The organism is Variovorax restrictus (genome assembly GCF_051216715.1).
Lineage (GTDB): Bacteria > Pseudomonadota > Gammaproteobacteria > Burkholderiales > Burkholderiaceae_C > Variovorax.
Window position 1 is genome coordinate 944,949 of sequence record NZ_JBPJZH010000002.1, and the last position, 54,881, is coordinate 999,829.

General features: G+C 69.0%; 53 protein-coding genes. 31 read left to right on the forward strand and 22 right to left on the reverse strand.

Features of this window, described 5'->3' with window-relative positions; genetic code table 11:
* Nucleotides 1–113: 113 nt before the first annotated feature.
* Nucleotides 114–536 carry an acyl-CoA thioesterase gene (locus tag ACSFA0_RS19070; protein WP_435451830.1) on the forward strand — a complete coding sequence of 141 codons (423 nt, stop codon included), beginning with the start codon at nucleotides 114–116 and terminating at the stop codon, nucleotides 534–536.
* Between the two features lie 16 nt (nucleotides 537–552).
* Here ACSFA0_RS19070 and ACSFA0_RS19075 read toward each other — a convergent pair whose 3' ends face one another.
* Together ACSFA0_RS19075 and ACSFA0_RS19080 are read right to left on the reverse strand one after the other, a co-directional pair.
* Complete coding sequence (locus ACSFA0_RS19075) at nucleotides 553–1,905, reverse strand: sensor histidine kinase (protein ID WP_435451831.1); 1,353 nt, start codon at nucleotides 1,903–1,905, stop codon at nucleotides 553–555.
* Complete coding sequence (locus tag ACSFA0_RS19080) at nucleotides 1,902–2,576, reverse strand: response regulator (RefSeq protein ID WP_435451832.1); 675 nt, start codon at nucleotides 2,574–2,576, stop codon at nucleotides 1,902–1,904. Before ACSFA0_RS19080 ends, ACSFA0_RS19075 begins: the two co-directional genes overlap by 4 nt.
* Nucleotides 2,577–2,668: 92 nt before the next feature.
* On the opposite strand from ACSFA0_RS19080, the gene ACSFA0_RS19085 reads away from it, so the two are divergent.
* Nucleotides 2,669–3,382, forward strand: a complete 714-nt coding sequence (locus tag ACSFA0_RS19085; protein ID WP_435451833.1) for a phosphatase PAP2 family protein — start codon at nucleotides 2,669–2,671, stop codon at nucleotides 3,380–3,382.
* A 46-nt stretch (nucleotides 3,383–3,428) separates the two neighbouring features.
* The gene (locus tag ACSFA0_RS19090; RefSeq protein WP_435451834.1) at nucleotides 3,429–5,183 is read left to right on the forward strand and encodes a phosphoethanolamine transferase; all 1,755 of its coding nucleotides are present in this window, start codon (nucleotides 3,429–3,431) and stop codon (nucleotides 5,181–5,183) included.
* 4 nt (nucleotides 5,184–5,187) lie between these two features.
* Here ACSFA0_RS19090 and ACSFA0_RS19095 read toward each other — a convergent pair whose 3' ends face one another.
* A complete protein-coding gene (locus tag ACSFA0_RS19095) occupies nucleotides 5,188–5,787 on the reverse strand; it encodes a peroxidase-related enzyme (protein WP_435451835.1) in 600 nt (199 codons plus the stop codon).
* A 50-nt stretch (nucleotides 5,788–5,837) separates the two neighbouring features.
* Nucleotides 5,838–6,005: a hypothetical protein gene (locus tag ACSFA0_RS19100; protein ID WP_435451836.1), complete on the reverse strand. Its 168-nt coding sequence runs from the start codon at nucleotides 6,003–6,005 to the stop codon at nucleotides 5,838–5,840.
* 136 nt (nucleotides 6,006–6,141) lie between these two features.
* Here ACSFA0_RS19100 and ACSFA0_RS19105 point away from each other — a divergent pair, with 136 nt between their 5' ends.
* The 4 genes from ACSFA0_RS19105 to ACSFA0_RS19120 all read left to right on the forward strand — a co-directional run bounded on the left by ACSFA0_RS19105 (nucleotide 6,142) and on the right by ACSFA0_RS19120 (nucleotide 8,528).
* Nucleotides 6,142–6,345 carry a DUF2256 domain-containing protein gene (locus tag ACSFA0_RS19105; RefSeq protein ID WP_435451837.1) on the forward strand — a complete coding sequence of 68 codons (204 nt, stop codon included), beginning with the start codon at nucleotides 6,142–6,144 and terminating at the stop codon, nucleotides 6,343–6,345.
* Nucleotides 6,342–7,091, forward strand: coding sequence for an SDR family NAD(P)-dependent oxidoreductase (locus tag ACSFA0_RS19110; protein WP_435451838.1), 750 nt, complete (start codon nucleotides 6,342–6,344; stop codon nucleotides 7,089–7,091). The genes ACSFA0_RS19105 and ACSFA0_RS19110 overlap by 4 nt, the downstream gene beginning before the upstream one ends.
* Nucleotides 7,092–7,122: 31 nt before the next feature.
* Complete coding sequence (locus ACSFA0_RS19115) at nucleotides 7,123–8,034, forward strand: hypothetical protein (RefSeq protein ID WP_435451839.1); 912 nt, start codon at nucleotides 7,123–7,125, stop codon at nucleotides 8,032–8,034.
* A gap of 128 nt (nucleotides 8,035–8,162) precedes the next feature.
* Complete coding sequence (locus tag ACSFA0_RS19120; protein WP_435451932.1) at nucleotides 8,163–8,528, forward strand: FKBP-type peptidyl-prolyl cis-trans isomerase; 366 nt, start codon at nucleotides 8,163–8,165, stop codon at nucleotides 8,526–8,528.
* A 21-nt stretch (nucleotides 8,529–8,549) separates the two neighbouring features.
* Here the strand turns inward: ACSFA0_RS19120 and ACSFA0_RS19125 are convergent, their stop codons facing one another.
* Together ACSFA0_RS19125 and ACSFA0_RS19130 are read right to left on the reverse strand one after the other, a co-directional pair.
* On the reverse strand, nucleotides 8,550–9,485 hold the full coding sequence (locus ACSFA0_RS19125) for a VTT domain-containing protein (protein WP_435451840.1): 936 nt from the start codon (nucleotides 9,483–9,485) through the stop codon (nucleotides 8,550–8,552).
* Nucleotides 9,486–9,559: 74 nt separating this feature from the next.
* Nucleotides 9,560–10,261, reverse strand: a complete 702-nt coding sequence (locus tag ACSFA0_RS19130) for a LuxR C-terminal-related transcriptional regulator (protein WP_435451841.1) — start codon at nucleotides 10,259–10,261, stop codon at nucleotides 9,560–9,562.
* Nucleotides 10,262–10,432: 171 nt separating this feature from the next.
* Between ACSFA0_RS19130 and ACSFA0_RS19135 the strand changes: the two genes are divergently transcribed.
* Together ACSFA0_RS19135 and ACSFA0_RS19140 are read left to right on the forward strand one after the other, a co-directional pair.
* Nucleotides 10,433–10,903, forward strand: coding sequence for a ribonuclease HI family protein (locus ACSFA0_RS19135; RefSeq protein WP_435451842.1), 471 nt, complete (start codon nucleotides 10,433–10,435; stop codon nucleotides 10,901–10,903).
* A gap of 80 nt (nucleotides 10,904–10,983) precedes the next feature.
* Entirely contained in the window at nucleotides 10,984–12,537 is a 1,554-nt protein-coding gene (locus ACSFA0_RS19140) for a GGDEF domain-containing protein (RefSeq protein ID WP_435451843.1), read from the forward strand.
* Nucleotides 12,538–12,561: 24 nt separating this feature from the next.
* Here ACSFA0_RS19140 and ACSFA0_RS19145 read toward each other — a convergent pair whose 3' ends face one another.
* The 3 genes from ACSFA0_RS19145 to ACSFA0_RS19155 all read right to left on the reverse strand — a co-directional run bounded on the left by ACSFA0_RS19145 (nucleotide 12,562) and on the right by ACSFA0_RS19155 (nucleotide 15,152).
* Nucleotides 12,562–14,112: an OpgD/OpgG family glucan biosynthesis protein gene (locus ACSFA0_RS19145; RefSeq protein ID WP_435451844.1), complete on the reverse strand. Its 1,551-nt coding sequence runs from the start codon at nucleotides 14,110–14,112 to the stop codon at nucleotides 12,562–12,564.
* A gap of 38 nt (nucleotides 14,113–14,150) precedes the next feature.
* Nucleotides 14,151–14,381, reverse strand: coding sequence for a hypothetical protein (locus ACSFA0_RS19150; RefSeq protein ID WP_435451845.1), 231 nt, complete (start codon nucleotides 14,379–14,381; stop codon nucleotides 14,151–14,153).
* Nucleotides 14,382–14,531: 150 nt separating this feature from the next.
* Complete coding sequence (locus tag ACSFA0_RS19155) at nucleotides 14,532–15,152, reverse strand: LuxR C-terminal-related transcriptional regulator (protein ID WP_435451846.1); 621 nt, start codon at nucleotides 15,150–15,152, stop codon at nucleotides 14,532–14,534.
* Between the two features lie 88 nt (nucleotides 15,153–15,240).
* Here ACSFA0_RS19155 and ACSFA0_RS19160 point away from each other — a divergent pair, with 88 nt between their 5' ends.
* Together ACSFA0_RS19160 and ACSFA0_RS19165 are read left to right on the forward strand one after the other, a co-directional pair.
* Nucleotides 15,241–16,053, forward strand: coding sequence for a CoA transferase subunit A (locus tag ACSFA0_RS19160; RefSeq protein WP_435451933.1), 813 nt, complete (start codon nucleotides 15,241–15,243; stop codon nucleotides 16,051–16,053).
* 1 nt (nucleotide 16,054) lies between these two features.
* A complete protein-coding gene (locus ACSFA0_RS19165; protein ID WP_435451847.1) occupies nucleotides 16,055–16,693 on the forward strand; it encodes a 3-oxoacid CoA-transferase subunit B in 639 nt (212 codons plus the stop codon).
* A 45-nt stretch (nucleotides 16,694–16,738) separates the two neighbouring features.
* Here the strand turns inward: ACSFA0_RS19165 and ACSFA0_RS19170 are convergent, their stop codons facing one another.
* Both ACSFA0_RS19170 and ACSFA0_RS19175 read right to left on the reverse strand, forming a co-directional pair.
* Nucleotides 16,739–18,250, reverse strand: coding sequence for an MFS transporter (locus ACSFA0_RS19170; protein WP_435451848.1), 1,512 nt, complete (start codon nucleotides 18,248–18,250; stop codon nucleotides 16,739–16,741).
* A gap of 133 nt (nucleotides 18,251–18,383) precedes the next feature.
* Nucleotides 18,384–20,036 carry a glucan biosynthesis protein G gene (locus ACSFA0_RS19175; protein WP_435451849.1) on the reverse strand — a complete coding sequence of 551 codons (1,653 nt, stop codon included), beginning with the start codon at nucleotides 20,034–20,036 and terminating at the stop codon, nucleotides 18,384–18,386.
* A gap of 232 nt (nucleotides 20,037–20,268) precedes the next feature.
* Between ACSFA0_RS19175 and bglX the strand changes: the two genes are divergently transcribed.
* A complete protein-coding gene (gene bglX / locus ACSFA0_RS19180) occupies nucleotides 20,269–22,554 on the forward strand; it encodes a beta-glucosidase BglX (RefSeq protein WP_435451934.1) in 2,286 nt (761 codons plus the stop codon).
* 15 nt (nucleotides 22,555–22,569) lie between these two features.
* Entirely contained in the window at nucleotides 22,570–23,976 is a 1,407-nt protein-coding gene (locus ACSFA0_RS19185; protein WP_435451850.1) for a CoA transferase, read from the forward strand.
* A gap of 242 nt (nucleotides 23,977–24,218) precedes the next feature.
* On the opposite strand, the gene ACSFA0_RS19190 is transcribed toward ACSFA0_RS19185, so the two are convergent.
* The 4 genes from ACSFA0_RS19190 to ACSFA0_RS19205 form a co-directional block, all read right to left on the reverse strand.
* Nucleotides 24,219–24,815, reverse strand: coding sequence for a hypothetical protein (locus tag ACSFA0_RS19190; RefSeq protein WP_435451851.1), 597 nt, complete (start codon nucleotides 24,813–24,815; stop codon nucleotides 24,219–24,221).
* Nucleotides 24,815–25,504 (reverse strand): C39 family peptidase, encoded by a 690-nt coding sequence (locus ACSFA0_RS19195; protein WP_435451852.1) that lies wholly within the window; start codon nucleotides 25,502–25,504, stop codon nucleotides 24,815–24,817. Before ACSFA0_RS19195 ends, ACSFA0_RS19190 begins: the two co-directional genes overlap by 1 nt.
* A 12-nt stretch (nucleotides 25,505–25,516) precedes the next feature.
* A complete protein-coding gene (locus ACSFA0_RS19200; protein WP_435451853.1) occupies nucleotides 25,517–25,891 on the reverse strand; it encodes a hypothetical protein in 375 nt (124 codons plus the stop codon).
* Nucleotides 25,892–25,974: 83 nt separating this feature from the next.
* On the reverse strand, nucleotides 25,975–27,237 hold the full coding sequence (locus ACSFA0_RS19205) for a hypothetical protein (protein WP_435451854.1): 1,263 nt from the start codon (nucleotides 27,235–27,237) through the stop codon (nucleotides 25,975–25,977).
* Nucleotides 27,238–27,701: 464 nt separating this feature from the next.
* Between ACSFA0_RS19205 and ACSFA0_RS19210 the strand changes: the two genes are divergently transcribed.
* Together ACSFA0_RS19210 and ACSFA0_RS19215 are read left to right on the forward strand one after the other, a co-directional pair.
* Nucleotides 27,702–29,018 carry a transporter gene (locus tag ACSFA0_RS19210; protein ID WP_435451855.1) on the forward strand — a complete coding sequence of 439 codons (1,317 nt, stop codon included), beginning with the start codon at nucleotides 27,702–27,704 and terminating at the stop codon, nucleotides 29,016–29,018.
* Nucleotides 29,019–29,026: 8 nt separating this feature from the next.
* Nucleotides 29,027–30,373, forward strand: coding sequence for a sigma-54 dependent transcriptional regulator (locus tag ACSFA0_RS19215; protein ID WP_435451856.1), 1,347 nt, complete (start codon nucleotides 29,027–29,029; stop codon nucleotides 30,371–30,373).
* A 22-nt stretch (nucleotides 30,374–30,395) separates the two neighbouring features.
* Here the strand turns inward: ACSFA0_RS19215 and ACSFA0_RS19220 are convergent, their stop codons facing one another.
* Both ACSFA0_RS19220 and ACSFA0_RS19225 read right to left on the reverse strand, forming a co-directional pair.
* Nucleotides 30,396–31,289, reverse strand: coding sequence for a LysR family transcriptional regulator (locus ACSFA0_RS19220; RefSeq protein ID WP_435451857.1), 894 nt, complete (start codon nucleotides 31,287–31,289; stop codon nucleotides 30,396–30,398).
* Between the two features lie 43 nt (nucleotides 31,290–31,332).
* A complete protein-coding gene (locus tag ACSFA0_RS19225; RefSeq protein WP_435451858.1) occupies nucleotides 31,333–32,334 on the reverse strand; it encodes a virulence RhuM family protein in 1,002 nt (333 codons plus the stop codon).
* Between the two features lie 131 nt (nucleotides 32,335–32,465).
* Between ACSFA0_RS19225 and ACSFA0_RS19230 the strand changes: the two genes are divergently transcribed.
* From ACSFA0_RS19230 to mmsB, 4 genes are read left to right on the forward strand one after another with little or no spacing between them, the layout of a single operon-like run.
* Nucleotides 32,466–33,989 carry a CoA-acylating methylmalonate-semialdehyde dehydrogenase gene (locus tag ACSFA0_RS19230; protein WP_435451859.1) on the forward strand — a complete coding sequence of 508 codons (1,524 nt, stop codon included), beginning with the start codon at nucleotides 32,466–32,468 and terminating at the stop codon, nucleotides 33,987–33,989.
* A 10-nt stretch (nucleotides 33,990–33,999) separates the two neighbouring features.
* Nucleotides 34,000–35,154, forward strand: a complete 1,155-nt coding sequence (locus ACSFA0_RS19235; protein WP_435451860.1) for an acyl-CoA dehydrogenase family protein — start codon at nucleotides 34,000–34,002, stop codon at nucleotides 35,152–35,154.
* A 34-nt stretch (nucleotides 35,155–35,188) separates the two neighbouring features.
* Nucleotides 35,189–36,304, forward strand: a complete 1,116-nt coding sequence (locus tag ACSFA0_RS19240) for an enoyl-CoA hydratase/isomerase family protein (protein ID WP_435451861.1) — start codon at nucleotides 35,189–35,191, stop codon at nucleotides 36,302–36,304.
* A gap of 34 nt (nucleotides 36,305–36,338) precedes the next feature.
* Entirely contained in the window at nucleotides 36,339–37,226 is an 888-nt protein-coding gene (gene mmsB / locus ACSFA0_RS19245; protein WP_435451862.1) for a 3-hydroxyisobutyrate dehydrogenase, read from the forward strand.
* 9 nt (nucleotides 37,227–37,235) lie between these two features.
* Here the strand turns inward: mmsB and ACSFA0_RS19250 are convergent, their stop codons facing one another.
* The gene (locus tag ACSFA0_RS19250; RefSeq protein ID WP_435451863.1) at nucleotides 37,236–37,625 is read right to left on the reverse strand and encodes an FHA domain-containing protein; all 390 of its coding nucleotides are present in this window, start codon (nucleotides 37,623–37,625) and stop codon (nucleotides 37,236–37,238) included.
* Between the two features lie 180 nt (nucleotides 37,626–37,805).
* On the opposite strand from ACSFA0_RS19250, the gene ACSFA0_RS19255 reads away from it, so the two are divergent.
* The 9 genes from ACSFA0_RS19255 (at nucleotide 37,806) to ACSFA0_RS19295 (ending at nucleotide 46,153) form a co-directional block, all read left to right on the forward strand.
* Complete coding sequence (locus ACSFA0_RS19255) at nucleotides 37,806–38,381, forward strand: DUF3455 domain-containing protein (RefSeq protein WP_435451864.1); 576 nt, start codon at nucleotides 37,806–37,808, stop codon at nucleotides 38,379–38,381.
* Nucleotides 38,382–38,480: 99 nt separating this feature from the next.
* Nucleotides 38,481–39,047: a sigma-70 family RNA polymerase sigma factor gene (locus tag ACSFA0_RS19260; protein WP_435451935.1), complete on the forward strand. Its 567-nt coding sequence runs from the start codon at nucleotides 38,481–38,483 to the stop codon at nucleotides 39,045–39,047.
* Nucleotides 39,044–39,793, forward strand: coding sequence for an anti-sigma factor (locus tag ACSFA0_RS19265; RefSeq protein WP_435451865.1), 750 nt, complete (start codon nucleotides 39,044–39,046; stop codon nucleotides 39,791–39,793). The genes ACSFA0_RS19260 and ACSFA0_RS19265 overlap by 4 nt, the downstream gene beginning before the upstream one ends.
* A 20-nt stretch (nucleotides 39,794–39,813) precedes the next feature.
* Entirely contained in the window at nucleotides 39,814–40,638 is an 825-nt protein-coding gene (locus ACSFA0_RS19270) for an aspartate dehydrogenase (protein ID WP_435451866.1), read from the forward strand.
* Between the two features lie 104 nt (nucleotides 40,639–40,742).
* Entirely contained in the window at nucleotides 40,743–41,627 is an 885-nt protein-coding gene (locus ACSFA0_RS19275; protein WP_435451867.1) for a DUF6279 family lipoprotein, read from the forward strand.
* A gap of 64 nt (nucleotides 41,628–41,691) precedes the next feature.
* Entirely contained in the window at nucleotides 41,692–41,946 is a 255-nt protein-coding gene (locus tag ACSFA0_RS19280) for a hypothetical protein (RefSeq protein WP_435451868.1), read from the forward strand.
* An 89-nt stretch (nucleotides 41,947–42,035) separates the two neighbouring features.
* Nucleotides 42,036–42,548 (forward strand): sigma-70 family RNA polymerase sigma factor, encoded by a 513-nt coding sequence (locus ACSFA0_RS19285; protein ID WP_435451869.1) that lies wholly within the window; start codon nucleotides 42,036–42,038, stop codon nucleotides 42,546–42,548.
* Nucleotides 42,545–43,546, forward strand: coding sequence for a FecR domain-containing protein (locus ACSFA0_RS19290; protein WP_435451870.1), 1,002 nt, complete (start codon nucleotides 42,545–42,547; stop codon nucleotides 43,544–43,546). The genes ACSFA0_RS19285 and ACSFA0_RS19290 overlap by 4 nt, the downstream gene beginning before the upstream one ends.
* A 96-nt stretch (nucleotides 43,547–43,642) precedes the next feature.
* On the forward strand, nucleotides 43,643–46,153 hold the full coding sequence (locus tag ACSFA0_RS19295) for a TonB-dependent siderophore receptor (protein ID WP_435451871.1): 2,511 nt from the start codon (nucleotides 43,643–43,645) through the stop codon (nucleotides 46,151–46,153).
* A gap of 7 nt (nucleotides 46,154–46,160) precedes the next feature.
* Here ACSFA0_RS19295 and ACSFA0_RS19300 read toward each other — a convergent pair whose 3' ends face one another.
* Entirely contained in the window at nucleotides 46,161–47,975 is a 1,815-nt protein-coding gene (locus ACSFA0_RS19300; RefSeq protein ID WP_435451872.1) for a bifunctional metallophosphatase/5'-nucleotidase, read from the reverse strand.
* Nucleotides 47,976–48,099: 124 nt separating this feature from the next.
* Here ACSFA0_RS19300 and ACSFA0_RS19305 point away from each other — a divergent pair, with 124 nt between their 5' ends.
* Nucleotides 48,100–49,983 (forward strand): alkaline phosphatase D family protein, encoded by a 1,884-nt coding sequence (locus ACSFA0_RS19305; protein ID WP_435451873.1) that lies wholly within the window; start codon nucleotides 48,100–48,102, stop codon nucleotides 49,981–49,983.
* 18 nt (nucleotides 49,984–50,001) lie between these two features.
* Here the strand turns inward: ACSFA0_RS19305 and ACSFA0_RS19310 are convergent, their stop codons facing one another.
* Both ACSFA0_RS19310 and ACSFA0_RS19315 read right to left on the reverse strand, forming a co-directional pair.
* Entirely contained in the window at nucleotides 50,002–51,342 is a 1,341-nt protein-coding gene (locus tag ACSFA0_RS19310; protein ID WP_435451874.1) for a sulfatase family protein, read from the reverse strand.
* 17 nt (nucleotides 51,343–51,359) lie between these two features.
* Nucleotides 51,360–52,361, reverse strand: coding sequence for a Bug family tripartite tricarboxylate transporter substrate binding protein (locus tag ACSFA0_RS19315; protein WP_435451875.1), 1,002 nt, complete (start codon nucleotides 52,359–52,361; stop codon nucleotides 51,360–51,362).
* A 130-nt stretch (nucleotides 52,362–52,491) separates the two neighbouring features.
* Between ACSFA0_RS19315 and ACSFA0_RS19320 the strand changes: the two genes are divergently transcribed.
* A complete protein-coding gene (locus ACSFA0_RS19320; RefSeq protein ID WP_435451876.1) occupies nucleotides 52,492–52,998 on the forward strand; it encodes a MarR family winged helix-turn-helix transcriptional regulator in 507 nt (168 codons plus the stop codon).
* 71 nt (nucleotides 52,999–53,069) lie between these two features.
* Here ACSFA0_RS19320 and ACSFA0_RS19325 read toward each other — a convergent pair whose 3' ends face one another.
* A complete protein-coding gene (locus tag ACSFA0_RS19325) occupies nucleotides 53,070–53,387 on the reverse strand; it encodes a cell envelope biogenesis protein TolA (protein ID WP_435451877.1) in 318 nt (105 codons plus the stop codon).
* Between the two features lie 398 nt (nucleotides 53,388–53,785).
* Between ACSFA0_RS19325 and ACSFA0_RS19330 the strand changes: the two genes are divergently transcribed.
* Nucleotides 53,786–54,766 carry a ferritin-like domain-containing protein gene (locus ACSFA0_RS19330; protein ID WP_435451878.1) on the forward strand — a complete coding sequence of 327 codons (981 nt, stop codon included), beginning with the start codon at nucleotides 53,786–53,788 and terminating at the stop codon, nucleotides 54,764–54,766.
* The last annotated feature ends 115 nt before the right edge of the window (nucleotides 54,767–54,881 follow it).

The window sequence follows — 54,881 nt, forward strand, 5'->3', positions numbered from 1 at the left end:
CATTTTATGCGGCGTCATTCGGCGGTCTTTGTCGTCCAGGGTCGCCAGTGCGAGGGGTGGGCCGGTCGCCTTCGCGACTCGTCCCTCCTGGACCGCCAAGCCATCCTTGCCCCATGAAGATCGAAATCCCCGAGAAGAAGAAACTGGTCTACGAGATGTCCATCGCCATCCGCTGGGGCGACATGGATGCGATGGGCCACCTCAACAACGGCAGCTACTTCCGTTACATGGAAACGGCGCGGATCGACTGGATGCGCTCCATCGGTTTCGAGCCCGACCCGGGCGGCGAGGGCATGGTCATCGTCAATGCCTTCTGCAACTTCTATCGCCAGCTCGAATACCCGGGCGACGTGCTGCTGAAGATGTACGCCAGCGACCCGGCCCGCACGACCTTCGAGACCTGGGCCACCATGGCACGTGCCGATGCGCCCGAGCTCATCTGCGCTGCCGGCGGTGCGACCACCATCTGGGTCGACTTCCCGAAGCAGAAGGCGATGGCGCTGCCGGAATGGCTGCGCACGATGGTCACCGTCTGACACCTGGCGCTGGCCCTCAGGCCGGCGTCAGCACGATCCGCGCCTCGAAGCCATGCGCCGCACCCGGCGGCGGCGACAGCAGTTCGAGCTGCGCATCGTGCTTCTGCACGATGGTCGCGACGATCGACAGCCCGAGCCCGTAGCCGGCGCGCTCCGCGCTGTGACGCACGTGACGCAGCTGCAGGGTGCGCAGCTCGACATCGTTCACGCCCGGCCCGAAGTCGCGCACGATGAGGCGGCCATCGGCATCGACTTCGATCTCCACCGCAGCGCCTTTGGCGTAGCGCAGCGCGTTCTCCACCAGGTTGCGCAGCGCGATCGCGAGCGCATCGACATCACCGAGCGCGACCGGCGCGTCGCCGCTGTCGGGCACCTTCAGGCCGAGCCGATCGATCACGGCCGGGTCCTGCCAGAACTCCTGCGCCACGGTCGCGGCGAGCTGCGTGAGGTCCACGCGCTCACGCGTGAGCGACGCACCCGACTCGGCGCGCGAAAGCTGCAGCAGCTTCTCGGTGCGGTGGCTGAGCGTGTGCAATGCGTCGAGCGCGGCCGCGACGTCCTCGCGGCGCAGGTCGTGGTCGAGGGCGGTCTGCAGTCGCAGCCGCGCCGCTGCCAGCGGCGTCCGCAGCTCGTGCGCTGCATTGGCGGCCAGCGCACGCTCCACGTCGAGCGCCTGGGCCAGCCGGTCGAGCAGGCGGTTGACGTGGTCCCCCACGGTCTGAAGCTCGCGGGGCAGGCCGGGGAGGGCGAGGGGCCGCAGGTCGTCGCCGCCGCGCAGGCCGATCTCGGTCGCCATGGTTTGCAAGACCTGCAGTTCGTCGCGTGCGATCTTGCGCAGCACCCAGGCCAGCAGCGGCAGCACCGCGCCCAGCGGGATGATGAGCCCGAACAGCGTGCGGTTGAGTGCTTCGCGCCGCTCGTCCAGCGGGTCGGCGACCTGCAGGTAGAGCGATCGCGTGGGGTGGCGCACCGTGTAGATGCGCCACGACGCGTCGTTCGCGAAGCCGGCGGCCAGCGGCACGTCGAAGGTGTTGCCCCGCGTCTCGGCCGAGCGCAGCAGCACGTGTCCGTTGGCGTCGACCACCTGGAACAACACGGCGGCGTCGGCGAATGTCGGTGTCGGTGCGATCAGCGGGCGCCCCGGGGAGGCTTCGCCCTGGCGCCGGTCGGTTTCGTCGAGCGCGATGTCGAACATGCGGTGCGAGACCTCGACCAACTCGCTGTCGAAGTTGAAGTTGATCTCGCGGTCCACATACCAGGCCACGCCGATCACGCACAGCAGCCAGACGCCGCCGACCCACAGGATCAGCGTGCGGATGAGCCGCCCGGCCAGGGTCTCGCGCGGTCCGAGTGCGGTCGCTGCGTTCACGATTCGCTGCCGCCCGCGTTCACCAGGCGGTAGCCCAGCCCACGCAGCGTCTGGATGTGCTCGCGGCCGAGCTTGCGGCGCAGCCGGCTGATGAAGACCTCCAGCGTGTTGCTGTCGGCCTCGTCGTTGAAGCCGTAGAGCGCGTCCTGCAGGTTCTCGCGGGTGTGGATGCGGTCGGGTCGCGTCGCCATCACGCGCAGCAGCGCCCATTCCTTCTGGGTCAGTGTGACCGGCACACCGCCGCTGCGCACCAGTTCGCGGGTCAGGTCGATCTCCAGATCGCCCAGTCGGACCACCGGTGCCGTCGACGTGCTGCGCCGGCGCTCCACCGCGCGCAGCCGCGCCAGCAGCTCGCCGGGGTCGTAGGGCTTGATCAGGTAGTCGTCGGCACCGGCATCGAGGCCGCGAATGCGGTCGGTCACCTGGTCCTTGGCGGTGAGCACGATCACGATCGGCCGGTCTTTCAGCGCGCGCAGCTGCGGCAGCAACGACAGCCCGTCGCCGTCGCCCAGGTGCAGATCGAGCAGCACAGCCGCGTACTGCGCGCCATGCAGCGCCGCGCTGGCCTGCGCGAGGCTGGGCACGGCATCGACCACGAAGGCCTTGGCCCGCAGGTAGCTACACACCGCCTCCGACAGGGCGATGTCGTCTTCGACGAGCAGGACGCGCAAGGAGCTCTCCAGGGAAAAAGAGGGAGTCTAGGCTTTCGTCGCGAGCGGCCTCTTCAGGCGGTGTTCATGCTGCGCCGCTAGGCTCCGCGCCCATGACCCGTGGGCACCCGATCGCTTTCTCCCGTCTCCTGTTCGTGACGCTCGCCGCTCTGCTGGCGGTGCTGGCATGGGACGCCGCCGGCCTCGACCTGCCGATGGCGCGGCTGGCCGGCAACGCGCAGGGCTTCGCGTGGCGCGACGACGCGGCACTGGTGCTGTGGCTGCACGAGGTGCCGCGTCTTCTGAGCTGGCTCTGCGTGGGCGCGTTGCTGGGCGCCATTCGTTGGCCACTCGGCTGGCTTGGCACGTTGACGCGCAGCGAGCGCGTCCAGTTGGTGCTGACCGTGCTCGCCGCCGTGCTCGCCGTCTCGCTGCTCAAGACCGGCAGCCGCACGAGCTGCCCGTGGGACCTGAACGAATTCGGTGGTACGGCGCGCTACGTGTCGCACTGGGCGTGGGGCCTGCGCGACGGCGGGCCGGGACGGTGCTTCCCCGCGGGCCACGCCTCGGCCGCGCTGGCTTACATGGGCGGCTGGTTCGTGCTGCGGCGTTCGATGCCGCGCGCGGCATCGATCTGGCTGGCGGTGTCGATGCTGCTGGGACTGACGCTCGGCCTCGCCCAGCAATGGCGCGGTGCGCACTACATGAGCCACACGCTGTGGACTGCGTGGGTGTGCTGGGCGGTCGGGTGGGCGATCGACGCCGTCGTTCATCGCCGCTCGCGCATCGTCGCGCCCGAGGCAACGCCGAAACTGAACCGAGTCTGAAGCAGGCGTTCAGGCTGATTTCAGTCCCGGTTTCCACCATCGGGGCATGACCGTTTCTTCAGACACCGCAGACCGCGCGCCGGGGGGTGCCAGCACTGGCGCTTTCGTTGCGCTCGCCCTCCATTGGCCCGACGCATTGGCAAGGGCCGACGCTTGGCTGTCGCGACCGCGCTCGGCCCGCAAGGTGGTCGTGGCGCTGTCGCTCTACCTGCTGCTCGCCGCGAACTGGCCGTTGTGGATGGAGCTGGCGCGCATCGGCGGCGCCCCCAGCGTGTACCTGCGATCCATCGGCGTGATGGCCTTGCTCGCCGGTGCAGGCACGGTGGCCGTGCTATCGCTCACCGCCTGGACCCGCGGCATGAAGCCGGTGTGGTTCGCAGTCGTGCTGCTGTCTGCAGTGGCCCAGCATTACATGCTGACCTACCACGTCGTGATGGATCCGACGATGGCGGCGAACGCGATGCAGACCGACATGCACGAGGCGCGCGATCTGCTGAGCTGGCGCCTGCTCTCGAATGTGCTGCTGGTCTGCGCCTTGCCTGCCTGGGGCCTGCTTAGGGCGCGCATCCTGCCGATGCGGCCGTTGTCGCAGCTCTGGCGCAATGCGGCGCTGTGCTTCCTGGCCCTCGCGGTGGTGGTGGCCAGCGCGGTGGCGACGTCGCGCGAGCTCGCGCCCCTCATGCGCAACCACGTCACGCTGCGCTACATGATGAACCCGCTCGCGAGCCTGTATTCGGCCAGCGCGGTGGTGCTCAAGCCGCTTTTCACGCACAAGCGAAAGCTCATCCCGATCGCGGGCGGCGCGGCGTTGGGCACCAGCTATGCGGCGCAGGCCAAGCCGCCCCTGTTCGTGGTGGTCGTGGGCGAGACCGCGCGGTCCGACCACTTCGCGCTCAATGGCTATGCGCGCAACACCACGCCCGAGCTCGCTGCGCGGCAGGTGATCAGCTGGCCGAACGTGCACTCCTGCGGCACCAACACGCTGGCCTCGGTACCCTGCATGTTCTCGCCGCTGGGCAAAACAGGTTATGAAGGCCGCAAGGACGACTACGAGAACCTGGTCGATCTGGCGCAGGCCGTCGGCCTGGCGGTGCTGTGGATCGACAACCAGGCCGGGTGCAAGGGCGTGTGCGTCCGGGTGCCGAGCGTGTCGGCAGGCGACGGGCTCGACGCGGCCACGCGCAGTGCGCTGTGCGACGGCGACGAATGCCTGGACGACGTGATGCTCAAGAACATCGACCAGCGCATCGCGGCGCTGCCGGCCGAGCGCCGCGAGCGCGGCGTGCTGCTGGTGCTGCACCAGATGGGCAGCCATGGGCCTTCCTATGCCAAGCGTTCGGCGCCCGACACCAAGCGTTTCATGCCCGAGTGCACGACCAACGTGCTGGCCGACTGCAGCCACACCGAGCTGATGAACGCCTACGACAACTCGATCGCGCACACCGACCGCTTTCTGGCACGCACCATCGACTGGTTGCAGTCGCAGGCGTCGCGCTACGACACCGGCATGCTGTACATGAGCGACCACGGCGAATCGCTCGGCGAGTACGGTCTGTTCCTGCACGGCTTGCCGTACAACATCGCGCCCGACGTGCAGAAGCACGTGCCGATGGTGGCCTGGTTCGGCGGCGGGCTTCAGGCGCGCGAGCACCTGTCGACCGCGTGCCTGGAGAAGGGCCGCGATGCCGCGCTCACGCACGACAACCTGTACCACACGGTGCTGGGCGTGATGGACCTGAAGACGCCCACCTACAAGCCGGCGCTCGATGCCTTCGCGGCCTGCCGCGGGCCGGCCACCTGATCGGCTACTTCTTGTCGCGGGGCACGCGACCCAGCATGAAGAATTCGGTGTTCGGCTGCATGCCGGCGAAGCTGGCCATGCGATTCGACAGGCCGAAGAAAGAGGTGATGGCCGCGATGTCCCAGATGTCCTCGTCGTCGAAGCCGTGCGCGTGCAATGCGGTGAAGTCTGCGTCGTCGATCTCGTGCGACCGGTCGCAGACCTTCATCGCGAAGTCGAGCATCGCGCGCTGCCGCGGCGTGATGTCGGCCTTGCGATAGTTGACCGCTACCTGGTCGGCCACCAGCGGCTTCTTCTCGTAGATCCGCAGCAGCGCCCCATGTGCGACCACACAGTAGAGGCACTGGTTGGCCGCGCTGGTGACGGTCACGATCATCTCGCGGTCGCCCTTGGTGAGCGAGCCTTCTTCCTTCAGCATCAGCGCATCGTGGTACGCGAAGAAAGCGCGCCATTCCGCCGGACGACGGGCGAAGGCGAGGAACACGTTGGGCACGAAGCCTGCCTTCTCCTGCACCGCCAGCACGGCGGTTCGGATGTCGTCAGGCAGGTCGTTCAGTTCCGCCATCGGGTAGCGCGGCGTGGCGGTTGCATCGGGCGAGGGCATGGTCTGTCTCCTTGGGGCTGAGACGGAGATCATGCCTCGCGGCGCGGCGATCAGTCCTTGGCGGAAGCGGCGTCGTCCTCGTCCTTGTCCGTGTGCTTCAGCGCCGGCTTCATGCCGGGCTGCGGCGCGTGCTCGGCGTCAGGGGCGATCTCTTCGCCATGGTTCTTCTTTTCCTGGTGCACTTTTTTGTCGTGCGCGACATTGCGGGGATCGGTCATTGATCGACCATGCGTGCCGCCGGCCGCGCCCTGCGTGGGACGATGTGCCGGTTGCGGCGGCCGATGTCCTACCCTGGCGTTCACAGGGTCGACTCCGACGCTGATCCATCGCCGCCTTGGATGCGTAAGTAGACCCATGATTTCCCACACCGTCCCGAAGTCGGCAACGTTCAAGGGCAACAAGTCGTCGCTGCCGAGCAAGCCCTGCGTCGCCTGCGGCCGGGCGATGAGCTGGCGCAAGCGCTGGGCGCGCAGCTGGGCCGACGTGAAGTACTGCTCCGAGGCCTGTCGCCGGTCTCGCGACGAGGTCGACGCATCGTCGACAGGCGGTCGGGCATGAGTGCATCGACGCAGTCCATCGCGATGGTGACCGGCGCCCGCGGCGGCGTCGGTGCGGCAGTCGTCGCCCGGCTTCGCGACGCGGGGCATCGTGTGGCAGCGGTCGGGCGGGACGTCGAATCGCTGCGATCGGTCGAGGCCGATGCGCACCTGGCCTTCGACACCACCACGCCCGAAGGGGCTGCCGCCGCCATCGCGGCCTGCGCGGTGGAGCTCGGTGCGCCACCGTCGCTGCTGGCGCACTGCGTTGGCAGCACCCTCATCGCGCCGCTGCATCGCACCAGCGCGGCCCAGTACCGCGACGTGATGCGCGTCAACCTCGACAGTGCGGTGTATGTGCTGCACGCCTGGGTCGACGCGCTGCGGGGTCAGGGCGCCGCGGGTGCGGCCGTGCTGGTCTCCAGCGTGGTGGCGCGCATCGGCGTTGCCAACCACGAAGCCATTGCCGCGGCCAAGGGCGGCGTGGAGGCGCTCGCGCGCGGTGCCGCCGCCACCTATGCACCGAGCGGCTTGCGCATCAATGCCGTGGCGCCCGGCATGACCGATACACCGATGACGGCGAACATGCTCAAGGTCGATGCCATGCGCGAGGGTGCCGGCAGACAGTACCCGCTCGGCGGCGTGCAGACGGCCGCCCAGGTGGCCGACACGATCGCGTGGCTGCTGTCGGACGGCGCAGCGCGCATCACCGGGCAGGTCATCGCCGTCGACGGTGGCTTCAGCACGGTACGGCCGCTGGTCCGCTGATCACCATCCCGACCTGCAACCGGAAGCACCCATGAACACCTCGACCCGCACTGTCTCCCGTCGCGCCTGGCTGGGCGCGCTCACGCTCCCGTGGCTGGTGGGCGGCTGCAGCACGCCGCTGCCGCTGATCCCGGCGCCGTCGCCCGCACCCGGGGGCGACGGCGCGGCAGCGCGCCTGCGCGACAGCGCGCTGGCGCATGGCCTCGACGCCTACCGTGCCCTCACCGACATCAACGTCAGCTACGACGGCCAGTGGCGACCGCTCATCAACCGCATCCAGCCCGAAATCGTCGACCAGGGCTTTCGCGGCAGCTCGCAGGAGCGGCTGATGCCCTCAGCGGGTGTCGTGGCGCAGGCCTACACCGGGCCGATGGGCCGCAAGCAGGTGGCGTGGCGCCGTGGGCGCGGAACGCCCGGCGACCTGGGCGACGTCTCGGTGTGGTTCAACGGCGTGCGCAGTGACGATGCAGCGGCACGCGACGCCGCCGCGCTGGTGGCCGAGGGCTACGGGTTGTTCCTGCTCGGGCCGCTGTGGCTGGCGGACCGCGGGCTTCGCATGCAGATGGCCGGCACCGAGCGCGTCGACGGCCGCACCTGCGACGTGGTCGAGGTCTGGCTCACGCCGGGCCTCGGCCGCGTCGCGGCGGACCGCGTGGCGCTGTGCATCGACCGCGTCGACCAGCGCGTGCGCCGCATGCGTTTCACGCTCGAGGGCTTCACCGGCACCCGCGGCGCCGTGGCCGAGGTCGACACCTTCGAGCACGAAGCGCGCTTCGGCGTGGTGTGGCCGATGCGATCCTACGAGCGCGTGGTGCACCCGCTCGCCCTGCCGGCGCACGACTGGCGAATCACCGGGCTGGATGTGAACCGGGGGTATAGGGCAAGCGATCTGAGCGGCCCGGCGTTCACCGGCACGGCGGCTGCGCCGGCGTGGGCGCTGTAGCGCAACGGGGCGCGGCCGATGCCGCTCTCGCGATCGGCGCCATCGCGCCGCAATAATGGGCGTTTCCATCTTTCCAAGGACATCCCGTGCGATCTTTCCTGTGTGCCGCCCTCCTGGGTTTCTCGACGATGGCGGCCTTCGCCCAGACTGCGCCTGTCACTACGCCCAGCGGGCTGGTCTATCAATCGTTGAAGGACGGCAGCGGCACCCCGCCGACGGCCAGCGACACCGTCAAGGTGCATTACCGCGGCACCTTCCCCGACAGCGGCAAGGAATTCGACAGCTCCTACAAGCGCGGCGAACCGATCGAGTTCCCGCTCTCGGGCGTGATCCCGTGCTGGACCGAAGGCGTGCAGAAGATGAAGCCAGGCGGCAAGGCCAAGCTGGTGTGCCCGCCGAACATCGCCTACGGCGCGCGCGGCGCGGGCGGCGTGATTCCGCCGAACGCCACGCTCAACTTCGAGGTCGAGCTGATCGCGGTCAAGGGGCGCTGAGCGCGCAGCGCGGGCGCGGCATCAGGTCTCGTACGGCCGTCCCGCCGCCAGCCAGGCCTCGAGCCCGCCGGCCAGGGGGCGCGGCTGCCGCACCCCCTGGGCTGCCAGCAGGCGAGCGCCCAGTGCTGCCGACACCTCGTTGGGGCAGTTGCAGTAGACGATGACGTCGCGGTCGGCCGGCAGGTCCGGAATGCCGCGATTCTTCTTCATGTCCTGCAGGTGCACGACGATCGCGCCGGGGATGCGACGCGGGTCGATCTCGGTGCCGGCGGCCGAGCGCACGTCGATCACCACGGGCGGCACGTCGGACGCCATCAGCGCCTTCAGCTCATCGACGGTGATGCGCGGGATGTCGATGGCCCGCAGCATCGCGCGTCGACGCCAGTAGCGCAGCCCGATGCCCGCGGCCACCGCCACCAGCAGCACCAGCAGCGCGGCCGCGCCGGCGTCCGCCATGGCGTCGAGCACGGACTGGATCTGCGTGCTGAACAGCCAGCCCGGGATCAGGAAAGCGGCGGACCAGAGGAGGGCGGCCAGGGTGTCGAAGCCGACGAAGCGCGCCGTCGACATGTGCAGCGCACCGGCCATCGGCGGTGCCACCACCGACACGCCCGGCACGAACTTGGCGGCGATCAGCGACATCCCGCCCCAGCGGGTGATGAGCGATTCGCTCTGCCGCACGCAGGTGTCCGGCGACAGCGACACCTTGCACAGCAGCCGCATGATGCGGTGCCCGAAGCGGCGTCCGGCGTAGAACCAGGCCGCATCGCCCAGCAGGTTGCCCAGCAGCGCACCCAGCACCGTGGACCACAGCGGGATCTGCCCCATGGCGGCCAGCCCGCCGGCCACCACCAGCACGGCCGACGCCGGGATCGGCGCCCCCAGCCGTGCCGCGAGCGTGGCCAGGAAGACCACCGCGACGCCGCGCTCGGTGGCCAGGGACAACAGTTCTTGCATGCGGGCAATCTAACCGTTTCGCCCGCCGGTCGCCCACGGCCGCGGCAGGCCGACGCGCGCGAGAGGGGCGCTGGTCAGGCGGCGTGGGCTGCCGCCGCGTAGCTCGGAAAACGAAGCGCGGCCGGGCGCATGAATGGCGAGGGCGCCACCTTGATGGGGCGCTGCACCTCGCGCTCGATGGCGATCAGGCCGCGGCGCGAGGCCACCGCGGCCGCTTCGGTGCGGCTGCGCGCGTCGAGCTTGCCGAGGATGGCCTTGACGTGCGTCTTGACGGTGCCGACAGCGATGTCGAGCCCGCTGGCGATGGCCTTGTTGCCGCGACCCTCGGCGATGAGCTGCAGCACGTCGAGTTCGCGTGGGGTGAGCGCCTCGTGGATCAGGCTGTCCGCCAGGCGGTGGCTGACGGCCGCGCAAAGCGCCCGCGCCCCGCGCGCCACCGAGCGGATGCCGTCGGCCAGCTCCTGCAGCTGGCAGCCCAGCAGCAGATACCCGTGCACGCCGGCTTCGAGAGCGGCGCGCACCTCGCGTTCGCGGTCGATCGTCGTGACGACCATCACGCGGCACAGCGGATGCGCCTGCTGGCGTGCCTGCAGCGCCCAGGCGATGCCGCCGTCGTAGTCGGCGATGACGACGTCGGCGCTGGCCGGATCGGCATCGACGCCGTGCACCGAGACCTCGAAATCCGATTGCTGGCGCAACGCGGTGGCGATGCCGATGGCCACCAGCGGCTCTTGGTGCATCACGAGCACCTGAAGTCGGTCGGCGAAAGGTTGCATGAAGGTTCTCCGGAGCATTGGGGTGCTGCCAGTGTCGCGAGGCCATGCTGGCGTCCCGTGTCGAAGCACCCCCGCCCAGATGTCAGCTGAAACAAAGCGGCAACCGAGGTGTGACGCCGGCTGCTCGTCGCCGATCGGGCAGGGCGCGGTTTCGGTGGTAGCGTCGCGCCCATGTTGCAGGCTGATGCGTCCGATCTTTCCTGCTGGGTCGTGCATTGCGACGGCAGTGCCCAGCCCAATCCCGGGCGCATGGGGCTGGGCGCGGTGCTCGTCGCGCCGGACGGCAGCCGCCAGGCGCTGTCGGAGACCGCCGCCGAGCGCGGCTGCAACAACGAAGCCGAGCTGCGAGCCCTGATGGCGGCTGTGCAGCGGCTCCTGGCGCAGGGCGTGACGGCGGCGCGCCTCTACAGCGACAACAGCATCCTCGTCGAGCAGTTGCAAAGGATGAGGGACGTGCCCCCGGTGGCGCGCCTGGCGCCGATGTTCGACGAAGCCCGCGCCTTGCTGGCGCGCTTCGAGCGCACCAGCGTGCACTGGGTGCCCCGACACCGCAACGCGGAGGCCGACGCGCTGGCCCGTGCGGCCCTGGGGCTGGCCCCCAAGCCCGCGCCCCGGCGAGGACCACGCCGAGGCAAGCGTTGAAGCTCGCTGCGGCCGTCACGCCGGCCGTCCCGTCTATCCTCGGGCCCTGTCACGAAGTCCACCGAGGTTCTGCAAGCGCGATGAAAGCCAGTCCCAAGAAAAAGAAGCCCGGCATCCTGCGCTTCAACCTGTTCGCCTGGCTGCTGCTCGTGAGCCTGCTCGCGACCTTGCCCATGCTGAGTTTTTCGGTCTTCACCTTCCGCAACCGGGTGGCGGAGCGGCAGGTGCAGGGCCAGGAAGCGCTCGCGCGCCGGGCCGACGCCTCCGCCGTGGCCATTCAGCAGGAGCTGCAGAGCGCCGAGCTGCAACTGCGCATGCTCGCGCAGTCGGACATCGTGATCAACGGCGACCTCTCGACGCTGCACGAATTCGCCCGGCGTGTCGCCACGGCCGACCCACGCATCGCGGCGTTCCGCCTGGCCGACAAAAACGGGCGGCAGCTGCTGCGCACCGACGAACCCTTCGGCACGCCACTGCCACCCGTGCCCTCCCATCAGGCGACGCCCGGAGTCTTCGCGCGCGGTACGTCGGAGGTCTCGCCGGTCTTTCTCGACGAACGCAGCGGTGACGGGCTGGTGGCGCTGACCGTGCCCATGACGGTGGGCGGCGACAACGTGTATGCGATCACGGCCTTCCTGAAAGGCACGGCCATCACCGGCCGTTTGAACGAGGCCGGATGGCCGTCCGGTTGGGCGGCGGTCGTGCTGGACCAGCAGCGCCGGATCGTGGCTCGCTCGCAGGACGCGCCACGTTTCGTGGGCCAGTCGGGCACGCCGTCGATGCTCGACGCCCTCGACCGCGGCCTGACCTCGTTCAGGTCGCAGACGAAAGACGGTGTCGACATGATCACCCGCATCGCCGATGTTCCGGCGTTCGGCTGGAAGGTGGCGGTCGGTCGGTCGGCGGCGGCGATCGACGGGGAGGTCCGGTCGGCGCTGGCCAGCGTGCTGGCGGGCGGGCTCGCATGCGCCGCGCTCGGCATCGCGTGCGCGCTGTGCGTTGCGCACCTGCTGCGCAGACGCATCCGCGCCGTCATCGGCGCCGTGCGCGAAGGGGGTGACAGGGTTCACATGTCCAGCGGCGTGACGGAGATCGATCAGCTGGCGCTGGCGCTGATGTCGGCCCGCAAGAGCGTGGGCCGAACGATCGCCGAACTCGACGCGGCCCGGCGCGATGCGCTGACCGGTCTGCGTGGTCGCGCCCTTTTCATGCAGGACGCCGCGGCCGTCATCGATGCGGCGCGGATCGGCGGCCCCGACGACCGCATCGCGCTGCTCTACATCGACCTCGACGGCTTCAAGGACGTCAACGACCGGTACGGCCACGAGGCCGGCGACCGGGTGCTCAAGGGCGTCGCCGAGGTGCTGCTGACAAGCCTTCGCGGGAGCGATGTGGTCGGGCGCATCGGTGGCGACGAGTTCGCGGCCTGCCTGTGCGCACCGGCCGACAAGATTGCCAGCGTGAGCTCGCAGGCGGCCGGCCGCATCGTCGCGGGGGTCGCGGGCCTCGGCAACGGGGTCGGCTGCAGCGTCGGCGTCGCGATCGGTGGCGACTCCGAACTGGAAGTGCTGCTCGACCGCGCCGACAAGCGGATGCTGGCCGAGAAGAAGCTGCGCCGCAGTCGCCTCGTCTGAGCGTCTGACCGTCTGAGCGTGCGGCTAGGACGGCTGGTACTGGTGGAGCCACGTCTCCGACAGCGCCTGGGTGTCGTGGCGCAGGAACAGCCGGATGTCGACGGCGTCGTCGCCCTCCGCCGCATGGTCGAACTGGGCCCGCCAGTGCCCCGGCACCCCGTTGGGCACGGGCTCGGCGAAGGTGTATGAGAAGCGCCCGCGCGTGGCGGTCAGCACCAGTTCGGGCCGCGTGCCGAAGGGCAAGGCGGCGAGCGGCCCGCCGACGAACTCGACCATGAACTTGCGCACGCCTTGTGGCCGTGGCTTGCCCGGCTGCCCGCCGCGGCCCGTGCGCGTAGCCACGCAGCGGGCCAGCGGTGCAGGGTGGGGCTCGGCATCGGTCCAGTGCAGCCGGTAGCGCAGGGCGTAGCGCGCACCGGCAACCGCCGGCGCCTGCGGCACCCAGCAGGCGACCACGTTGTCGTGGATCTCGTCGTCCGTCGGAATCTCGATGAGCTGCACCGCGCCGTCGCCCCAGTCGCCGATCGGCTCAACCCACGCGCTGGGCCGCCGCTCGTAGTGCACGCCGTCCTGGTAGTGATCGAAGACGCGGTCGCGTTGCAGCAGGCCGAAGCCGCGCGGCCGGGTGTCCGCGAAGGCCGATGCCGTGGTCTTGGCCGGGTTGTTGAGGGGGCGCCAGACGCGCTCGCCGTTGCCGCGCCACAGCGCGAGGCCGTCGGAATCGTGCACCTCGGGTCGCCAGTCGGCGGCCGTGGGGAGGGTCTCCGAGTACCAGTACATGGAGGTCAGCGGCGCGATGCCCAGGCGCGCCACGTCGCGACGCAGGAACAGGCGGCATTCGACGTCCATCACGACGGCCTGGTCGCGCCGCATGTCGAAGCGGTAGGCCCCCGCGATGCTGGGGCCGTCGAGCAGGGCGTAGACCGTGACGCTGTCGCTGCCGTCCGTCGGTGGCTCGAAGTAGAAATGCGTGAAGGCCGGAAACTCCTCCGGACCGCCGGGCACCGCCACATTCAGCGCGATGCCGCGCGCCGACAGACCGTACTGGTGGAGCGCGCCGATCGCCCGGAAATAGGAGGCGCCCAGGAAGGCGACCCAGTCGTTCGAACGCCAGTCGCGGGCGCCGGCAGCGCCCAGGCGGCTCTCCTGGAAGCGAAAGCCCGCAAAACCGGCGCCTGCGGGCAACCGCTTCGCCGGGCTGTCGACCGGCATGTCGAAATAGCCGGGGTCGTAGAGGATTTCGCGCGCGAAGCCGTCGCCGGCGGCGGTTTCGACCAAGTGCATGTGCACCGGCGTTGGGAAATAGCGGCCGAGGTGGAAGAAGGTGACGGGGAAGGCGCCGGGGCCATCACGGAAGAGGGCGCTGCCGGTGTCGAACCGGATCTTGCCGTGCGTTTCGTAGTCGATCCGGTCGAGCATATCGCTCGGTAGGGCGGTCGCAGCGGCGTAGGGGCGGCGGGCGAGCGATTCGGCGTGTGCCGTGAGGTGATCGAAGGAGAAGGGCGCCGGGCGCCCCAGTCGGAGGGGCGTGCTCGCAAGGGCGCGCGGGGCGGTCCCGAAGGCCGCCAGCGCCATGGCAGCGCCGGCCGACAGGAAGGTTCGCCGGGGAAGGCTCAGGCGAACTGTGCTTCTGCGGTGCCCCATGAGCGATGCGACATGCGGCGCAGCAAGTCGAGTTGCCGGACCTCTTCCGCATCGCGCAGGCTCTTGGCGGCGCGGGCGGCGACGTAATCGACGAAAAGGGCATCGACCCGAACGCTCCAGGCCTCCGCCGCCTCGGGGCAGGCAGGCACGTCGAGGCCGCTCTTGCGGAGGATGTCGGCTTTCTGAACAGTGGTAAGCATGGCGAGGCTTGAATAGACGGGACGATATGAATTTATCGGCCGCACGAAGCGCGTCCATTGGCTACATGGCGTATGCGGGTGTCAGACGATGCCAACTACTGCCGCATTTCGCATCTGGTTGCATCGCGAGGGCCACGCCGGGGCTGCGGATCAGCCCGCCATCAACTTCTGAACCAACTCGGCCGTCGTCGCGGCGGCGTACTTCCGCATCAGCCGGGCGCGGTGCAGTTCGACCGTCCGGTGGCTGATGCCCAGCACTTTGCCGATCTCCTTGGAGGTCCGCCCCTGCATCACCTGGGCGGCCACCTCGCGCTCGCGCGGCGTGAGCTGGGCCTGCCCCAAACCGGTCGACGGGGCCTTGGCCGTCCGGCGCGAGCCGAGGTCCTCGAAGGTCCAGATGCCGGCCTCGTGCGGCGCGTCGCGGTTGAGCGCATGGCCGGTCACGTGGCACCAGAAGGTTTCGCCGGCGAAGGCGCCGTGCAGGTCGCCCAGGCGCCGCATCATGCGGTTGTCGGCATAGCGGCCGCTGGCGTTGAGGATCGGCACCATGCGCTTGCCGATGCGCTCGAATTCGGCGACGCTCGGGTACAGCACGCGGAAGGACTGGCCCACCAGCATCTCGCGGGCCGCACCGAACATCTCGCAGAGCCGTTCGTTGCAGTCGACCATCGTGCGGTTGCGCGAGAGCACCATGCCCACCGGGGCATGCTCGAAAGCCAGCCGGTAGTCGATGGCGGTGGTCGCTGCCGTGGCGCTCTCGGGTGTCTCCATTACGGAATACTACGTATGCGGGTACGTAGTATCGTCGCAGACAGTTTCCCTCTCATTCACACGCACCTCGCGAGGATCACGACCCATGGTGAACAAGATCTATGCCTCCGCCAAGGAGGCGCTGGCCGGCGTCGTCGCCGACGACCAGATGCTCGCTGTCGGCGGCTTCGGCCTGTGCGGCATCCCCGAAGCCCTGATCGATGCGCTCAAGGAAAGCAACGTCCAGAACCTGACGGTCGTCTCGAACAACGCAGGCGTCGACGGCTTCGGCCTCGGCAAGCTGCTCGAGACCCGCCAGATCAAGAAGATGATCGCCAGCTACGTCGGCGAGAACAAGGAGTTCGAGCGACAGTACCTGGCCGGCGAACTCGAACTCGAATTCACGCCGCAGGGCACGCTGGCCGAGAAGCTGCGCGCGGGCGGCGCCGGCATCCCCGCCTTCTTCACCAAGACCGGTGTCGGCACGCAGGTGGCCGAGGGCAAGGAGCTGCGCGACTTCGACGGCGAGACCTACGTCATGGAGCGTTCGCTGGTGCCCGACGTGGCGCTGGTCAAGGCCGACGTGGCCGACACCTCCGGCAACCTGCGCTTCCGGCTGACGGCGCGCAACTTCAACCCGGCCGCGGCGATGGCCGGCAAGGTCTGCATCGTCGAGGTCGAGCGCATCGTCGAACTGGGCGAGCTGGCGCCCGACGACATCCACCTGCCGGGCATCTACGTGCACCGCATCGTGCTCAACGCGAACCCCGAGAAGCGCATCGAGAAGCGCACCGTGAGCGCCGCGGCAAAGGTCGATGTCGAGGCCGCCAAGGTCGAAGCACAGGCCGTGATCGCACAGGCCGCGGTGATCGACGACATGCCCGTCCCCCAAGTCCCCGCCAACAAGAAAGAGGGAGCCTGACATGCCCTGGACCCAAGACCAGATGGCGGCCCGTGCCGCCCAAGAACTCGAAGACGGCTTCTACGTGAACCTGGGCATCGGCATCCCGACGCTGGTGGCGAACCACACCGGCGACAAGGAAGTCTGGCTGCAGAGCGAGAACGGCATGCTGGGCATCGGCGCGTTCCCGACCGAGGACGCGGTCGACGCCGACCTGATCAACGCCGGCAAGCAGACGGTGACCACGCTCCCGGGCAGCGCGATCTTCGGCAGCCACGACAGCTTCGCGATGATCCGCGGCGGCAAGATCAACCTGTCGATCCTCGGCGCCATGCAGGTCAGCGCCAAGGGCGACCTGGCCAACTGGATGATTCCCGGCAAGATGGTCAAGGGCATGGGCGGCGCGATGGACCTGGTGGCCGGCGTGAAGCGTGTGATCGTGCTGATGGAGCACGTCGCCAAGAAGAAGGACGGCACCGAGGACCTGAAGATCCTCGAACAGTGCACCCTGCCGCTGACCGGCGTGGGCGTGGTCGACCGCATCATCACCGACCTGGCGGTGATGGACGTGACGCCCGAGGGCCTGAAGGTGATCGAGCTGGCCGAAGGCGTCAGCTTCGAGGCGTTGCAGGCCAAGACGGGCGTGAAGCTGATCCGCTGATTCCTCCGTCGGAAGACCCGAGGCGCTGACCCGCCGAACCTGCCCTCAATGCAGGTTCTGCGGCAGCGCCTCTTTCGTTGGCGCCTCGCTCGTGCGCAAGCCCAGCCCGTGCCGCGGCAGCATCAGGGCCAGCACGACGATGCCCAGCGTCACCACCAGCATCATCAGGAAGGTGAACTGCAGCGAGCCGGCGAGCGCCGCGCGGATGGCGATGTCGCTCACCGTCGGCACGGCGCCTCCGTGCGCGCCCTGCAGCAACTGGCGCAGTTGTTCTTCGGACACCAGTGCGCCCCCGTTCGCGCGGCTGAGGCCGACGTTGAAGATCGCGCCGAAGAAAGCCGCGCCGAGCGCGCTGCCGAGGTTGCGCGAGAAGATGTTCGAGGCGGTCGCGATGCCCCGCTGCGAGAGCTCGACCGATTCCTGGATGACGATCAGCGAACTCAGGCTCAGCAGGCCGAAGCCGAGGCCGATGACGAAGGACCCCGCACCGGCGAGCACCGGCGAGCTCCCGGGCCGCAGCAGCGCAAAAGCCAATGCGCCCAGCGGGATCAGCGCCGAGCCCGCGAGCAGCACGCGCCACAGGCCGAATCGCTGGAAGGTGCGCGAAGCCAGGGTGGCGCCGAGCGGCCAGCCGAGCATCACCATCGTGAGCGCCAGCCCGGCCACCACCGACGAGCGCTCGAGCACCACCAGCACGTACATCGGCAGGAAGGTCGTGATGCCGATGAGCGACATGCCCACCAGCATCGACGCGCCGTTGACCGTGGCGATCACTCGCGCGCCCCACAGGCGCAGCGACACCATGGGGTCGGAGGCACGCCGTTCCTGCACGATGAACAGCACGGCCGCAACCACGAAGCCCAGTGCCCACGCGAGCGCCGTGCCGGTGTGCCCGATGCCGAACTCCGTGAGCGCGATCATCAGCGCCGCAATGCCGACGGTGAAGAGCAGGGCGCCGATGACATCGATGGCGCTGCGGCGGACCGACGGCGCCTCGCGCAGGAAGAACCAGAAGCCCGCAGCCGCCAGCAGGCCGATGGGAATGTTGACCCAGAAGATCCAGGCCCACGACAGCTTCTGCACGATGAGCGCGCCGAGCATCGGCCCGAGCACGGCCGACACTGCCCACACGCTCGCGAGATAGCCCTGCACCTTGCCGCGCTCGCGCACCGGGTACAGGTCGCCCACGATCGTCAGCGCCACCGGCTGGATCGCCCCCGCGCCGACGCCCTGGATCAGGCGGAAGACGATCATCGCGGGCATCGACCAGGCGAAGCCCGCGAGCACCGAGCCGACAAGGAAGATCGCGATGCCCACCAGCATCACCGGCTTGCGGCCGTACAGGTCGGACAGCTTGCCGAAGACCACCGTCATCGCGGTCTGCGCCAGGAGGAACGAGGCGAAGACCCAGCTGTAGAGATGCAGGCCGCCCAGCGACGCAGCGATCTGCGGCATCACGGTGGAGACGATGGTGGCCTCGATCGCCACCATGGCCATCGAGGCCATGACCGACGCGATGACCAGCGGCCGGTTCGTTGTTCGGGGGGAGGAGCGCATGCGGTGCCGCGAAGGGCCGGTCTCTGGAAAGCGGAAATGCTACCGAGAAGCCTTCATCCCCGTGCGGCGCTCGGCCTCTGCAGGCCTGCAAGCCCTGCAAGCCCTGCAGGCCCTGTCAGCGGCGTCGTGCGACTCAGCGCGCGGGCGGTGTGGCCGGCGGAGCGGTGGGGGCCGGCGTGGCGAGGGGGGCCGTCGCAGCGGGCGGGGCGGCCGGCGGCGGCGTCGGCGGCAGTTGGTAGCTCCAGGTCTCGCTCAGCGCCTTGTCGCCCTGCACGAGGGCGGCGCGCATCTCCACCGGCAGGGCCGGGTTCTTGACCTTCACGCGCAGTTGAACGCGCACGCCCTTGATGGCGGGGTTGCGCTGCACCGAGTTCTCCAGCAGCTCGGCGTTGTCGCCCACGCTCACCAGTGCGCTCACCGGCGCGTCGGCCGGCAGCTTGGCCAGCACCGGGCCTTCGAAGTCGATCAGGAAGGCGGCGCTGCCGTCGAGCGCGCGGATCAGGTTCGCCTGCAACTGCTCGCCGTCGGTGTGGAAGGTCTGGCGCACCCAGGCGTTGTCCTGCCCATGAAGGGCTGGCTCGTCGGTGGTCCAGTGCATGCGGTAGGCGAACTGCAGCAGCTGCCCCCGCTGCGTCGGGGCATCGGGCGTCCAGTACGCGACGATGTTGTCGTTGGTCTCGTCGGGCGTCGGGATCTCCATCAGCGTGACCTTGCCCTTGCCCCACTTGCCCTGCGGTTCGATCCAGGCGCTGGGGCGCAGGTCGTAGCGGTCGCGCAGGTCTTCGAAGCGCGAGAACTCGCGACCGCGCTGCAGCAGGCCGAAGCCCTTCGGGTTGTCGACGCTGAAGGTGCTGATCGCCAGGGTCTTGGGGTTGTTCAGCGGGCGCCACAGCCATTCGTTGGCGCCGGTGTGGATGGCCAGGCCGTTCGAGTCGTGGATGGCCGGGCGGAAGCTGCGCTTGAGGTCCGATTGCTGGTTCGGGCCGTAGAGGAACATGCTGGTCAGCGGCGCCACGCCCAGCGACTGGATGTCGCCGCGCACGAACACGTTGGCCTGCACGTCGACCACGGCGTCCTTGCCGCCGGGCTGCAGGATGAACTGGTAGGCGCCCGTGGCGCGGGGCGAATCGAGCAGGGCATAGATGACCAGTTGCTTGTCGGTGCCCGAAGGGCGCTGCACCCAGAACTCTCGGAAATTCGGGAACTCCTCGCCGCCGGGCGGCGCGGTGTCGATCGCCAGCCCGCGGCTCGACAGCCCGTAGACCTGCCCCTTGCCGATGACGCGGAAGTAGCTCGCGCCCAGGAAGCTCATGATCTCGTCGTCCTTGCCCGGCTGGTTGATCGGGTACATCACCCGAAAGCCGGCGTAGCCGAGCGTGCTGGTCGCACCCTTGTCGAAGCTGAGGTTGCCGAAGTCGAAGCGCTCGGGGTCGTACTTGATCTCCTGCACCGCGTCGCCGTTGATCTCGTGGATGCGCACCGGGGCGTTGAACTGCATGCCCTGGTGATAGAAGCTCAGCCGAAAGGGCGTCGACTGGTCCCGCCACTCGAAGCGGTCGGTGCGCGGCTGCATTTTCTGGTAGTCCGCGTACTGCATGCGGCTGAAGACCGGCGGCAGGTTGCTCACGGGCGCCACGTAGGGCTTTTCCATCAAGGCCCTCGCACGCGCTGTCACGTCGTCGAGCGAGAAGGCATGCGCCTGTGCGGCACACACCAGCGACGCGAGGACGCCCGTGCAGAGAACGGCGATCGATGGTTTCTTCTTGTGGCGTGCGGTAGAGGTCATGCGATGGCGTCCTGATGGACTGAAGCAAGGGTGAGAAGGGAGGCCGGGCAGCCGCGATGGCGGCATCAGGTCAGCCCTCTGTCAGAGCAGAAGCAATATCCCTGCCGGGCCTTGTCGCGTCACGTGGGAACGACGGCTCGTCAACATCGTCTTAGCTTAGCATCGCCGAATGTGAAGCCTTGTCGGCAAAGACCGGTTTCACGCCATCCTCCGAGAAAGAGACTGAATGAAGATGTCGCATCTGCTGGCCCTTGCGGCCGGCCTGGCCAGCCCGCTGGCCTTCGCCCAGCATGACCCATCGGCGCTGGCCAACAAAGGGAGATTCATTGCCGGCATCGTGGGCAAGATGACCCTCGACGAGAAGATCGGCCAGCTGCGCCTCATCAGCATCGGGCCCGAGATGCCCATCGCACAGCTCGCCGACGAGATCACCGCCGGCCGCGTGGGCGGCACCTTCAATTCGGTGAACCGCCCCCACAACCGCCTGCTGCAGGACGCCGCCATGAAGGGCCGGTTGAAGATCCCGATGTTCTTCGCCTACGACGTGATCCACGGCCACCGCACCACCTTCCCGATCGGGCTCGGTCTGGCGTCGAGCTGGGACATGGCCGCGGTCAAGCTGATGGCGAGCACCGCCGCGAAAGAGGCCGCGGGCGACTCGGTCGACATGACCTTCGCGCCGATGGTCGACATCGCGCGCGACCCGCGCTGGGGTCGCACCTCCGAAGGCTTCGGCGAAGACCCGTACCTGGTCTCCGAGATCGCCAGGGCGACGGTCACGGGCTTCCAGGGCACGCTGCCGGTGCCGGCCAATCGCATCATGGCCAGCGTCAAGCACTTCGCGCTGTACGGTGCCGTCGAGGGCGGGCGTGACTACAACACCGTCGACATGAGCCCGATGCGCATGTACAACGAGTACTTGCCGCCGTACCGTGCCGCCATCGATGCGGGGTCGGGCGGCGTGATGGTCGCGCTCAACTCCATCAACGGCGTGCCCGCCACGTCGAACACCTGGCTCATGCAGGACCTGCTGCGCAAGGACTGGGGCTTCAAGGGCGTGAGCGTGAGCGACCATGGCGCCATCGTCGAACTCATGCGCCACGGCGTGGCCAAGGACGAGCGCGAAGCCGCCAAGCTCGCCATCAAGAACGGCATCGACCTGAGCATGGCCGACTCGGTCTATCTCAAGGAATTGCCCGGGCTGGTGCAGTCCGGTGAGGTGTCGACGAACGACATCGACAAGGCAGTGACGGAAGTGCTCGGCGCCAAGTACGACATGGGCCTGTTCCACAACCCCTACCTGCGCATCGGCGTGGCCAAGGACGACCCGGTGGACCTCGACGCCGAGAGCCGCCTGCACCGCGCCGCCGCGCGCGAGGTCGCGCGCAAGTCGATGGTGCTGCTGGAGAACCGCAACCGCACGCTGCCGCTTGCGAAGTCCAAGACCATCGCCCTGGTCGGCCCGCTGGCCGACGCGCCCATCGACATGCTGGGCAGCTGGTCGGCGGCCGGCAATTCGAAGAACGCGGTCACGCTGCGCACTGGCCTCGATGCGGCCGTCGGCACGCAGGGCCGCGTGCTCCATGCGCGCGGCGCCAACATCACGAACGACGAAGGCATCGTCAAGTACCTCAACTTTCTGAATTGGGACACGCCCGAGGTCACACAGGACAAGCGCACACCGGCCGCGATGATCGAGGAGGCCGTGGCCGCGGCACGCCAGTCCGACGTGATCGTCGCCGCCGTGGGCGAGGCGCGCGGCATGTCGCACGAATCGTCGAGCCGCACCAGCCTCGACCTGCCGCAGAGCCAGCGCGATCTCATCACCGCGCTAAAGGCCACCGGCAAGCCGCTGGTGCTGGTGCTCATGAACGGGCGGCCGCTCGCGCTGCAGCGCGAGCAGCAGGAGGCCGACGCGATCCTCGAGACCTGGTACACCGGCATGGAAGGCGGCCACGCCATCGCCGACGTGCTCTTCGGCGACTACAACCCGTCGGGCAAGCTGCCGATCTCGTTCCCGCGCTCGGTCGGCCAGATCCCCACCTACTACAACCATGCGCGCCTGGGCCGGCCCTTCACCGAAGGCAAGCCGGGCAACTACACCTCGCAGTATTTCGAGGAAGTCACCGGGCCGCTGTACCCCTTCGGTTACGGCCTGAGCTACACCGACTTCGCGCTGTCCGACGTGGTGCTCTCGGGCGCGACGATGGCGCGCGGCGGGAAGATCGAAGCGGCGGTCACCGTGAAGAACATGGGGCAGCGCGCCGGCGAGACGGTGGTGCAGCTCTACATCCAGGACGTGGCCGCTTCGGTGGTGCGTCCGGTCAAGGAGCTCAAGGACTTCCAGAAGGTCGCGCTGCAGCCGGGCGAAGAGAAGGTGCTGCGCTTCGCCATCGACGAGTCGAAGCTGAAGTTCTTCAACGCGCAGCTGCAGCACGTGGCCGAGCCCGGCGCCTTCAACGTGCAGATCGGCCTGGACTCGCAGGCCGTGAAGCAGACGAGCTTCAACCTTCAATAGGCCCGGGAACCCGTGATGCCCGACGTCAATGGGATGACCGCGATGGCTGCGCTCACGGCGCTGTGGCAGCAGGCGGGCCTGCCGGACGAGGCGCTCGGCTTCGTCGAACTCTCGGGCGCCGATCCGGTGTTGCCGTCGTCCTTCGCCGTCGGCACCGCGGCGCAGGCGAGCATCGCGGCAGCAGCACTCGCTGCCTGCGAACTGGGCCATGCGCGCGGTACGCCACGGCAGGCGGTGGCCGTCGACATGCGCCACGCTGCGCTGGAATGCACCGGTTGGTTCAGCCTCGACGCTCAGGTGCCCGACCTGTGGGACGCGTTCTCCGGCCTGTACCGCTGCGCGGACGGCCATGTGCGCATCCACGCCAACTTCCGCCATCACCGCGAGGGCGCGCTGCGCCTGCTCGGCCTCGACCCCGAGAGCGCACAGCGCAGCGATGCCGAACAGGCGTTGCTGGGCTGGCGCGCACGCGACTTCGAGCAGGCCGCGGCCGAGCGCGGGCTCGTGGCGACGGCGCTGCGCCGTTTCGACGAATGGGACGCGACGCCGCAGGGCCAGGCCATCGCGGCGCAGCCGCTCTTCACCATCGAGCGCATCGGCGATGCCGAACCGATGGCACTGCCGCCGCAGGGCGACGACCAGCCGCCACTCGCCGGGCTGCGGGTGCTCGACCTCACCCGCATCCTGACCGGCCCTGTCGGCGGCCGCGCGCTCGCGGCCTACGGCGCCGACGTGCTGCTGGTCAACTCGCCCACGCTGCCCAACATCGACGCCATCGCCGACACCAGCCGCGGCAAGCTGTCGGCCCATGTCGACCTGCGCAGTGACGAGGGGCAGGCCACGCTGCAGCGCCTGGTCGCCGACGCCAATGTGTTCGTGCAGGGCTACCGGCCCGGCGGCATCGCGGACCTGGGCTTCGGCCCCGAGGCGCTGGCCCGCCTGCGGCCGGGCATTGTGTGCGTGTCGCTCACCGCCTACGGCACCCAGGGCCCGTGGGCATCGCGGCGCGGATTCGATTCGTTGGTGCAGACGGCGATGGGCTTCAACCATGCCGAAGGTGAAGCGAAAGGTGACGGCCAGCCGCGCCCGATGCCGATGCAGATCCTCGACGAGGCCACGGGCTACCTGATCGCTTTCGGTGCCGCCGCTGCGCTCTGGCGCCAGCAGCGCGAGGGCGGCAGCTGGCACGTGCAGGTATCGCTGGCGCAGACCGGGCAATGGCTGCGCAGTCTGGGCCGCGTGCCCGGCGGGCTCGACGTGCCCAAGCCGGGCATCGCCGACCTCGCACCCTTCATCGAGAGCAGCGCGTCTGGCTTCGGCGAGCTGCAGGCGCTGCGCCACAGCGCGCAACTGACCCGCACGCCGGCCGCGTGGCGCCGGCCGTCAATGCCGCCCGGCACGCATCCTGCGCAATGGCCATGAAGGGGCCGCGGCCGAGGCGGCACTGGCGGGCCATCTGCGCACAGCAAAGAGACTGATTTTCGGACGGGGTGGATCGGGGTGTGAGCTGCTCGACGCAGCGCCACAACTGGGACGGTGTGGCCTGCCGTTTCTACCCATCGCAGGTGGTGTTGGACTGCGGCGCACACCGCGCTCACGACTGCCACGCGAAACCGACCCAGCGCATCGTGCGGGCGGCGGGCGGCTAGGCCGGCCCGCAAGTCCTAGCGCGCCGGCAGCGAGCGCGTGAGCGCCTCGCGCAGCGCCGCGGCCGTGTTCGCCCCCCGGGCCAGGCTCAAGGCGTTCGTGGTGGCGTCGATCACGGTGCGGGTCTGGATCGCCTGGTTGTTCAGCGTGTTCTGGACCACGGTCGCGGGCGAACTGAAGGTGGTGACCGAGCCGCCTGCCCCTGCCGCGCTGCCGCTGGCGGCCGGCGCGGTCGGGCTGCCCGTGCCGCTGGCCACGCTGGCACCGCTGTCTGGCGTCGGCGCCGTGTTGCCGCTGCCCACCTGCACGACGCTGGTGCTGCCCAGGTAGCGCTCGAAGGCAGCGATCTGTGCCGGGGTGACGCGGCCGAGGTCGGGCAACTGGAACGAGGTGCTGCTGAGCAGGACGCCGTTGACCGTGACGACGCGGCTGATGCCGAAGGACACCATCAGACCGCCGCCCAGATCGAAGCCGCCGCGCATCGCCGCCAACGTGTCGTCGCCCACGGTCATCCAGCGGGTGCCGCGTGCACCGGTGTCGGCCGCTGCGGCGGCGGCAGCGCCGAGCGAGAGGCTGATGAAGAGGCCGAAGGTGGCAAGCCATTGGCGGTTCATCAGAATTGCCCCGGGCCGTTGCGCGGCAAGCCATTGGCGAAGGCGTCGCGGATCAGGCCGCTGGCCAGCGGTGCCGAGGGCGCAGCGCGCCAGTCGGCCGCCTGGTTGAAGCGCGCCAGGTCCATGCGGTTGTGCACGACGAAGAGCAGCTTCTGCTGCCACTGCGCGTCGAAGGTGGCGCGCGGCACGGCCCGCGTGCCGCTGGCCGGGTCGCCGATCAGCACCCGGTCGCGGTCCAGGCCCTTGACCACGACGAAGTGGTGGTAGCCGTTCTCGGTGATCAGCGCGATGGCGGGCAGGCCTTCCTCGCGGAGTTTGTCCAGCGGCTGGCGAAAACCATCGGCTTCGAAGCCGCGCGTCTGCAGGAAGCGCTTCATGTCGAGCAGCGAGAAGCCCTCGCGGCGTATCTTGGCCTGGTCGCCATGGGCGTACATGTGCTCGAACACCTCGCGCTCGGTGGTCGGGCGGCCGTACTGGTGGGTCAGCAGCGTGGCGACGGCGGCCGAGCCGCAGCTGAAGTCGTACTGCTGGATCAGCGTGCCGGCCTGCTTGATCTGCTGCAGGGTGCGCACCGGCACGGCATAGCTACCGCCGGCGATGTCGGTCATCTGTGGCACGCGCTCCTGCGCCTGCGCGAGGCTGGCGCAGAGCAGGGCGGCGGGCCAGACAAAGAGGAGATGGCGTGGCATGGCGTGCCTCTCTCACTGCATCTTCACGTTCACGATGACGGCGTTCTGGATCAGCACGTTGGCGCCCGAGTTCTGCACCACCAGGGGCAGACCGCTCATGCCCGAGAAGGCGCCACCGGCGATCGTGTTGGCGCCGGTCGCGACGTGGTCGGCCACATTGCCGGCGGTGATGCCGTCGAGCCGCATGTCGTTGTGCGTGACCTCGCGCCCGCCACGCAGGGTCGACAGCGTGTCGGCCTCCACCGGCTGGACGAAGGCGCTGCGCGCCGGCGCAGGGGGCGCGACATCGATCGGGCCGGTCTGGGCCATCAGCGGCAGGGGCAGCAGCAAGGGCGCCGCCGCCATCACCAGATGGCCCAGGCGGTGTCGCAAACACAGGTTTCGCATGATCGCTCCTCGAGTAAGGAAAGACGCCGCCACCCCGCGACGCATGCGCCAGGCACGCGCGGCGGAGGGCGGGTTGCCGTACCTCAGCGCACGCTGAGGTTGGCCTGCACGTTCACGCTCTGCTGAACCAGGCTGCCGATGCCGCTTTGCTGGTTGGCGATCATGATGCCGGCGGCCGACTGGCCGACCGAGGTCATCGTGTTCGACATGTTGAAGGTGCCGGCGGTCACGCTGTTGACCCCGCCCGCACCGCCACTGCCGCCTTCACCCATGCCACCGGTGCCGCCGGCTGCGGTGTTGGTGCCACCGCTGCCGGCGCTACCCGCCCCGCCGGTGCCGCTGCCGCCTGCACCGCCGCTGCCAGCGCTGTTGTTGCCGTTGCTGGCGCTGCCGTTGGTCGCGCTGCCATTGCCGGCCTCGCCGCCGTTGCCGCCCAGGCCGCTGCCGGCTGTGCGCGCGCCAGTGTTGCTGCTGGTGGCCGTGCCGCCCATGCCACCGGCGCCGCCTGCCGCGCCGCTGCCCGTGCCGGTGCCGGAACCGCCAGCGCCGGCTGTGCCGGTGTTGCCGCTGGTGCCGCCTTCGGAGCCGCCGAGCAGGCCGCCGCCGCCGTTGGCACTGCCGCTGCCGCCACTCACGCCCCCGTTGCCGCCAGCGCCGCTGCCGCTGCCGTAGCCACCGGAGCCGCCGTTGTCGCCATTGGCACGTGCCTGGCCGCCGGAGTTGGCGCCCGAGGCGCTGCCGCCGGAGCCGTAGGCGCCGTTGCCCGCGCTGGCACTGCCGTTGGTCGCGCTGCCGTGGCTGATCGCGCCGTTCGACGCACTGCCGCCGGTGGCACCGACCGCGCCGGTTCCCACGGCGCCGTTGCCGCCCTGGCCGCTGCCCGACGCGGAGCCGCCTGCACCGCGGCCGCCATAGCCACCGTTGCCGGTACCGCCAGCTGCCGAGCCGGTGTTGTAGGCGTAGTTGCCGATGCCGCTCACGTTGTTGCCGGTGACCACCCCGCTCAGGCTGCTGCTGGCCGTGGCCGTCGTCTGGTTGAAGGCGTTGGAGAAGGTGCCGGTCGAGCCGTTGTTGATGGCCACCGAACGTGCCGCGCTGGCCCGGGCTGCGCCCGAGTCTCGGAACATGCTCTGGTCGCGGCTGTCACTGGAGTTGGTGCTCGAGTCGGTGTTGGTCGTCGTCGTCGTCCGGGTTCGCGTGCTGCTGTCGGTGAGGCTCAGTTGCAACGCGAGCGCGTCATCCGAGGCGCTGGCGCCACCGCCCGACTGGGTGGTGATCTGGGCCACCGCGGAGCCGGCCATGCCCAGCGCGAGCGCGATCGACGATGCGAGAAGTGTCTTTTTCATGAGGTCTCCTGATGGTTGAGTTGAATTTCTCTGCCAATGGTTGTGCTTGCGCCCAACAAAGGCCGGTACGCAAATTCGGTGCCAGTTGGTATGCGCATTGAACTGCCTCTGTGAGGGCGAGATTTCAGCCACGCGGACGCCTTCTCATTTCTGATCTTTTTCAGGGTCGAGTGTCACATCGGTGTGACAGCAAAGATCAAAAGAAAATAGAAAAGTCTTTTCCGACAAGGGTTTGGATGAGATTTCGGCGTGAATGGGTGTCACACGAATTTGGCAGCCGATCGGCCTATGTGAATTGGCAAGAGGGGTATATATAGAGCGCGATATGAAGCACAGCGCAGAACCCTTTCCGAGAAATAAAGAACATGCGCTTACAATAATTTCCAATTGCAAACTATGGAAGCAATTGCGAAAAAGCTACTATCCGGCGCGGCCAAAAAATAAGTGAGACAAGAGGGGTCGGTATGCATAACACGAAGGCTTTTCTACGCGCGGCGGTTTGCGTCGGCGCGGCGAGCATCGGCGGCTTCGCCAATGCGCAGACCACCGCGACGCCGCGCCCCCCGGCCCGACGGCCGCCGCCATTGCCCGTGGCCGAGCTTCAGCGGCAGGTGGCGGAGCAGGGGCGCGAGATCGAGGCGCTGCGCAAGTCGATCGCCGAGCAGGCCGCGCGCCAACAGGAGCTCCAGCAGGCCCTGGCCGAGCGCCAGCACCCCGCCCGCGAGTCGGAACGCGCGGCGGTCGCGCCGCCGCCTGCCGAGCCGCAACCGGTGGCCATGGCGCCACGTGCAGTGCAGGTCGGGCAGGCGCCGAGCCAGGACGCACGCACCCTCAATGTGGCGCCGTTGTTCGAGCAGCCAGGCATCCTCACGCCCAAGGGCACGATCGTCCTGGAGCCCTCGTTTCAGTACGCGTATTCGTCGAGCAACCAGGTGGCGCTGGTCGGCTACACCATCATCCCGTCGCTGCTGATCGGGCTGGTCGACGTGCGGCAGGTCAAGCAGAACACCTTCACCACCGCGCTGACCGGGCGCTTCGGCATCAGCAACCGCTTCGAGGTCGAAGCCAAGGTGCCCTACGTGTACCGCTCCAACTCCACGGTCAGCCGCGAGATCTTCACCGGATCGGCCATCGACAACGTCTTCAACACCAGCGGACGCGACCTGGGCGACGTCGAGGTCACCGGGCGCTACCAGCTCAACGAGGGCAGCGCCTCGACGCCTTACCTGATCGGCACCCTGCGCTTCAAGTCGCGCACGGGCAAGGACCCGTTCGAGGTCGTGACCGACTGCGTGACGCGCTGCATCGGCAACACCACCGGCACCGGGCTGCCGCTGGACCTGCCCACCGGCTCGGGCTTCTACACCTTGCAGCCGGGCCTGACCTGGTTGTTCCCCTCGGACCCGGTGGTGTTCTTCGGCAGTTTCAGCTACGCCTACAACTTCAAGCGCAACGACGTGAGCCGACGGGTGCGCGACGGCGGCAGCGAATTTCTCGGCGACTTCCGCGCCGGCGACGTGCTGGGCATGAACTTCGGCATGGGCCTGGCGCTCAACGACAAGTCGGCCTTCAGTATCGGGGTCGACCTGAACTCGGTGGGCCGCGTGAAGCTCAACGGCGCACCGGTCCCGGGCTCGGTCCGCACCCAGCTCGCGACCCTGATGCTCGGGTACTCGTACCGCTACAGCCCCACGACGAGCGTGAACATCTCGGTGGGCGCAGGCCTGACGCGAGACACCCCTGACCTCACGCTCACCGCGCGCATTCCCTTCACTTTCTAGGCGGCGACATGCTGGCGCGACGACTCCTCTGCGTGGCGCCGCATACGCGGCCGGCCGGCCTCGAGCGCCATCTGCGCGCCGAAGGGTGGGAGCTGGTCTGGGTCACCGACCTGTCGGCGGTGCAGCGGTTGCGACAGCGCCTTGAGATCGTCTGCTGCCTGGTGGTGCTCGACTGGGTCGACCTGACCATCACGGCGGCGCTCGACGCCGTCGTGCGGCCGACGGATGGCGTCGAATGGGTCGTCCTGTGCCCGGCGCGCGCGATGGAACTGCCCGCATTCCGCGAACTGGTGGCCGACGTCTTCTTCGACTACCACACCGAGCCGGTCGACCCGAGCTGCCTGCTGCAGATCCTGGCGCATGCGCACCGCCGCGCCAGCCTCCGGTGGACCTGCCGCGAAGCCGCGCCGATCGGCGTCGCCGACAGTCTTGGCATGGTCGGCCACAGTGCGGCCATGGCGCGCTTGCGCACGCAGATCCGCAAGGTGGCCGTCACCGAGGCGCCCGTCCTGATCGGGGGCGAAAGCGGCAGCGGCAAGGAACTCGCTGCCCAGGCCATTCACCACGGTTCGGCGCGCGCCGAAGGGCCCTTCGTCCCGGTGAACTGCGGCGCCATCGTGCCGGCGCTGGCGCAGTCCGAGCTGTTCGGCCACGAGCGCGGCTCCTTCACCGGCGCCCAGGCCGACCGGCGCGGGCTCATCGCCACGGCCCAGGGCGGCACCCTGTTTCTCGACGAGATCGGTGACCTGCCGCTCGAGCTGCAGACCAACCTGCTGCGCTTCCTCCAGGAGAAGACGATCCAGCGGGTCGGCGGCGCGCGCAGCCTGCCGGTGGACGTGCGCGTGGTGGCCGCCTCGCACATTGACCTGGCCGAGGCGGTGGCCTGCGGCAAGTTCCGCGAAGACCTCTACTACCGGCTGCATGTGCTGTCGATCACGGTGCCGCCGCTGCGCGAACGCAAGGAGGACGTGCCGATGCTGGCGCAACACTTCTACCGGCGTTGCAGTGCGGAGCTTCGCTCCCGCAAAGTCGAAGGCTTCGGCCGCCAGGCGGTGGCCGCCATGCTGGCGCACGACTGGCCGGGCAATGTGCGCGAGCTGTTCAACCGGGTGCAGCGCGCGGTGGTCATGGCCGACAGCCGGCTCATCGCGCCCGACGACCTGGAGCTGGCCTGCGAGGCGCACGAACACGGCGTCTGCCTCGACGCGGCGCGCACCCTGGCCGAAAGGGATGCCATCCGCTTCACCCTCGACCGGACCGGTCGCAACGTCACGCATGCGGCACGCGAGCTGGGTGTCTCACGGATGACGCTGTACCGCCTGATGGAGAAGCACCGGATCGCCTCGCCGGGCTGATCGCCAAGTTGCCAACGGCGCGTCAGGCCGGCCCTTGCAGCACGCTGCGCTGGGCCTCGACGGTCTCTCGCACGAAGGTCCACACCGCCTGCATGCGACCGAGGTGCTTGGTCTCCGCCGGCATCGACATCCAGAAGGTCCGCGTGAATTGCGCCTGCTGGGGCAGCACCGCCGCGAGCGATGCGTCGCGCTCGGCGATGAAGGCCGGCAGCACCGCGATGCCGGCGCCCGCAGCCACGGCGGCGTGTTGCGCCAGGATGCTGGTGCTGCGCAGCGCGAAGGTGTCGGGCTTGTGTAGTTCGTCGAGGTACTGCAGCTCCTTGCTGAAGAGCAGGTCGTCGACATAGCTGATGAAGGTGTGGCCGCGCAGGTCGTCGCGCGTCCGGATGGCGCCGTGCTGCGCGAGGTAGGCCGTCGACGCGTACAGCCGCAGCGTGTAGTCGGTGAGCTTGGTCACCACCACCGGGCCGCGCGCGGGGCGCTCCAGCGAGATCACGATGTCCGCCTCGCGCCGCGACAGGTTCACCAAGCGTGGCATGGCGAGCAGGTCGATCACCAGCTTCGGGTGCCGGCCGGCGAACAGCGCGAGCTGCGGCGCCAGCACCACGGTGCCGAAGCCCTCGGTCGCGCCGATGCGCACCACCCCCGACAGGCCTTCGTGCGACGCGGGCGCCGCGCTCTCGACGCTGCGGAACGCGTTCTCCATCGCCTCGACCTGCGGCTGCAGGCGCCGACCCGCTTCGGTGAGCCGATGGCCCCCGGCCTCGCGCGAGAACAGCGGCGAGCCGACCTGCTTCTCCAGCGCCTGGATGCGCCGCGCCACCGTGGTGTGGTCGACCGCCAGCCGGCGCGCCGCGCTCTGCAGCGTGCCCGAGCGCGCGAGCTCGAGGAAGAAGCGCAGGTTGTCCCAGTCCATGCGCTTCAGCAGTTAGCGACGAAGTCGGGGCACTCGATACAGTTCAAGGCGCTGGCCCCGTCTTCTTCATTTGCTTCTCGACGTCTTCAAGGATCCTCAGATCTGCTGCATCTTCCGCTGCGAACTCCGAGCTGCGACGGCGTGCGTCGAAGGTGTCATAACGGTCTTGCGCAATGGTTTTCATCTGCTCCGCACTGACGCTCCCGTTGTTCTTGAGTAGCGGGCGGTCGTTGAAGTCGAGCAGCCGATCGACGTTGTTGCGCCAGTAGTCCAGCGTCAGCTCTTTGCGATCTTTGGCCCGCAACTCGGCCTGTTCCAGAAAGATGACGACGAGGCGATTGAGCGTGTCGATCTCGTCGGTGCTGAGGTAGTTTTTCGCAACGATCACGTCGTGCCTGCGCACACGTGAACCGCTCCAGGTGCTGAGCGCCATATTGGGCTGCGCGGGATCCGCACGGGCAACCACGATCTCTGCCGCGGTCTTTCGAGTGACGGCATACAGCAGCTTGTTCTGGACCTCGGCGAAAAAGAGCTGGGCCGAGGTGTCGTCGGCGCGGTAGTCTGCACTCAGCGAGAAAAGGTCGCGCACCTTTTGATAGAAGCGTTTTTCCGAGGCACGAATCTCGCGGATGCGTGCCAACAATTCGTCGAAATGATCCCAGCCGTCGGGGTTCTTCAGACGCTCGTCGTCCATGACGAAGCCTTTGACCAGGTACTCGCTCAGGTGCGCTGTGGCCCATTGGCGAAACTGGGTGCCACGCGGCCCCTTGACGCGATAGCCCACGGCCAGAATCATTTCCAGCCGGTACAGCTTGGTTCGGTACCCTTTTCCATCAGCGGCAGTTGTCAAGGATTCCTTGACAACTGAATCCTCCGCCAGCTCGCGTTCTTTAAGGATGTTGCGCACGTGCAGGCTGACGTTCTGCTTGGTCGTCGCGAACAACTCGGCAATCTCAAGCTGCGCCAGCCAGACGCTGCCATCGAGTGCCCGAAGCTGTACACGGGCTTGGCCATCGTCGCTTTGGTACAGGATCAGCTCGCTCATGTCGTCACTTTCTTGAGGTGCGCAATTATGCAGATCGCAGGTGCGTATTTGTCTATTGCTATCGCAAAAGTGCAAAGCTAGCATCGTCCGTTTGCCGCCATCCGGCCCCAGATCTACAAGGAGACAAATTCATGGATGCCAAAGTCAAGCCGACCACCCAGGTCGCCACCGTCAAGCTGCTCATCGGCGGCGAGTTCGTCGAGTCGAAGACCACCGAGTGGCGCGATGTCGTCAACCCCGCGACGCAGGAGGTGCTGGCCCGCGTGCCGTTCGCCACGCCCGCCGAGGTCGATGCCGCGGTTGCCTCTGCCAAGGACGCCTTCAAGACCTGGAAGAAGACGCCGATCGGCGCGCGCGCCCGCATCTTCCTGAAGTACCAGCAGCTCATCCGCGAGAACATCGGCGAGCTGGCCGCTATCCTCACGGCCGAGCAGGGCAAGACACTGCCCGATGCCGAGGGCGATGTGTTCCGTGGCCTCGAAGTGGTCGAGCACGCATCGGCCATCGGCAACCTGCAACTGGGCGAGATGGCCAACAACGTGGCCAACGGCGTCGACACGTACACGTTGCTGCAGCCACTGGGCGTGTGCGCGGGCATCACGCCCTTCAACTTCCCCGCGATGATCCCGCTGTGGATGTTCCCGATGGCGATCGTCACCGGCAACACCTTCGTGCTGAAGCCGTCGGAGCAGGACCCGATGGTGACGATGCGGCTGTGCGAACTCGCGCTGCAGGCGGGCATTCCGGCCGGCGTGCTGAACGTGATCCACGGCGGCGAGGCGGTGGTCAACGCCATTTGCGATCACAAGGACATCAAGGCGATCAGCTTCGTCGGCTCGACCAAGGTCGGCACGCATGTCTACAACCGCGCCATCCCGACCGGCAAGCGCGTGCAATGCATGATGGGCGCGAAGAACCACGCCATCGTCATGCCCGACGCGAACAAGGAGCAGACGCTCAACGCACTGGCCGGGGCAGGATTCGGCGCGGCGGGCCAGCGCTGCATGGCGGTGTCGGTCGCGGTGCTGGTGGGTGATGCGCAGAACTGGGTGCCCGAGCTGGTCGCCAAGGCCAAGACGCTAAAGATCGGCGCAGGCACGGAGAAGGGCGTCGACGTGGGGCCGCTGGTTTCCTGCGCGGCGCACGAGCGGGTCAATGGCCTCATCGAACGCGGCATCGCCGACGGTGCCACGCTGGCGCTCGACGGCCGCAAGCCGAACGTGCCCGGCTACGAGAAGGGCAACTTCGTCGGCCCGACCGTCTTCGCCGACGTGAAGCCCGGCATGGTGATCTACGAGCAGGAAATCTTCGGCCCGGTGCTGTGCCTGGCGAACGCCGCAACGATCGACGAAGCCATCGCGCTGATCAATGCCAACCCGAACGGCAACGGCACCGCCATCTTCACGCAGTCGGGTGCGGCGGCACGCAAGTTCCAGGAAGAGATCGATGTGGGCCAGGTCGGCATCAACGTGCCGATCCCGGTGCCGGTGCCGATGTTCTCGTTCACCGGCTCGCGCGCGTCGAAGCTCGGCGACCTCGGGCCGTACGGCAAGCAGGTCATCATGTTCTACACGCAGACCAAGACAGTGACCGCGCGCTGGTTCGACGACAGCACGGTGAGCCAGGGCGTCAACACCACGATCAGCCTGAAGTAACCTCGTTCGAATGGACTTCGAACTCACTGAAGAGCAGCGCGCCTTTGCAGACACCGCGCGCGAATTCGCTGCCGCTGAATTCGCGCCCCACGCCGCGCGCTGGGACGCCGAAGCGTTCTTCCCGAAGGACGCCATCGCCAAGGCGGGCGAACTCGGCTTCTGCGGCCTTTACGCGCCCGAGCGCATCGGCGGCCTCGCGCTGCCGAGGCTCGACGCCACGCTGGTGTTCGAGGAGATGGCCGCGGTCGACCCGTCGACCACCGCCTTCATCACCATCCACAACATGGCGACCTGGATGCTCGGCACCTGGGGCACCGAGGCGGTCTGCAAGACCTGGGGCGACGACCTGACGAGCGGGCGCAAGCTGGCGTCCTACTGCCTCACCGAGCCCGGCGCAGGGTCGGACGCGGGCTCGCTCAAGACCCGCGCCGAACTGCAAGGCGGCGAGTACGTCATCAACGGCGGCAAGGCCTTCATCAGCGGCGCTGGCGCGACCGACGTGCTGGTGTTGATGGCGCGCACCGGCGGTGGCGGCGCGGGCGGCATCTCGGCCTTCGCAGTGCCGGCTGACGCGCCCGGCATCAGCTACGGCAAGAAGGAACACAAGATGGGCTGGAACAGCCAGCCCACGCGCACCATCGCCTTCGACAACGTGCGCGTGCCCGCTGACCACCTGCTCGGCAGCGAAGGCGAGGGCTTTCGCATCGCGATGAAGGGGCTCGACGGCGGGCGCATCAACATCGCGACCTGTTCGGTCGGCGCGGCGCAGGGTGCGCTGAACGCCGCGCGCACCTACCTGCACGACCGCCACCAGTTCGGCAAGCCGCTCGCGAGCTTCCAGGCGCTGCAGTTCAAGCTGGCCGACATGGCGACCGAACTGGTCGCCGCGCGGCAGATGGTGCGCATGGCCGCGAGCAAGCTCGACGCGGCGCACCCTGATGCGTCCACCTACTGCGCGATGGCCAAGCGCTTCGCAACCGATGCCGGCTTCAATGTCTGCAACGACGCGCTGCAGCTGCACGGCGGCTACGGCTACCTGGCCGAGTTTCCGCTGGAGCGGCTGGTGCGCGACACGCGGGTGCACCAGATCCTCGAAGGCACCAACGAAATCATGCGAGTCATCATTGCCCGCAAGCTGCTCGAAGGCGACTCGGACATCCGGTAAGAATCGCCGTTCGTCTCTCATTCAAGAAAACGCCATGACCGAACCCGTCGTCCTCTTCAAGGAACTCCCCACCGCCAACGGCCAGCGCTTCGGCGTGGCCACGCTCAACGCGCCGGCCTCGCTCAACGCGCTGTCGGTCGACATGGTGCGCCTGCTCACGCCGCAATTGCGCGAATGGGCGGCCGACGCCGGCATCGTCGGCGTGCTGATGGACGCGGCCGGCGAGAAAGCCTTCTGCGCCGGCGGCGACCTGCGCCAGCTCTACCAGACGCTGCTGGACTGCAAGGCCGAGCGCAACGCATACGCCGAGCGCTTCTTCGGCGAGGAATACGAGCTCGACTACCTTATTCATACCTTCCCGAAGCCCTTCGTCTGCTGGGGCCACGGCATCGTGATGGGCGGCGGCGTCGGCCTGATGGCCGGTTGCTCGCACCGCGTGGTGACCGAAGGCAGCCGCGTCGCGATGCCCGAAGTCAACATCGGGCTGTACCCCGACGTCGGCGGCAGCTGGTTCCTGCGCCGCACGCCGGGGCGCACGGGGTTGTTCCTGGCCTTCACCGCCGCGCAGATCAACGCGGCCGACGCGATCTTCGCCGGCCTGGCCGACGTGCTGGTGCCGCACGCGGCCAAGGCACAGGTGCTGGAAGCCATCACGACCGCCGGCTGGAAGGGCACGCCCGACGCCGACCGGGCACTGATGTCGAAGCTGCTGGCGCAGGCGGGCGAGGGCGCCGCGATGCCACCATCGAAGCTGCGCGAGCACTTCGACCTCATCAACGCCACGCTGGCCGGCGACGACCTGCTGGCCATCGACCAGCGCCTGCGCGCGCTGCAGAGCGACGACCCGTGGCTGCAGACGGCCGTCAAGACCTACGCCAAGGGCGCGCCGAGTTCGGTCGCGTTGTCGTGGGCCCTGTGGCAGCGCGTGTCGCGCATGTCGCTGGCCGAGGTGTTCCGGCTGGAGTACTGGGCGTCGCTCGGCTTCTGCGCGCACGCCGACTTCGCCGAGGGCATCCGCGCGGTGCTGGTCGACAAGGACCGCAACCCGACATGGCGCCCGGCGACCCTGGCCGAAATCACGCCGGCCTTCGTCGACGACCACCTGCGGGCGCGCGGCGAGATGGCGCCGGAACTGGTCCCGCTGGCCTGAGCCGCTTCCTTTCGAAAACAACGGAGACAAGACAATGAAGATCGCATTCATCGGCCTCGGCAACATGGGCGGCCCGATGGCCATGAACCTGATGAAGGCTGGGCACACGCTCAGTGCCTTCGACCTGTCGAAGGACGCCTGCGCCAAGTTCGCGGCCGACGGCTTGCCGATCGCCGCGTCGGCGGCGGCCACGGTGAAAGATGCCGAGGTCGTCGTCAGCATGCTGCCGGCCAGCGCGCACGTCGAAGGGCTGTATCTGGGAACCGACGGCCTGTTGGAAAAGATCGCGCCCGGCACGCTGGTGATCGACAGCAGCACCATCGCCGCCGCCACCTCCCGCAGGGTGGCCGAAGCCGGTGCCGCGAAAGGCATCGCGGTCATCGACGCGCCGGTGTCGGGCGGCACGGGTGGCGCCATCGCCGGCACGCTGACCTTCATGGTCGGCGGCAGCGAGGCCGACCTCGAACGCGCGCGGCCGGTGCTCGAGAAGATGGGCGCCAACATCTTCCACGCCGGTGCAGCGGGTGCCGGACAGACCGCCAAGATCTGCAACAACATGCTGCTGGGCATTTTGATGATCGGGACGTCGGAAGCCATCGCCTTGGGCGTGGCCAACGGGCTCGACCCGAAGGTGCTCTCGGAGATCATGCGGCGCAGTTCGGGCGGCAACTGGGCGCTCGAAAAGTACAACCCGCTGCCCGGCGTGATGGAGACCGCGCCCGCGTCGAAGAACTACGCCGGTGGCTTCGGCACCGACCTGATGCTCAAGGACCTGGGCCTGGCGCAGGAGAACGCGGCCGCGGTGCGCGCTGCCACGCCCCTGGGCGGCATGGCGCGCAACCTGTACGCCGCGCACAGCCTGGCCGGCCACGGCGCGCTGGATTTCTCCAGCATCATCAAGATGGTGCAGAAGCAGGGCTGAACGCCCGGCCTATTCCGTGTCTTTCGACTCGTGGCCCGGCTGGCGCAAGCCGGGCACCGAGGGCATCGGCTCCGCCTCGATGACCACGTCGTTGGGGTTTTCCCAAGCGAAGTGCACGGTCGAGTCGCCGAGGGTGAGCACGTCGCCGTCGGTCAACGGCTCCTGCGCGAGCTTGCGGCCGGCGAGCCACACACCGTTGGTGCTGTCGAGGTCTTCAATGGTCACGAAGGCGTGGTCCACCGTGATGGCCGCGTGCACCCGGCTGACGCGGCGGTCGTGCACGACCACCTGGTTCGACGGCGCCCGGCCGATGGTGCTGCGGCCGGTCGCCAGCACGTGGACCTGGAACAGGCCGGACGGCAGGAGGATCGCGAGGGTGGGTAGCTTGTCGCCGCTCATGCCCCGATGATCGCAGCAAACCATGGCGACCCGTGTCAGTCGGGAGCGCTGCCGACGCGATCTTGCGGCACCACAAAGAAATCTTGCACGGAGTGCATCCAGAAGTCGTTCTCGCGGGTAGTACCTGCAGCAGCAAGACGCTGCGCACCCGCAACTGCAACCACTTCGAAGGAGTTCCCCATGCAAGCACTGATCTCTTCCCGCACCCTGGCCGTGTCCGCCATCGCCGCTTCGGCCGCCGTTCTGGCCGCCTGCGGCTCGATGGGCCCGAGCATGCCGATGTCGACCTTCTCGCAGGCCAACCTGCCGCCGAGCATCCAGGTGCCCGCGGGCAACAAGGTGGCCATGGAGACCGTGGGCGTGGGCGACATCACCTATGAATGCCGCGACAAGGCCAACATGCCCGGCCAGACCGAGTGGGTCTTCGCCGGCCCCAACGCCGTGCTGAACGACCGCATGGGCAAGCAGGTCGGCAAGTACTACGGCCCGCCCGCCACCTGGGAAGCGATGGACGGCTCGAAGCTGACCGCGACCCAGCTCGCCGTCGCGCCTTCCGGCCCGACCAGCCTGCCGTACCAGCTGGTGAAGGCCAACCCGGCGATGGGCATCGGCGCCATGACCGGCGTGACCTACATCCAGCGCGTGGCCCTGACCGGCGGCGTCGCCCCCACGTCGATGCCCTGCACCCCGATGACCAAGGGCCAGAAGGCGACCGTGAAGTACCAGGCCGACTACATCTTCTGGAAGGCCGCGTAAAGCGCCCCGGCGCGGGGCAGGGGCCTTGCGGGGGAAAGTAGAAAAAGGCGGGGAGGGCTCGACTAACATCCGGGCTCCCACCGTTCCTCCCCGGGCCTCCTGTTGCCAGCTCCTGAAGAATTCGACTACGACGCTGCGCTCGCCGCCTGTGCCCAGGGGCAGCGCCAGGCGCTGGCGCAGATCTACAGCCGCGAGAGCCGCTACCTGCTCGGCGTGGCGCTGCGCATCGTGCGTCAGCGGCAGCATGCCGAAGACGTGCTGCACGACGCCTTCGTCGCCATCTGGCAGCGCGCGACCACCTTCGACGCCGCACGCGGTGCGGGGCGCGGATGGATCTACAGCGTGGTGCGCAACACGGCGCTGAACTGGGTTCGCAACAACGCGCGCGACGTGCCGGTCGACGAAGAGGCCGGCGCGGCACTCGAGGACGAGATGGCGCTGCAACACCATGCAAGCACACGCGATGCCGGCGAGACGCGGGTTGACCTCGGTCGGCTCGATGGCTGCCTCGAGCAGCTCGAGCCGGGCCGGCGGGAATGCATCGTGCTGGCCTATGTCGACGGCTGTTCGCACGGCGAGATCGCCGAACGCACGCAGACGCCCTTGGGCACCGTGAAAGCCTGGATCAACCGCGGCATGCGCGCACTGCGCGAATGCATGACATGAACCCGAACCCATCCACCTCACCGCCGAACGACGACGACCTGCAGTCGCTGGCGGGCGAGTACGTGCTGGGCACGTTGTCCGCCGCGAAGCGGCGCGAGGTCGAAGCGCGCATGGCCCGCGAGCCGCTGCTGCGCGATGCGGTCGATGCGTGGGAGCAGCGCCTGCATCCGCTGACCGCGCTGGCCGAACCGGTCGAGCCCTCGGCCGCGCTGTGGGCGCGCATCGAGCGCAGCGTGGCGCCGCAGGCCGCAGCCGCCGCCGACAGTGTGCGGCGCGCCGCGTCGGGCGTGCAGACCTGGTGGAACAACCTGAACCTCTGGCGCGGCCTGGCCGGCACCGGCTTCGCGGCGGCGGCCATCCTCGCCGCCGTGCTGGTCGTTCGCATCCAGACGCCGGTCACGCCGCAGTACCTGGTCGTGCTGGTCGCGCCGCAGGACAAGGCGCCCGGCTGGGTGGTGCAGACCAGCGGCGGCCGGCAGGAACAGCTGAGCCTCATTCCGCTCGGCACGGTCGCCGTGCCGGCCGACAAGTCGCTGCAGTTCTGGACCAAGGCCGACGCCTGGCGCGGGCCGGTGTCGCTGGGCCTGGTGGAGCCCGGCCGCGCGTTGCGCGTGCCCATCGAGAAGCTGCCGCCGCTGGAGCCGAACCAGCTCTTCGAGCTGACGCTGGAGCCGGCCAACGGCTCGCCGCTGGACCGGCCGACCGGGCCGATCCAGTTCATCGGGCGCGCCGTCAAAGTCTTGTAGACCGTTTGCTCTTGCGCGACATGACCTCCTCGAACATCACCCGCGTCGGCCTCATCGGCTTCGGCGCCATCGGCCGCTCGGTGGTCAACGCCTGGTCGTCGACGCCCGTGCGCGGCCACACGCTCGCCGCGCTGCTCGTGCGCGAGCACCAGCGTGACGAGGCGCTGCGCGCGGTGCCGCCGGGCGTGGCCGTGTGCACCGACATCGCGCACTTCCTGTCCGCCGACCTGCAGCTCGCGGTGGAGGTGGCGGGGCACGGCGCCGTGATCTCGCACGGCGAGCGCATCCTTTTGGCCGGTGTCGACCTGGCGTTGATTTCCGTCGGAAGCCTGGTCGACGACGGCTTTCGTGAACGCCTCCACCGCGCGGCCGTGCAGGGCGCCAGCCGCCTGCTGCTGCCCATCGGCGCCATCGCCGGTCTCGACGGCCTGCTCGCGCTGCGGCGCGCGGGGCTGACGTCCGTGACGTACACGTCGACCAAGCCGCCCGCCTCGTGGAAGGACACGCCCGCCGACGGCCTGTTCGACCTCGACGCGCTCACCGAGCGCACCGTGATCTTCTCTGGCACGGCCGCTGATGCCGCGCGGCTCTACCCGAAGAACGCCAACCTGGCCGCTGTCGTCGCGCTGGCCGGCCTGGGCTTGCAGAAGACGAAGGTCGAACTCGTCGCCGACCCGGCCGCGACCGGCAACACCGGCCTCATCGAAGCCGCCGGGCCGTCCTCGACGCTGACCGTGAGGGTCGCCGGCGCCAGTGCCGCGTCGAATCCCAAGACCTCGCAGATCACCGGCATGAGCGTGCTGGCCGCGCTGGACAACCGCGGCAGCAGCGTCGCCTTCATCTAGCGTCTACGCAAGGGCCGCAGCCGACGCGGATGCCCCCTCGCGGTCGGGGGCATCCGGCTGCCGGGATACTCGTCGGCATCTCTACCGACTTCTTCGGAGCGCCGATGCGATTGCCTTTGAAATGCGGTGCCGCGCTGGCCAAAATCGGCTGCGCGCTGGTGCTCGGCGTCGCGCTGTCCGGCTGCAGCGCCGTCAAGCTGGCCTACAACAACCTGCCGGAACTGGGCTACTGGTGGCTCGACAGCTACGTCGACTTCAACGGCGCGCAGTCGCCGCGCGTCAAGGAGCAGCTCGCGCAACTGCTCGAACGCCACCGCCGCACCGAACTGCCCAAGCTGCTGGTCCTGGTCGAGAAAGCCGAGCGTCTGGCCGTGGCCGACGTCACGCCGGCGCAGGTCTGTGCGGCCAGCGACGAGGTGCGCGACAGCCTGCTCGCGACCGCCGTCGACGCGGCCGGCCCCGGTGCCGAACTGGCGCTCGGCCTGGGCGATGCGCAGCTGCAGCACATCGAGGGCAAGTACGCCAAGAACAACGCCGAGTACGCGAGCGACTGGCTGGAGCGCAGCGTCGAGGGGCAGCACCGCAAGCGCTACGACACCTTCCTCGAGCGCAGCGAAGACTTCTACGGCACGCTGGACGACGCCCAGCGCAAGCTGCTGCGCCAGATGGCCGACCGCTCCATCTTCGACCCGAAGCGCGTGGATGCCGAGCGGCGCCAGCGCCAGCGCGAATCGCTCGCGCTGATGCGCCGCTACAGCAACAGCGGTGCGCGCCCGGCCGAGGTGCAGGCCGCCCTGGTCGCCTACGCCCAGCGCATCGCCCAACCGCCATCCGGCCCGTGGCGCGATTACCAGCAAGCCTTGCTGCAGGAAGGCTGCGGCAACATCGCCCGGCTGCACAACGCCACCCGCCCTGCGCAGCGGGAGCAGGCGGCGCGCCGGCTGCAGGCCTATGCGCAGGACATCCGCGACCTGATCGCCGCACACTGAGCGGGCGTTGCCATCGGCCCACAGGATTGCGGAGCCGTCACATGCGACGTCCACAATGCCGGCCATGGCACGCCGACTTCTCTCGCTCGCAGTCACCGTCGATCAGCACGACAGCGGCGACTACGCCTGGCGCATCCTCGAATCGCCGGACCACTATGCCGAGTTCGAAGCGCTGGTCGAAGGCGCGGTGCTCTACGACACCTACGCCGATGCGCTCAAGGCCGGCTGCGACGCGCTGCTGGCGCTGTGCGAAGACCCGCTGGTGGGGCCGGTGGACGAGGCGATGCCGGACGACGTTGCATCGGACGACGATTTCTAAACGCACCCGACGGGGCGCGGCGGCGGCGCGTACTCCCGCATAGAATGCGAACCATTCTTATTTGATGGCCGCCGGTGGCGGTTCTCGCCGTGTCCGCCACCTCCCATTCCGCTGCGTCGACGTCGATCGAGGCCATCTACCGTGCCCACCACGGCTGGCTGCTCGGCTGGTTCCGCCGGCGTCTGGGCGGGGCATCGTGTGCGGCCGACCTGGCGCACGATACCTTCGTGCGCTTGATGGTGTCGCGCGACGCGCAGTCCATCGACGAGCCGCGTGCCTTCCTGCGCACGCTGGCGCACGGCGTGGTGGTGAACCACTGGCGCCGGCAGGACATCGAGCGGGCCTGGATCGAATCTCTGGCCGCCATGCCCGAGCCGCTGGCGCCGTCGCCCGAAGCGCGTCTGCTGGCGCTCGAGACGCTGTGCCGCATCGACGCCATGCTCGACCGGCTCAACCCCAAGGCGCGCACCGCCTTCCTGCTGTCGCAACTCGACGGGATGACGTACGCCGAGATCGCGGCTCAACTCGGCGTGTCGGAGCGCATGGTGAAGAAGTACATGGCGCAGGCGATGCTGCAGTGCCTGCTGCTGGCGCAGCCATGAGGACCACCGCTGCGGCCTCGGCCACAACGCCCACGCCCGCCTTCGAGGACCTGCAGCAGGCGGCCGCCTGGTTCGCCGTGCTCCAGAGCGGCGCGACCAGCGACACCGAGCGCGCGCAATGGCGGCGCTGGCTCGACACCGGACCGCAACAGCGCGCGGCGTGGCAGCGCGTCGAGGCGGTGGCCGGCGAATTCGCCGGGCTGGCCGGGCTGCCGGCACGCCAGACACTGGACCGCCGCGCCGTCGACGGCCGGCGCCGCGTCGCCTTGCGTGCGCTGGCCCTGGTGCCGGTCGCCGGCCTGGCGGGCTGGCTCGTGGCCGGCCAGGTGCCCTGGCGCGGCTGGGTCGCGGCCCATCGGACCGGCACCGGCGAACGGCGCGAGATCGTGCTGGCCGACGGCAGCCAGCTGTGGCTCAACACGGCGACGGCGGTGGACATCGATTTCTCGCCGACCCTGCGGCGCATCGTGCTGCATGGGGGTGAGGTGCTGGTCAGCAGCGGCCACGACGCGGCCTTCGCCACGCGCCCGTTGGTGGTCGACGTGCCACAGGGCCGCCTGACCGCGCTGGGCACGCGCTTCTCCGTACGGCAGGAAGACGGCGCGGTGCGGCTGGCGGTGTTCGAGGGCGCCGTCGAAGCGCGTCCGGCCGATCGCGGCCCGCCCCGCACCTTGAGCGCCGGCCAGCAGGCCCGCGTCTTCGCGGACGGTGTGGACGCACCCGCGCCGGTGGCGGCCGAGGACGATGCGTGGACCCGCGGCATGCTGGTCGCCGACGGCATGCGCCTGGGTGATTTCGTGGCCGAACTCGGTCGCTACCGCGCCGGCTATCTGGCTTGCGCGCCCGAGGTGGCCGGGCTGCGCATCGTCGGCGCCTACCCGCTGGCCGACACCGACCGCATCCTCGATGCGCTGCAGGCCACCTTGCCGGTCCGGGTGCACCGGCCGATGCCGTGGTGGACGGTGGTCGGCGCGCGTCCGGGCCACGCAGGCCGCTGACGCCCAAGCGCAAATTCTTTTGCAGTTGCAGGTTCCCTTTCGGCTGGCTCGATTGGCAGAGCAGATATCCACCTCCTGTTTCGCCCGAAAGCCGCCATGCCTGCATTTCAAACCCGATCCGATTTCTTCTTCGCCCCCCGCCTGCTTGCGCGCGCGCTGCAGGCGGCGCTCGCTGCCTTGCCCCTCGTCGTCGCGACCCATGCCGCACCCGCGATGGCGCAGGGTGCCGGCGCCGAGGCCGCGCGCGACTACGCCATCGCGCCCGGCCCGCTCGGCACCGTGCTGAGCCAGTTCGCCGGGCAGGCCGGCATCCTGCTGTCGACCGACGCCGCGACGACGGCCGGCCGCACGAGCCCGGGCGTTCGCGGGCGCTTCACCGTGAGCGAGGGCCTGTCTGCCGCGCTGGCCGGCAGCGGCCTGCAGGCCACGCGAACCGGCAACGTCTATGGCGTGCAGCGCAGCCCGGCGCAACCCGCCCCCGAGGCGAGGTCGAACGACGCCGCGTCGTTGCCGACCGTGCTCGTCACCGCGCGTGCGGGCGAGGAGACGGCCAGGAGCCCCGTCGCTGGCTTCGTCGCGCGCCGTGCCACCGGCGGCACCAAGACCGACACACCGCTGCTCGAGACGCCGCAGTCGATCTCGGTCGTCACCCGCGACCAGATGGACGCGCAGGGCGCCACCACGCTGGTCGAGAGCCTGCGCTACACGCCAGGGATCGTCACGCAGTACGGCAACACCGACCTGCGCTACGACTGGCTGACGCTGCGCGGCTTCACGCCGCCCGCGCGCTACCTCGACAACCTGCGACTGCCTTTCGGCGCACGCGGCTACTCGCAGCCGCGCATCGAGCCGTGGGGCCTGGAGCGTGTCGAAGTGGTCAAGGGGCCGTCGTCGGTGCTGTATGGGCAGGCAACGCCCGGCGGGCTGGTCAACATGGTCAGCAAGCGGCCGACGACCGAGACCGTGCGCAACATCGAAATGCAGGTCGGCAGCCACAACCGCCGGCAGGCCGCCTTCGACCTCGGCGGTGCGCTCGACGACGAGGGCGTGTGGAGCTATCGCCTGGTCGGCCTGCACCGCGAAGCCGACACCGCCTACGACCACGTGTCGGAGCGCAAGGACTACTTCGCGCCGTCGCTGACCTATCGGCCGTCGGACGCGACCCGCGTCACGCTGCTGGCGCAGTGGCAGTCGCTCGAATCGCCCGGCGGCGGCGGTGCGCCCGTGCTGCCGGCCGCCGGCACGCTCGACACCAGCCGCTACGCCGCGCTGCCGCGCAGCACCTTCGTCGGCGAGCCGGGCTTCGACCGCTACAGCAACCGCCAGCGCTTCGTCGGCTACGAGGCCGAGCACAAGCTCGACGGCACCTTCACCGTGCGGCAGAACCTGCGCTACGGCAAGGTCGACGCGTACACGCAGCGCATCCAGGCGGTGTGCCTGGCCGCGTGCAACCCGTCGTCGCTGCTGCGCTATGCGTGGGCCTTCCCGGAGCAGGCCGACATGCTGACCGTCGACACGCAACTGCAGGCCGACTTCCGCTCCGGGCCGCTGCGCCACACGCTGCTCACGGGCTTCGATTATTCCAACGAGAAGGCGACCTACGACGAAAGCAACCTGCGCATCATCACCACGCCCTTCAACGCCTACCGGCCGGTGTACGGGCGCGACAGCGGCGCGGTGCCCGCCGTGGCCACGCACATCGAGCAGAAGCGGCGGCAGGCCGGCTTCTACGTGCAGGACCAGATGCACTGGGACCGCTGGAGCGTGGTGCTCGCCGGCCGCTACGACAATGCCAACACCGCCACCGACACGCTGACGACGGCGACCGGCCGGCTGGCCAGCGTCGACCAGAGCGACGGCAAGGCCACCGGCCGCGCCGCGCTGATGTACAGCTTCGACAGCGGCGTGGTGCCGTACCTGAGCTATTCCACGTCGTTCCAGCCCGCGGCCGGCACCGACCGCCTGGGCAACACCTTCGCGCCCACGACCGGCAAGCAGACCGAGCTCGGTGTGAAGTACCAGCCCGTCGGCTCCCGGGCACTGTTCACGGCCGCGGCCTACGAACTGACGCAGTCGAACGTGCTCACGCCCGACCCGTTGAGCCGTTCGTTCAACGAGCAGACCGGCGAGGTGCGCGTGCGTGGTGTCGAACTGGAAGCGCGCGGCCCGGTCGCGCGTGGCCTCGATGTCATTGCCTCCTACGCCTACACCGACAGCCAGGTGACCCGCGCCAATGCCAACGCCGCCGGCGTGAGCACCGAAGGCAATCGCTTCGCCTTCGTGCCGAAGCAGCAGGCCGCGCTGTGGCTCGACTACCAGTTCCAGACCGAAGCCCTGGCGGGGCTCGCCTTCGGCGTCGGCGCACGCCACACCAGCGCCACCTACGGCGACAACGCCAACCTGTTCCGCATGCCGGGCGTGACGCTGTACGACCTGGCGCTGCGCTGGGACCTCGGCCGCATGCAGCCCGCGCTGAAGGGCGTTCGGCTGGCGCTCAACGTGGCCAACCTCACCGACAAGCAGTTCGTCGCGACCTGCCTGTCGTCGACCGGTTGCTACTACGGCGAAGGCCGCAGCGTCTACCTGACGGCGGGCTACAGCTGGTAGGCGCCGGCTACAGCGCCGTGATGCGCGTCGTCGTCGGCGGCACCAGCGGGTCATTGGCCTTGATGTAGGCCTCCAGCGCGTCGATGTCCTGGTCGCCGCCCAGCGTGTTCGTGCCCTGGTTGAACACGGTGAAGTTGTCGCCGCCTGTCGCGAGGAAGCTGTTCATCGTCACGCGGTAGTCGGTGCCGTCGGCCATCGGCACGCCGCCCAGCGCCATCGCCGTGATGCGCGAGCCGGCAGCGGCAGCCAGGTTGTACGTGTACGTGAACCCGGCCGAGGGCAGCAGCACGCGCGGCGCGGCGACGGTGTTGCTGCCGCTGTTGAACTGCTGTTCGAGCAATGCGCGGATCTGCGCGCCGGTCATCGTCTTCACCACCAGGCTGTTGCCGAAGGGCTGCACGCTGAAGAGCTGGCCGTAGGTCACGCTGTTGTCGGCGGCGGGCACCAGGTCGGCACGCACGCCGCCCGGGTTCATGAAGGCGATCTGCGCGCCGCCCTTGCCCGCGGGTGCGGTCGCGGCCAGCTGCGCATCGGCAATCAGGTTGCCCATCACGTTCTCGCGCGAAGGCGCATTGGTGCGCGTGGCCGGCCCGGTGACCTTGCCCACCACGCGCTGCACCAGGGGTGCGGCGACGGCCTGGTACTGCGTCACGAGCGCCGCGATCTCGGTGTTCTTCGCGAAGCTCGGGTACTGGTCGGTCAGGGCCACCGTGGTCGCGCCGCTGGTGTACGCCTCGCCCTGCACGATCACGTTGTCGGCCTTCTTGGCCGTGACCTTGCGCGTGGCGGTGTCGACGGTGAGGTCGATGTCCGTCACCAGCGTGCCGTACTGGCCGGCGCTGGTCAGCAGAAAGGGCTTGGCGGCATTGGTCTTGGCGTAGTCGCACACGTAGGCGCGGTGGGTGTGGCCGGAGACGACCACGTCGACGCTGGCGTCGAGCCGGTCCAGGATGGGCAGCAGGTCGCCGCTCAGTCCGGTGCAACGCTTGTCGTTGTAGCCCGTCGTCACGGTCGCGCCTTCGTGCACCACCACCACGATCACGTCGGCGCCCTGCGCGCGCAGGCCGGGGATGAGCGCGTTGGCCGTGTCGGCCTCGTCCTTGAACGTCAGGCCCGCCACGCCCGACGGCGTGACGATGCTCGGCGTGCCCTTGAGCGTCATGCCGATGAAGCCGACCTTCACCGTCGCGCCGTCCTGCGTGAAGGTCTTCATGCCCGTGGCCGGGAACAGCGTGGTGCCGTCGGCCTTCACCGTGTTGGCCGCGAGAAAGCCGAAGTTGGCGCCGGGGAAGGCCTTGTTCACCTGGCACGGCTCCAGCGCCGTGTTCTTGGCGCAGCCGCCGTTCTTCATGCGCAGCAGTTCGGTCTGGCCCTTGTCGAACTCGTGGTTGCCGACGGCGTTGAAGTCGATCTTCATCACGTTGACCGCCTCGATGGTCGGCTCGTCGAGGAACAGCGCCGACACCAGCGGCGACGCGCCGATCATGTCGCCGGCCGACACCACCGCGTGGTGCGGGTTCTTCGCCCGCAGCGTCGCGATGGCCGACGCCAGGTAGGCCGCGCCGCCGGCCGGCACCGCCACCGTGCCGCCGGTGGAAGAGGGCGCCGTGATCGAGGTTTTCGGTGGCTCGAGGTTGCCGTGCAGGTCGTTGAAGGCGATGAGCTTGATCGCGACCGTGGCCGGCACCGCGGGTGCTGGCGTGGTGGGCGGCGTCGTCGGTGGCGGTGCGGTGACGACATCGTCGTCGCCCCCGCCGCAGGCGGTCACCGACAGGGTCAGAAGGATGCTGGCCAGCAGCAGTCGATTTCGGTGCATGTCCATCGCAGCCTCCGCAGTTGTTGGATGGGGCGGATGCTAGGCAGGGGGCATGACGCAACCGTGACGCATTTCACGGCCGCGTCACGCGCGCTGGCTTCAATCGGGGCTCCCCACACGGAGTATTCGAATGACAAACCGCCTCCCTTCCGCGCCGCAACCCGACACCGACCCGCGCGAGGTCGCCAACCGCCGCCGGCGCGACTTCCTCGACTTCCTGGTCAAGTCCTCGTCCAGCGCGGTCGCGCTCGCGGCGGTGGGCTCGCTCGCCGCCTGCGGTGGCGGCGGGAACGACTCGGCGCCCGCGCCTGCACCTGCACCGGCCCCGCCGGCCGCCACGCCCGCGGCCTTCGCCTTCGGTGTGGCCAGCGGCGACCCGCTGACCGACCGCGTGATTCTCTGGACGCACGCGAAGGTGCCCGACAGCACCGCCGACGTCGCGCTGACCTGGGACGTGGCGAACGACGCCGCCTTCAAGACCGTCGTGCGCAGCGGCACGGTCACCGCGACGGCCGACGCATCGTTCACCGCCAAGGTCGACGTCACCGGGCTCACCGCCGGCGCCAGCTACTTCTACCGGTTCCGCGATGCGACCGGCGCCACGTCGACCATCGGCACCACGCGCACGCTGCCCGCAGCCGACGTCGCCTCGGTCAAGTTCGCCGTGTTCTCCTGCGCGCTGTATTCCGAAGGCTATTTCCACGCCTACGACGCGGCCGCGAAGTCCGACGCGCAGTACGCGCTGCACCTGGGCGACTACATCTACGAGTACGGCTCCGACCCGAAGAAGTACGGCAACGGCAGCATCCCGGGCAACCGCATCACGAGCCCTGCCAACGAGATCGTGAGCATGAACGACTACCGCACGCGCCATGCGCTGTACAAGTCGGACCTGAACCTGCAGGCCGCGCACGCTCGCATGCCGTGGATCACCGTGTGGGACGACCACGAGATCGCCAACAACGGCTACGTGAACGGCGCCGAGAACCACGACCCGGCCACGCAGGGCGACTGGGTGACGCGCAAGAACATCGCAGCCAAGGTCTATCACGAGTGGATGCCGATCCGCACGCCCGACCCGGCCAACCTGCTGAAGATCTATCGCCGCTTCGACTTCGGCCGCATCTTCACCCTGCACATGCTCGACACCCGCCTCGAGGGCCGCGACCGCCAGTACGACAACTACGGCGACGCCGACGGCGGCATCGCGCGCTACCTGGCGGGCATCACGCCCAACGCCAGCGGCATCCGCCCCGACGCCTCGCGCCAGATGATGAGCGTCGAGCAGCAGAACTGGCTCACCAACGGCATGCAGGCGTCGAGCGCGACCTGGCAACTGGTAGGCAACCAGACCATCATGGCCCGCATGTGGCTGCCCGGCTCGGTGCTGTCGACCGTGCTGGCCAGCCCGGCCACCGCGCCTGCGGCCATCAGCGCCTACCTGACCGCCAAGGCCACGCGCGCCGCCGCCGGCCCCGGCGCGCTCACGCCCACGCAGACCGCGCTGCTCGACCCCGCGACCAACCCGCGCCTGCCCTACAGCCTGGATGCGTGGGACGGCTACCCGGCCCAGCGCGAGGCCATCCTGCAAGCCGTCAAGACGCAGGGCAAGCGCCTGGTCACGCTCTCGGGCGATTCGCACAACGGCTGGTTCACGCAGCTCACCACGCTGGCGGGCGACAAGGTCGGCGTCGAGTTCGCCGGCACCTCGGTCAGCTCGTCCGGGTTCGAAAGCGCCGGGCTCGGTGGCCTGGCCAGTTCCATCGACGGCAGCGCGCTGGTGCCCCAGCTGGGCAATGCGGCCATCGGCGCGGGGCTCGGGCTGATCGACGACGTGAGCTACTGCGACACCACGCGCCGCGGCTACCTGGTGATGACGGTGACGCCGGCCCAGGTGAAGGGTGAGTACGTGTACGTCAGCAGCGTGAAGGAGCCGACGTACACGGCCGCGGTGGGCCGCACGATCACGGTCGCGGCGACCGGTGGCGGCACGGCGGTGCCGGTGATCGCCTGAGGCTGAGCCTGCGCGCGGTCAGCGCTGCGGCATGTCCTTCACCGAATAGCCCAGGCTGACCGTCGCGTCGGCCGGGATCGGCGGCATGCCGGCGTTCCACGCTTCCCACGCGGCGCGCATGCGGGCCAGGCGCTCGGGCTGCCGCTTGCCGAGGTTGGCGCGCTCGCGCTCGTCGGCGGCGAGGTCGAAGAGATAGTCGTTGCCGTCCACGCGCAGGTACTTCCAGTCGCCGTCGCGCAGGGCCTGCTGGCCGCGGTGGTTCATGCGCCAGTGCAGCGGCCGGTCGAAGCGGTGGCCGGCATCGCGCAGCACCGGCATCAGCGACACGCCGTCGAGCGGGTAGGCCGCATCGGCCGACACGCCGGCCGCGTCGAGCATCGTGGCCGACCAGTCCATCGTCATGCACGGCTGCTCGCTCTCGCCGCCGGGTGCGATCACCGCAGGCCAGTGTGCGATCCACGGCACGCGGATGCCGCCTTCGGTCAGGTCCATCTTGCCGCCCACCAGCGGCCAGTTGTCGGAGAAGCGTTCGCCGCCGTTGTCGCTGGTGAAGACAACCAGCGTGTTGTCGGCCATGCCGTGCGCGTCGAGCGCCGCCATCAGCCGGCCGATGCCTTCGTCCATGTGATGGATCATGCGGCGGTACACATGGATGTTGCCGCCGGCCAGGTCGAACAGGTTGTCCTTCACCGCCGGCGCCTTGTCCGCGTCGTCGCGCGTCTCCCACGGCCAGTGCGGCGCGGTGTAGTGCAGGCTCAGGAAGAAGGGCTTGGCGTCGTCGGCCGGCTGCTGCGCCATGCGGCCGACGTAGTCGACGGCGCGCTGCGAGAGCAGGTCGGTGAGGTAGCCCTCGGCCTGCGCTTCTTCGTTGCCGAGCCACAGGTCGTGCGTGCCGCGCGAGTCGCAGTGGGTGAAGTAGTCGACCCCGCCGGACAGCGGCCCGAAGAACTCGTCGTAGCCCGAACGCAGCGGCCCGAAATGCGGCGGGTAGCCCAGGTGCCACTTGCCGATGAGGGCGGTGCGGTAGCCGCCGTCGCGCAGCAGCGAAGGCAGCGTGGGGTGCGATGTAGGCAGGCCCAGCGCGGTGTTGCCGCGGCTGTCGCTGCGGATCGGCTCTTCGGCCGCGCCGCGCAGCCGGTATTGGTAGCGGCCGGTGATCATCGCGAAGCGGGTGGGCGAGCACACCGGCGAGTTCGCATAACCCTGGGTCAGCCGCAGGCCCCGGGCGGCGAGGCCGTCGAGCACCGGCGACACCGGCCCGAAGACCGCGTCGCGCCCGCCGTAGCAGCCAAGGTCGGCATGGCCGAGGTCATCGGCCACGATGAAGACGATGTTGGGGCGCTTGGTTGGCGTTGCCATCCTTTGTCCGCTCTCGATCACGGCTGGTAGCCGGACTTCTGCACCACCGGCGCCCATTGCGCGCGGTAGGCCTTCAGCATCGCCACGGTCTGCGCCTGCGTGCTGACCACCGGCGTCATCAGCGAATCCTTGAAGCGGCGCGTCGTGTCCGGGTCCTGCATCACGGCGCGAATCGCGGCGGCCAGGCGTTCGACCTTGTCCTTGGGCATGCTGGCCGGCGCGAAGAAGGTGTTCCAGCCGGTGGCCGACAGGTCGAGCCCGGCTTCCTTGAAGGTCGGGATCTTCGGCGCGAAGGGCGAGCGCTGTGCGCCCGACAGCGCCAGGATGCGCAGCTTGCCGGCCTCGTGCTGCGGCAGCACCACGTCGGCCGTGTCGACCGCCACCGGCACCTGGCCGCCGAGCAGGTCGTTCAGCAGCGGGGCCGAGCCGCGGTAGCCCACCACCTGCGTGGGCACCTTCGCCTTCTCGCCGACCATCAGCGCGAAGAAGTGCGGCAGGCTGCCGGTGGCCGGCACGCCCACGTTGGCCTGCGCCGGGTTGGCGCGCATCCAGGCCAGCAGATGGCCCAGTTCCTTGACCGGCAGCGTGGGAGACACGGCCAGCGCGAAGTCGTAGTCGTTGACGTGCGACACCGGCACGAAGTCGCGCTCGGGCTCGTAGCCGTTGTCCTTGAAGACCAGCGGCGCCACGACCATCACGGCCGGGTTCGCCAGCATTAGCACGTTCTGGTTGGCGGGCGTGGTCTTCACCTGCTGCGCCGCGAGCCGGCCGCCGGCACCGGGCTTGTTGTCGACCACCACCGGCACGCCCAGACGCACGGCCAGCTTGTCGCCCACGATGCGTGCCACGCGGTCGGTGGCGCCGCCGGGCGCGTAGCCGACCACGATGCGCAGCGGGCTGTCCAGCTGCGGCTGCGCTTGCGCGCTCGGCAGGGCAGCGGCGAACAGGGCGGCCGCGGCGGCGAGGGTCGCGACGCGGCGCGTGAGCAGTCGGGGCGGCTGCAAAGAGAAGGGCGTCATGGGGTGTCTCCGGTGGTCATGCGATGCGGCCGCCGGTGCGCGGCGGCTGCCGGCGATTGTGGTGACGCTACAGTCGATTGATCAAATCAACCATCGTCCGGACTAACCCGGACCCGGAGACATCCTCCCCATGACCACGCCCATCCGTGAACCGCTGGAAGCGCTGCTGCTGTATCGGCTGTCGCGTCTGGTGGTCGTCGCCGGCCGCATGGTCACGCGGCTGTGCGAAGGGCGCTTCGGCATCACACGGCGAGAGTGGCGGCTGCTGGTCACGCTGGCCAGCCTGGGCGAGCTGGGGTCGTCGCAGCTGGCCGAGCACGCGCAACTCGACCGCGCTCGCACCTCGAAGGCTGTGGGTTCGCTGGTCGCGAAGGCGTTGGTGTCGCGCGTCGCCCGCGCGGGCGACCGTCGCCACGTGGTGTTGAGCCTGACCGAGCGCGGGCGCGCGCTCTATGCCGAACTGTTCCCCTTGGTGAGCGCCATCAACGCCGAACTGGCGAGTGCGCTGACCCTGGACGAAGCGGCGCGATTCGATCGCGCGCTCGTGCGGTTGCAGGCGCAAGCCGATCGCATGCTCCACACCGCGGTGCTGCCCAAGGCCGACCGAGGGCGGCGCGGCAGCCAGGCCCTGCCGTGAGCCGTGCGCCGCACCGGCGCGCTCGGCATCGAGGCCTGACCCCTCGCCGTTGAAGGCGCCTTTCCGATGCCTTACTTGGGTGTGCCGCCCTGCATCGATTGCGGCTTGCCCGGGCGACGTTCGTCACGCGTTTCGGCGCGACGTTCCCCGGCGGCGGCCGCACGGTCCATGCCGATCGCGCCACCTTCGGCGGTCTTGGGCATGTCGCCTGCCCGCTTGGGCGGCATGCCCATGGGGCGTGCGTTCTTCCGGGCTTCACCCGTCATCTCCGCCTTGCCGGTGGCGTAGCCGGGCGTGTTCGGCGGCACGGGCGCACCCGGCGGGTTCGATTGAGCTTGCGCAGCAAAGGCGATGAGTCCGACGGTGGCGACGGCGATGAGCTTGTTCATGAGAGTCCTTTGAAAGATCAAGATGGAAGGAGCGTCTCGATCGTCCGTCTCGGCATGGTCAGCACAGGGCATGCACTGACGATGCGCAGGATCAAGCAATCGGATCGCTGCATGCCTTACGCGTCGACGAATCGCACAGATGGTGGGCCGATCACCCGGTGCAGCGTGGGACGATTCGCACGTGTCTTCACGCGGCTTTGCAGCCCTCGCCGGCCACTCACCAATCCTTACGCTTCTTGTCGATCTGATCGTTTGGCGACACGCGTATCAAGCAGCAGGTGATCGGCATTTTCGAAGCCGACCACCGCAGTCCCGCGGCGTGCCATGTGCGTTTCGGTTGTCAACGCAGGTTGCGGTGAAAGCGTCGGGGACGAAGCGTTTGCCGCTCAGGAGATGTGATGCTTGGAAATCCTGTCAGTCTGGATCTTTTGCAAAAACGAACCGAGAAAATCGCCGAGCGGCGGCGCTTCTTTCGCAAGAGCGGTGGCTTCGCGGTCGGCATGGCGGGCGGCGCCATCCTTGCGGCATGCGGCGGTGGTGGCGGCGATGCCATCGGCCAGGCGGTACCCGGCGGCAACGGGCCCTCGGACATCGACATCCTCAACTTCGCGCTGAACCTGGAGTACCTCGAAGCGCAGTTCTACCAATACGCCGTCTTCGGCGTCGGCTTGCCAGATGCGCAGCTGGGCGGCACCGGCACGCGCGGAACGGTGCGTGGCGGTCGGGCCGTTCCGTTCAAGGACCCGGTGGTGGCGCAGTACGCCCGCGAGATCGCCAAGGACGAAGCCGACCATGTGCGGTTCCTGCGCGCGGCCCTGGGCAGCGCGGCGGTGGCACAGCCCGACATCGACGTCAGTGCCGACATCAACGGGGCCTTCTCGTCGGCGGCGCGCGCGGCGGGGTTGATCAAGGCCGGCGAGGCGTTCGACCCGTATGCAAGCGACGAAGCCTTTCTCTTCGGTGCCTTCATCTTCGAAGACGTCGGGGTCACGGCGTACAAGGGCGCGGCGCCATTGATCACCAACAAGACCTACCTGGAGGCCGCGGCCGGCATCCTGGCGGCAGAGGCGTACCACGCCGGGCTGGTGCGCACGGTGCTGTATGCCAAGGGCATCGAAACGCCGTCGTTGCGCGCGGGTGCCGATGCGATATCGAACGCACGCGACACGCTGGACGGGTCGACCGATGTCGACCAGGGCATCACCGGCACGGCGGACACGTCGAACATCGTGCCGCTCGACGGCGACGGCATCGCGTACAGCCGTACGCCGGGCGATGTGCTCAACATCGTCTACCTGACGCCGGGTGCAGCCGACCGCGGCGGCTTCTTCCCTAGCGGCGTGAACGGCACGCTCAACCTCAGCACGGCTTTCGCCTGACGGCCTGAGCGCACGCGGCGCCGATGCGCAAGGCCGCATCGGCGTCGCGTGCATCCCATGTCTTTGCATCGAGGATCCCGCCATGAATACGTCTTCCGTGCCCCGTCCCCCTGTC

Bases quoted from the DNA above. Each gene is read 5' to 3' on its own strand.
- ACSFA0_RS19070 (WP_435451830.1), top strand. From the start codon at position 114: ATGAAGATCGAAATCCCCGAGAAGAAGAAACTGGTCTACGAGATGTCC.
- ACSFA0_RS19085 (WP_435451833.1), top strand. From the start codon at position 2,669: ATGACCCGTGGGCACCCGATCGCTTTCTCCCGTCTCCTGTTCGTGACG.
- ACSFA0_RS19090 (WP_435451834.1), top strand. From the start codon at position 3,429: ATGACCGTTTCTTCAGACACCGCAGACCGCGCGCCGGGGGGTGCCAGC.
- ACSFA0_RS19095 (WP_435451835.1), bottom strand. From the start codon at position 5,787: ATGCCCTCGCCCGATGCAACCGCCACGCCGCGCTACCCGATGGCGGAA.
- ACSFA0_RS19100 (WP_435451836.1), bottom strand. From the start codon at position 6,005: ATGACCGATCCCCGCAATGTCGCGCACGACAAAAAAGTGCACCAGGAA.
- ACSFA0_RS19105 (WP_435451837.1), top strand. From the start codon at position 6,142: ATGATTTCCCACACCGTCCCGAAGTCGGCAACGTTCAAGGGCAACAAG.
- ACSFA0_RS19110 (WP_435451838.1), top strand. From the start codon at position 6,342: ATGAGTGCATCGACGCAGTCCATCGCGATGGTGACCGGCGCCCGCGGC.
- ACSFA0_RS19115 (WP_435451839.1), top strand. From the start codon at position 7,123: ATGAACACCTCGACCCGCACTGTCTCCCGTCGCGCCTGGCTGGGCGCG.
- ACSFA0_RS19120 (WP_435451932.1), top strand. From the start codon at position 8,163: ATGGCGGCCTTCGCCCAGACTGCGCCTGTCACTACGCCCAGCGGGCTG.
- ACSFA0_RS19125 (WP_435451840.1), bottom strand. From the start codon at position 9,485: ATGCAAGAACTGTTGTCCCTGGCCACCGAGCGCGGCGTCGCGGTGGTC.
- ACSFA0_RS19130 (WP_435451841.1), bottom strand. From the start codon at position 10,261: ATGCAACCTTTCGCCGACCGACTTCAGGTGCTCGTGATGCACCAAGAG.
- ACSFA0_RS19135 (WP_435451842.1), top strand. From the start codon at position 10,433: ATGTTGCAGGCTGATGCGTCCGATCTTTCCTGCTGGGTCGTGCATTGC.
- ACSFA0_RS19140 (WP_435451843.1), top strand. From the start codon at position 10,984: ATGAAAGCCAGTCCCAAGAAAAAGAAGCCCGGCATCCTGCGCTTCAAC.
- ACSFA0_RS19145 (WP_435451844.1), bottom strand. From the start codon at position 14,112: ATGGCGCTGGCGGCCTTCGGGACCGCCCCGCGCGCCCTTGCGAGCACG.
- ACSFA0_RS19150 (WP_435451845.1), bottom strand. From the start codon at position 14,381: ATGCTTACCACTGTTCAGAAAGCCGACATCCTCCGCAAGAGCGGCCTC.
- ACSFA0_RS19155 (WP_435451846.1), bottom strand. From the start codon at position 15,152: ATGGAGACACCCGAGAGCGCCACGGCAGCGACCACCGCCATCGACTAC.
- ACSFA0_RS19165 (WP_435451847.1), top strand. From the start codon at position 16,055: ATGCCCTGGACCCAAGACCAGATGGCGGCCCGTGCCGCCCAAGAACTC.
- ACSFA0_RS19170 (WP_435451848.1), bottom strand. From the start codon at position 18,250: ATGCGCTCCTCCCCCCGAACAACGAACCGGCCGCTGGTCATCGCGTCG.
- ACSFA0_RS19175 (WP_435451849.1), bottom strand. From the start codon at position 20,036: ATGACCTCTACCGCACGCCACAAGAAGAAACCATCGATCGCCGTTCTC.
- bglX (WP_435451934.1), top strand. From the start codon at position 20,269: ATGTCGCATCTGCTGGCCCTTGCGGCCGGCCTGGCCAGCCCGCTGGCC.
- ACSFA0_RS19185 (WP_435451850.1), top strand. From the start codon at position 22,570: ATGCCCGACGTCAATGGGATGACCGCGATGGCTGCGCTCACGGCGCTG.
- ACSFA0_RS19190 (WP_435451851.1), bottom strand. From the start codon at position 24,815: ATGAACCGCCAATGGCTTGCCACCTTCGGCCTCTTCATCAGCCTCTCG.
- ACSFA0_RS19195 (WP_435451852.1), bottom strand. From the start codon at position 25,504: ATGCCACGCCATCTCCTCTTTGTCTGGCCCGCCGCCCTGCTCTGCGCC.
- ACSFA0_RS19200 (WP_435451853.1), bottom strand. From the start codon at position 25,891: ATGCGAAACCTGTGTTTGCGACACCGCCTGGGCCATCTGGTGATGGCG.
- ACSFA0_RS19205 (WP_435451854.1), bottom strand. From the start codon at position 27,237: ATGAAAAAGACACTTCTCGCATCGTCGATCGCGCTCGCGCTGGGCATG.
- ACSFA0_RS19210 (WP_435451855.1), top strand. From the start codon at position 27,702: ATGCATAACACGAAGGCTTTTCTACGCGCGGCGGTTTGCGTCGGCGCG.
- ACSFA0_RS19215 (WP_435451856.1), top strand. From the start codon at position 29,027: ATGCTGGCGCGACGACTCCTCTGCGTGGCGCCGCATACGCGGCCGGCC.
- ACSFA0_RS19220 (WP_435451857.1), bottom strand. From the start codon at position 31,289: ATGGACTGGGACAACCTGCGCTTCTTCCTCGAGCTCGCGCGCTCGGGC.
- ACSFA0_RS19225 (WP_435451858.1), bottom strand. From the start codon at position 32,334: ATGAGCGAGCTGATCCTGTACCAAAGCGACGATGGCCAAGCCCGTGTA.
- ACSFA0_RS19230 (WP_435451859.1), top strand. From the start codon at position 32,466: ATGGATGCCAAAGTCAAGCCGACCACCCAGGTCGCCACCGTCAAGCTG.
- ACSFA0_RS19235 (WP_435451860.1), top strand. From the start codon at position 34,000: ATGGACTTCGAACTCACTGAAGAGCAGCGCGCCTTTGCAGACACCGCG.
- ACSFA0_RS19240 (WP_435451861.1), top strand. From the start codon at position 35,189: ATGACCGAACCCGTCGTCCTCTTCAAGGAACTCCCCACCGCCAACGGC.
- mmsB (WP_435451862.1), top strand. From the start codon at position 36,339: ATGAAGATCGCATTCATCGGCCTCGGCAACATGGGCGGCCCGATGGCC.
- ACSFA0_RS19250 (WP_435451863.1), bottom strand. From the start codon at position 37,625: ATGAGCGGCGACAAGCTACCCACCCTCGCGATCCTCCTGCCGTCCGGC.
- ACSFA0_RS19255 (WP_435451864.1), top strand. From the start codon at position 37,806: ATGCAAGCACTGATCTCTTCCCGCACCCTGGCCGTGTCCGCCATCGCC.
- ACSFA0_RS19265 (WP_435451865.1), top strand. From the start codon at position 39,044: ATGAACCCGAACCCATCCACCTCACCGCCGAACGACGACGACCTGCAG.
- ACSFA0_RS19270 (WP_435451866.1), top strand. From the start codon at position 39,814: ATGACCTCCTCGAACATCACCCGCGTCGGCCTCATCGGCTTCGGCGCC.
- ACSFA0_RS19275 (WP_435451867.1), top strand. From the start codon at position 40,743: ATGCGATTGCCTTTGAAATGCGGTGCCGCGCTGGCCAAAATCGGCTGC.
- ACSFA0_RS19280 (WP_435451868.1), top strand. From the start codon at position 41,692: ATGGCACGCCGACTTCTCTCGCTCGCAGTCACCGTCGATCAGCACGAC.
- ACSFA0_RS19290 (WP_435451870.1), top strand. From the start codon at position 42,545: ATGAGGACCACCGCTGCGGCCTCGGCCACAACGCCCACGCCCGCCTTC.
- ACSFA0_RS19295 (WP_435451871.1), top strand. From the start codon at position 43,643: ATGCCTGCATTTCAAACCCGATCCGATTTCTTCTTCGCCCCCCGCCTG.
- ACSFA0_RS19300 (WP_435451872.1), bottom strand. From the start codon at position 47,975: ATGGACATGCACCGAAATCGACTGCTGCTGGCCAGCATCCTTCTGACC.
- ACSFA0_RS19305 (WP_435451873.1), top strand. From the start codon at position 48,100: ATGACAAACCGCCTCCCTTCCGCGCCGCAACCCGACACCGACCCGCGC.
- ACSFA0_RS19310 (WP_435451874.1), bottom strand. From the start codon at position 51,342: ATGGCAACGCCAACCAAGCGCCCCAACATCGTCTTCATCGTGGCCGAT.
- ACSFA0_RS19315 (WP_435451875.1), bottom strand. From the start codon at position 52,361: ATGACGCCCTTCTCTTTGCAGCCGCCCCGACTGCTCACGCGCCGCGTC.
- ACSFA0_RS19320 (WP_435451876.1), top strand. From the start codon at position 52,492: ATGACCACGCCCATCCGTGAACCGCTGGAAGCGCTGCTGCTGTATCGG.
- ACSFA0_RS19325 (WP_435451877.1), bottom strand. From the start codon at position 53,387: ATGAACAAGCTCATCGCCGTCGCCACCGTCGGACTCATCGCCTTTGCT.
- ACSFA0_RS19330 (WP_435451878.1), top strand. From the start codon at position 53,786: ATGCTTGGAAATCCTGTCAGTCTGGATCTTTTGCAAAAACGAACCGAG.